The sequence below is a fragment of the Mycobacterium sp. MFM001 genome (genome assembly GCF_003402475.1).
GTDB lineage: Bacteria > Actinomycetota > Actinomycetes > Mycobacteriales > Mycobacteriaceae > Mycobacterium.
Genome location: NZ_BFAB01000001.1, coordinates 171,692 through 228,318 on the forward strand (window position 1 = coordinate 171,692; position 56,627 = coordinate 228,318).

Here is a 56,627-nt window from a genome sequence, read left to right on the forward strand (position 1 = left end):
CGCCACTCGCACGCCGCCTGAGAATCGGGTCTTGGGGGGAGCTCACAATGTCGATAGCCACACGCACCAAACGCGGCGGAACGCGGACCAAGATGCTGGTCAGCGCCGCCGAAGTGATGCGGGAACGCGGAGCAGCCGGCGTCACCATCGACGAAGTCCTCACCCGCAGCGGCGCACCGCGCGGCTCGGTGTACTACCACTTTCCCGAGGGCCGCAACCAGATCCTGACCGAAGCCCTCCGGTACGCCGGTGATGCCATTACCGCCACCATCGATCAATCCGCCGAGCGGGGCGCGATGGTGCTGCTGCGCGAGTTCGTCGAGTTGTGGGAACGGCTGCTGGCCGACAGCGACTTCACCTCCGGCTGCCCTGTCGTGGCGGCGGCGATCGGCTCGGCCGACGAAGAACCGCCGTTGACCGCCGAGGCCGGGCAGATTCTGAGCCGCTGGTGCACGGCATTGACCCGGGCATTCGTCGCCGACGGCTTCCCCGAATCGGACGCGGCATCGCTTGCGGTGACGTCGATTTCCGCGCTCGAGGGTGCGGTCGTGCTATGCCGCTCGACGCGCAGCACCGGCCCGCTGCGCGAGGTGCACAGCCAACTCGAATTCCTGATCAAATCAAGGGAATTCGTCCGTCGCAACGGCGTTCCCAAGTAGCGCAAGTTAGCGCGAGCAGACACAGAATCGCACGATTCTGCCTCTGGCAGTGCGATTTTGCGTCTGCTCGCGCCGGGAAGGCTAGTCGCTGGCCGGCAGGGGCTTGGCCTCTTTGAGGCTCAGCGCGGTCTGACCGATTGCCAGCGTGCCCGCGCCCGCCTTGGTCACCAGCACCTCGGCGCCGTTCTCGTCCACATAACGCTTGCCCATCACGTTGCCGTCGGCGAACGCCGGATCCAGTTCCCCGGAACGGTCGGCGTCCAACGGCACCATCGGCGCGCCGCCGCAACGCAAGTCGTCGAGGGACTCGGCGCTGCGCACGACAATGACCTGGGTGTCGCACACCTGGCTGGCCAGACGGGTTCCGTTCTTGATCATGATTTCGATCCCTCGGTTAATTATGGGTGGCGTGCAGGGATTCGACGATTTCCCGCCGAAGCACCTTTCCGGTTGCGTTGGTGGGCAGTTCGTCGCGGAACACTACCCGGTCGGGAGTGCGTGAACCACGCAGGCTTTTGCGTACATACTCGCGCAATTCGTCGGGGTCGGGGTCGACGCCGACGGTGGGCACCACCACCGCGACAATCGCCTGACCCCACTGCGGATCGTCGACGCCGACCACGGCGACGTCGCGCACGTGCGGGTGCTCGATCAGCACATCCTCCAGTTCGGCCGGGGCGATGTTCTCCCCGCCGCGGATAATCGTGTCGTCGCTACGCCCGCCGATGAACAGGTAGCCGTCCTCGTCGAGCATCGCGACGTCGCGAGTGGCGAACCACCCGTCGGCGTCGAGCACCGACCCGATCCCGGTGTAGCGGCCCGACACCTGCTCGCCGCGCACGAACAACTCGCCGCTCTCCCCCGGTCCGAGCACAGCCCCGCTCTCGTCGCGGATCTGCACCTCGACACCGGGCACCGGTTGGCCGACCGATGCCAGCCGGCGGGCGACCGCGGGATCCGACGCGGCCTGCGCGTCGCGGTGGTCCTCCGGGGTGAGCACCGCGATCGTCGAACTGGTCTCGGTCAGGCCGTAGGCGTTGACGAACCCGACGTTCGGCAACAGCTCCAGCGCCCGGCGAACCAGCGGCAGACCCACCTTCGACCCGCCGTAGGCCAGGTTGCGCAGCGACGGCAGTTCGTGGCGGCCGGTTTCCAGCACGGTGACGATCCGGTCGAGCATCGTCGGTACCACGGTGGCGGTGGTGACGTGCTCGGCGTTGATCAGCCGCACCCATTCCCCGGCGTCGAAGATCGGTAGATAGACCATCTTGCGGCCGGCGTACAGGTTCGACAGCGCGGCCCCGACTCCGGCGATGTGGTACGGCGGCACGCAGATCAGCGCGGCGTCGGTCGGCTCGGCCGACTCGAATTCAACTGTGCCGGTGACATAACTGGTCAGGTTGTTGTGCGAAAGTTCGACGGCCTTGGGCTGCGACGTGGTGCCCGACGTGAACAACACGATCGCCGTCGCGTCCGGATCGGGAAACTCCGCCGCGGGTTCTGCGCTGCGGGCCGCAGCGAGGAACTCGTCCGAGTCGATCACCTGTTTGCCGACGACCATGTCGCGGTAGCGGTCGTCGACGATCACCAGCGGTTCGGGCAATCGCGCGATCAGGGTCTGGATGCCCTCGGCGGAGAGCCGGTAGTTGATCGGCGTGAACGGCAGCCCGGCGCGCGCCGAAGCGAAGATCAGCAGCGGCAGCATCGCCCCGCCGGTGCCAACGTAGACCACATGCCGACAGCCCGATCCGGCGATGACGCCGGCGCCGCCGTCGGCCAGATCGCTGAGCTCTTGCGTGGTCAGCCGGAGGTCACCGGAGACGACGGCGGTCCGGTCGGGATTGCTCGAGACCGCCATCTCGAGGAGTAGCGAAATGCTCAACGCTCGGACTTTCTGTGCCGTGACCCGTTACAAACACCGCCAAAAGTGTCATGTCGAGTTTAGAGGATGCAACTAGTTGTCGAGCACCTGGGCGATCCGGGCCTCGACATCGCCCAGACCTGACACGTCGATCCCGAACCGATCGACCAGCGCGTCGAGCACCTGCCCCGCCGTGTCGAATCGGATGCGCTCGGTTTCACCCTTCGAATGGATCGCGAGGTGACGGCCGTTCAGGTTCCACCGCGCGTCGTCGGTCACCAGCGCGGCGGTGAGGCTGGTGACGAAGTGCGACTCGGGATACGTTGACACATACCAACTTCCGACTTGCAGATCGATCAGCGGTCGCGGTTCGGTGCTGAAGGTGTACAGCGGCTGCCACGTTTCGCGGACCAGTGCCTCCAAAACGTATCCGTCGCCATGGGTGCGCAGCCGGTACGGCTCGTGCCGCGTCTGCTGAATCGGGCCGGGTATCAAGCGAATCGGCGACGACAGCGTCTGCCCGCCGAATCCGACATCGACCAGAAACACGTCGTCGACCCCCGGGATCCGCACCGACAGCGCCTGGTGGGTCTGCGCAGGCGGCGGCCCGTCCAACCCATCAGGGCTCATCCACACCACCCGTCCCGCCAGCGCGTCGACTCCAAAACCCAACTGCTCCAACACATATCGCAACAGATTGTTGTGCTCGTAGCAGTAGCCGCCGCGGCGTCGGCGTACCAGCTTGTCCGCCAGACCCTCCGGGCTGAGATCGGTCACGGGCACGCCGAGCAGCGGGTCGAGGTTCTCGAACGGGATGCGACGTCCGTGCGCGGCCACCAGCTCGGCCAGCGTCTCCAGGGTCGGATCGGCCGGCCCCGAGTAGTCGATGCGGGCGAAATACGCCGGGAGGTTCAGGTCCCGGTCCACTTGGGAGGCCGCTTCTCGGCGAACGCGATGGCGCCCTCTTTGGCGTCGTTGGAGGCGAACACCGGCATCAGGATCTTGGTCTGCTCGGCGAACATGTTCTCCGGGCTCCAGCCGCGGGACTCGACGATGATCCGCTTGGTGGCGGCGACGGCCAGCGGCCCGTTGGCGGTGATCTTCTCGGCCAGCTTGATCGCCTCGTCCAGCGCCCCGCCCGGTTCGGCCAGCACGTTGACCAAGCCCAGGGCATGGGCCCGCTCGGCGGGCAGGTTGTCGCCGGTCAGCGCCAGCTCCATCGCGACCGCGTACGGGATGCGCTGCGGCAGCCGCAACAGCCCCCCGCCCCCGGCGACCAGGCCGCGCTTGACTTCCGGAATGCCGAACGCCGACTCCTTTGACGCCACGATCAGGTCGGTGGCCAGCGCCAGCTCGGTGCCGCCGGCCAACGCGTAGCCCTCGACGGCGGCGATCAGCGGCTTGGTCGGCGGACGTTCGGTAAAGCCCAGCCCCCGGCCCTCGACCACGACGTTCTCGCCGCGCGCGAACGCCTTGAGATCCATGCCCGCGCAGAAGGAACCACCGGCACCGGTCAGGATCGCCACCGACAGGCCCGCGTCGCCGTCCAGCCGGTCCATCGCTTCGGCCAGGCCCTTGCTGACCGCGGCGTTGACGGCATTTTTGGCCTGCGGCCGGTTGATCGTGATGATCAGGATGCGGTCCCGCTGTTCGACGAGAACTGGGGCTTCTTCTTGTTCGGTGCTCACGACGGTGTGACGCTCCTTCGGATAGGGACAGGTGTCGAACGATGGTATCGGTCGGCCCGAGCCGATGGCCCGTGGCGCTCGACTACGATCACAGCAAAATCGGCGCGGAATCATAGCGGCGATCGCAAGCGCGGCGAAGCCGAGCGCAGCGGGTCGCCGCCCTCAGGTCAAGGGGGACCGTTGACAGCCATCGACACGGAACCAACCGAAATTTCCAAGTGGGATCCGGGCCTCACCGAACGGGTGATGGGGTGGATCCGCCCGCTCATCAAGGGCTACCACCGCGCCGAGGTGCGCGGCCTGGAGTCGTTCCCGCCGGGCGGCGCGCTGGTGGTGTCCAACCACTCCGGCGGGCTGTTCCCGATGGACGTTCCGGTCTTCGCCACCGGCTTCTACGAGAAGTTCGGCTACGACCGCCCGGTCTACACGCTCAGCCATGACGTGTTGTTCACCGGCCCGATCGCCGACTTCTTCGTGCGGACCGGCTTCATCCGCGCCAACCACGAAAACGCCGACGAGGCGCTGCGCTCCGGCGGCGTGGTGGTGGTGTTCCCGGGCGGCGACTACGACGTCTATCGGCCGACGCTGTCGGAGAACACCATCGACTTCGACGGGCGCACCGGCTATGTCCGGGCGGCTTTGAACGCCGGCGTGCCGATTGTTCCGGCGGTGGCGATCGGCGGGCAGGAAAGCCAGCTGTACCTGTCGCGCGGCACCTGGCTGGCCCACGCGCTGCGACTGGACAAGCTGATGCGGGTGAAGATCCTGCCGATCTCGGTGGGTTTCCCCTTCGGGCTGTCCGCGGTGCTGCCGGTCAACGTGCCGCTGCCGACCAAGATCGTCATGCAGGTGCTCGAGCCGATCCACGTGGCTGAGCAGTTCGGGGAGGACCCCGACATCGACGAGGTCGACGTCCACGTCCGCCACGTCATGCAGAAGGCGCTGGACAAGCTGGCCAAAGAGCGCCGCCTGCCGATCGTCGGCTAGCAGTATCCGATGGGTCTGCTCACCACCATGGTCCGGGCCGGGATCATCGCGCCGCTGCGGCCCGACAAGTACCTGCGCATTGCGGCCGTCGCGCGTCGCGAAGGGCTTTCCGTCACAAGCGGATTCGCGATGTCGGCGCAGCGCTGCCCGGATAGGCCGGCACTGATCGACGAGCTGGGGTCGCTCACCTACCGCGAGCTCGACCGGCGCTGCGACGCGCTGGCCGCGGCGCTGCAAGGGTTGCCCGGCGGCGCCCCGGCGGTGGTCGGGATCATGTGCCGCAACCATCGCGGTTTCGTCGAAGCGTTGGTGGCGGCCAACCGTATTGGCGCCGACGTGTTGCTGCTCAACACCTCGTTCGCCGGGCCGGCGCTGGCCGAGGTGGTCAACCGCGAAGGCGTGAACGCGGTGATCTACGACGAGGAGTTCACCGACTCGGTCGACCGCGCGCTGGCCGACCGGCCGGACACCACCCGCATCGTCGCGTGGACCGAACAGCCGCACGACCTCACGGTCGAAGGACTCGTCGCCGCGCATGCCGGTCAGCGTCCTGCGCGGACGGGCCGCAAAGGCAAACTGATCCTGCTGACGTCGGGGACAACCGGAAGTCCCAAGGGCGCCAAGCATTCCGGCGGCGGTGCCAACGAGCTCAAAGCGATCCTGGACCGGGTGCCGTGGCACACCGAGGAGACGACGGTGGTGGTGGCGCCGATGTTCCACGCCTGGGGTTTCTCCCAGCTGGTGTTCGCCGCGTCGCTGGGCTGCACGGTGGTGACCCGGCGCAAGTTCGACCCGGAAGCCACCCTCGACCTTGTCGACCGCCACCAGGCCACCGGCCTGTGCGTGGTGCCGGTGATGTTCGACCGGATCATGGACCTCCCCGACGAGGTACGCCATCGATATAGTTGCCGCTCACTGCGATTCGCCACCGCATCCGGCTCGCGGATGCGGCCCGACGTGGTGACCCAGTTCATGGACGAGTTCGGCGACGTGATCTACAACAACTACAACGCCACCGAGGCCGGCATGATCGCGACGGCGACACCCGAGGATCTGCGGGCCGCGCCCGACACGGCGGGCAAGCCCGCGGTCGGCACCGAGATCCGCATCCTCGACAACGAGTTCCGCGAGGTGCCGGTGGGCGAGGTCGGCCAGATCTTCGTCCGCAACTCCAACCGGTTCGACGGGTATACGTCCGGCAATACCAAGGACTTTCACGAGGGGTTCATGGCATCGGGCGACGTCGGCCGGGTCGACGAGGCCGGGCGGCTCTACGTGGTCGGCCGCGACGACGAGATGATCGTGTCCGGCGGCGAGAACGTCTACCCGATCGAGGTGGAAAAGACGTTGGTGGGCCACCCCGACGTCGCGGAGGCGGCGGTGCTCGGGGTCGACGACGAGCAGTACGGGCAGCGGCTGGCGGCGTTCGTGGTTGTCGTGAAGGGGTCGACGGTCACCGTCGACGCGCTGAAGCAGCACGTGCGCGACAACCTGGCCAACTACAAGGTGCCCCGCGAGATCGTCGTACTACCCGAACTGCCCCGGAGCAGCACCGGCAAGGTGGTGCGCGGCGAGTTGCTGGCCCGGCTCAATTAACCGCCGAGTGTGGACTTAAGGCACGCGGCAAGCGGTTTCGCGTGCCTTAAGTCTACATTCGAGGCGGGAATGTCAGGCTTGCGCCATCGCAGACTCGACCACCGTCAGCTTTTCGGAAAGCCCTGCGGCGCGGCGTAATTCGACGAAGTCGTCGAGGATGGCCTCGGTCACCTCGTGCGGATCGTCGACGGTGATGCCGTCGGAGAGCACCGACACGTTGAGCTGGTCGACGTAGCTCCACACGGTGATGTTCAGGCCGCTGCCGGCGGTCAACGGCCCCACCGAATAGATCTCGGTGACCAGCGCGCCGCCGACCCGGCCGTGCTCGCGGGGCCCCGGCACGTTCGAGATCGGCAGGTTGAGCACCTTGTTCTGGCCGTCGCGGCTGGCCAGCCACCGGAACAGCGACTCGGCCGGCGCCGGCGGGAAGTAGGCCGACCACCGGCTCACCAACTCCGGCCCGAGCAGTTGGTGGCTCTCCTTGGCGTCGACGGCGTTGTCGTGCGCCAGGCGCACCCGTTCCAGCGGATCGTCGGCGTCGCACGGCAGCGCCACCAGCATTCCGGTGAAGTAGTTCCCCGAGATGCGGTCCGGCGAGAAGTCGAAACTCACCGGCACCGACGCCAGCAGCGGCTCGGCCTTGCCGTCGTAGCGCAGCAGCAGTTTCCGCAGCGCTCCCGCCGATAAGGCCAGCACCACGTCGTTGATCGTGACGCCGAGCGCCTTGCCGGTCTCCTTGATGTCGGCCAATGCCAAAGTGGCGGTGGCGAATTTGCGCTCGGGCGTGATCATGTGGTTCATGAACGTCGGCGGCGGGGTGAACGGCCGGGTCAACTGCGGTGAGAGCTTGCGGCTGCTGCGGCGCACCCGGCCCACGCCCTCCGCGGTGTAGCGCACCGTGCGCGGGATTCGTCCGAGCTGGCGCAGATGATCGCCGAACGCCGACCGGACCAGCTCCGCCTTGGACGGCGCCGGGTCGGGCGCATACCGGTTCCGGCCCGTCGCCGGTTCGGGCGCCAGATCCATGCCGCGCGCCAGCAGGTTGGCTGCGGCAACGCCGTCGGCCAGCGCATGGTGGATCTTGCCGACCACCGCAATCCTGTTGTCAGCCAGGCCCTCGACGAAATACATCTCCCACAGTGGGCGGCTGCGATCCAGTGGCGTGCTGGCGATCTGCCCGATTGCCTCGTCGAGCTCGCGGCGCCCGCCCGGGGCCGGCAGCCGCCAGGGCCGGATGTGGTAGGTGAGGTCGACCTCGCAGTTCTCCCGCCACATCGGGTGGTGGAACTTCATCGGGATGTCGACGAGCTGGTAGCAGAACGGGTCCAACTTGTAGAGCCGGCTGTGGATGACGCGGCGGAAGGCGTCGATGTCGAAATCGCGGCGGTCGGGATCCAGCTCGATCACCGCGATCTTGAGAGTGTGCATGTGCACATTGGGTGTCTCGCTGTAGAGCAGTACCGCGTCCCAGCCGCTGAGCCTCTTCACCGCCACCTCCCGTTGGGAGGGACATTACAGTCGGGCGGCGCTCAAATAACCTCTTTGGCCATCAATGCGTGGTTGCGGTGAACCTGGTTGAGGAACAACCCGACTGCGGTGGCCATCGCGCCCGTGCGCGCACCGTCGATCAGGTCGAAACCGTGGCCGGCGCCGGGCAGTTCCATGTAGCTGACCGGCGAATGCGACACGGCCCGCAGCCGCTCGACGAAGCTGCGCGCCTGCTCGACCGGGATCACCGTGTCGCCGCTGCCATGGATCACCAGGAACGGCGGCGCGTCCGGGTGGACCCGGGCGATCGGCGAGGCGTTGCGGAACACGTCGGGGTGCCGGTCGATGCTGCGCTTGACCACCACGCGCTCCAAAAAGTCGACGAAGCGGGCCCGTTCGGCGGTGGAGCGGTCTTCCCAGTCGTAGCGGCCGTAGATGCCGACGACGGCGTCCACGGAGGTGTCCGAGCCGTCGGGCAGTTCGGCCTGCAGCTCGGGGTCGTTGACGGTGAGGCCAGCCAGCGCGGCCAAGTGCCCGCCGGCCGAAGACCCTGCCACCGCAACGAAATTGCGGTCGCCGCCGAACTTGTCGACGTTGGCCCGCGCCCAGGCGATCGCGGTCTTAACGTCTGTGATGTGGCTCGGCCAGCGGTGGTGCGGCGCCACCCGGTAGTCGATCGACAGGCATACCCAGCCCATCTCGGCCAGTTGGGACAACAGCGCATAGCCCTGCAAGGTGCGGCTGCCGTGCACCCAGGCGCCGCCGGGCACGAAGAGCAGCACCGGCGCCGGGCGGATCGGCAAGTTCTTGGGGCGCCACACGTCGAGCAGTTGCGCCGGGTGATCGCCGTAGCGGACGCCGGCGCGATGCAGGTAGCGGCGGTGTTTCAGCGCCCGCCAGACCGGCGGCGTGCGCTCGGGTGCGGGCCATTCGATGTCGAGGTCCTTGGCCGAGACGATGCCACGCAGCGCGGCCTGCGAGACGGTGTGCGTCTGGTCGCGCTCACGCTTGCGAACTTCGCCGATGCCCGGCGTCAGCCAGGACTTGGCCGTGGTGGACAGGAATTCGGGCAGGACCCGGCAGCCCCAGACGCCCATCGCCGTCGCGCCACCCAGCGGCTCCAGATGCCTGCCGACCACCGGCAGCGAAGCCGATGCGACGCTCAAGGCCAGCATGTAGTCGGCGGGACGGGCTCGTAGCAACCATCGGATCCTTGTGGCCGTGCTCGGTCCGGGATAGCGGGTCGCGGGGCGCACCATTGGCGGAGCGTACCCCGTCGGCTCGGACGCAAACGGCGAACACGGCCGAACACTCACAGAGCCACCAGGTTGGCGACCACCCGCTCACCGATCAGCCGCACACCGGTCAGGCTCAGACCCACCCGGCCGGCCAGCATGTCGGCGCAGTCGATGCCGACGGACGCCCACCGAAACCACGGCCCGACCAGGCGAGGCGTCTCCAGCCGCACCCAACCGGCGCGGACGCCTCTTGCCTCGGCGTCGAACTCGGCGACGCAACACCCGCCGCTGCACAACAATTCCGCGGCGCGACCCAGAATCCGCAGCGGGTCGCCACCAAGACCGACGTTGCCGTCGACCAGCAAAACCGTTCGCCAGCAACCCATTCCGGGCAACGGCTCGAACACGTCACCGAGCAGCGCCGGCGCACCGCAGCGACCGGCCAACCGGATCGCGGTCGCCGACCGGTCGACGCCGAGCGCGGGTATCCCCCGCCTTATTAGCCGCGCCACCAACCGTCCAGGGCCACAACCCAATTCGATGGTGGGCCCAGTGCACATCCGCACGACGGCGTCGTCGAACGATTCGTCGGTGCCGCGACCGCCCAACCACTTGTGAACCGGAAGGGTGCGAACGTTCCCGTCGTCGTCGCGTATCCAACATCGCTCGCCGTCCAAGGCGCGGTCGTACAAGTGACCCAGCATTCCACCGTTCCTACTCGCATACCGCGCGACCCGGCAGGTGCGCCGACGAACATTTCCCACCGATACCCCGATCATCCATCGGCTACACCGCGCCATACTGGACCGATGCCGAACACCGATGTTCACCCTGACCTGCGCAGAATCGCCCGCATTGCCCCGCGAACATTGGTCAGCCCTCGCACGTTGCCGCTGATGCGGGCGGCCACCCGCCTGCAGGGCCTTCGGAACCCGGACGACGTCGAAGTGCTCACCCTGGAATCCGGCGCCGGTGTCCGGCTGTTCCGGCCTTCCACAGTCACCGAATCCACGCCGGCACTGCTGTGGATCCACGGCGGCGGCTACGTGCTGGGCAGGGCACGCCAAGACGACAAGCTGTGTCGTCGCTTCAGCCGTGAGCTGGGCGCCACGGTGGCGTCGGTGGACTACCGGCTGGCGCCGGAGCACCCCTACCCCGCCCCGCTGGAGGACTGCTATTCGGCGTTGACGTGGCTGGCCCGGCTGCCCACGGTGGATCCGTCGCGGATCGCGATCGGGGGCGCCAGTGCCGGCGGCGGGCTGGCGGCCGCACTGGCGCTGCTGGCCCGCGACCGCGGCGAGGTCACCCCTGCCCTGCAACTACTGGCCTACCCGATGCTCGACGACCGCAGCGCGGCCAACCCGAAGCACCCGTCGTACCGGTTGTGGAGTCCCAGCAGCAACAGGTTCGGCTGGGCGGCCTACCTCGGTGACGCGGACCCGCAGGTGGCTGTCCCCGCGCGGCGCGACGACCTGAGCGGGCTGCCTGCGGCGTGGATAGGGGTCGGCACCCACGACCTGTTCCACGACGAGGACCTGGCTTACGCCGAGCGGCTCACCGCCGCCGGGGTGCCGTGCCACGTCGAGGTGGTGCCCGGCGCCTTTCATGGGTTCGACTTGCTGCTGCCGAAAGCCAAAGTGTCCCAAGCGTTTTTCGCCAGTCAGTGCGCCAGCTTGCGGACGGCGCTGGCAGCGAAGAGTTAAGACGTGCTTGTCACCGACGAGCAGCGAGCACTGCGCAGCACGGTCGCCGACCTGATGGCCAAACGCTCGCCGGAGTCTGCAGTGCGGGAGTTGATGGCCACCGACACCGGTTTCGACCCGGCGGTGTGGCAGGAGCTGGCGGCCCTGGGCCTGGTGGGCCTGCTGATCCCCGAGGAGCACGGCGGCGCCGGTGCCGGCCCGGTCGAGATGGGCATCGTGGCCGAGGAGCTGGGCGCCGCGCTGATGGTCGGCCCGTATTTGTCGACGGCGGTGCTGGTGCCCAATCTGCTGGCCGAAGTCTCGGACGCCGCAGAATCGGCGGCGGTGTTGCCGCGGATCGCCGCCGGTGAGCTGATCGCCAGTGTCGCCTTCGCCGAGGACGGCTCGGCCCGGGTACCGGCGACCATCGCGACGTCGGCGCGAGCGGTCGGTGATGCGTGGCAGGTGACCGGCAGCAAGAGTTTTGTGCTCGACGGTGGATTGGCCGAGTTGGTGTATGTGCTGGCCGCGACCGACGCGGGGCCGGCGGTGTTCGCCGTCGATGCGTCCGCGCCGGGCGTCGAGGTGATGCCGTTGACCACCGTCGACCTGACCCGCAAACAGAGCCGACTCCAATTCGCGGACGCCCCAGCACGTTTGGTCGGCCAATTGGGCTTCGGTGTCGAAGCGTTCGGTGCAGCGCTGGACTCGTCTGCGGTGGCGCTGGTGGGCGAGCAGGCCGGAGGCGCACGCCGAGTCATGCAAATGGCCGCCGAGTACGCCAAGACCCGCTACCAGTTCGGGCGGGCGATCGGCAGCTTCCAGGCCGTCAAGCACATGTGCGCCGACATGCTGCTGGAAGCCGAGTCGGCGGTGTCCGCGGTGCGTTTCGCCGCTGAGTCGTGTGCGCAGCGGTCACCGTCGCGACTCGCGGATCTGGCACTGGCACAGGCCTATTGCTCCGATGCATACGTCTTTGTCGCGGCGACCAACATCCAGGTGCACGGCGGTATCGGGTTCACCTGGGAGCATCCGGCGCATTTGTATCTGCGGCGGGCCCGCAGCGACGCCCAGTTGCTGGGCAGCCCGTCGTCGCACCGCGAACGCTACATGCAGCAGATCGGAGCCTGACATGACTGACGAGGAAGTGCGCCGAGAAGTCCGGGAATGGCTGGCGGCCAACTGGTCTGCGGGTGTTGATCGCAGTGAGTGGGCGCACACGGTCGTCGGCGCCGGATGGGCGGTTCCCAGCTGGGAGCCGCAGTGGTATGGCCGCGGGCTGACGGATACCCAATCCCGCATCGTCGCAGCAGAATTCGCGGCTGTCGGCGCGCCCGGTTCCGGGCACGATCGAGCGAATCTGTTCGCCTGCACGCTGCACGACTGCGGCACCGACGAGCAGAAGCGGCGGCTGATTCCGCCGTCGATCCGCGGCGAGAGCAAGTGGTGCCTGCTTTACAGCGAGCCGGGCGCCGGGTCGGATCTGGCCGGCCTGCGCACCCGCGCCGACCGCGACGGCGACGACTGGGTGATCAACGGCCAGAAGGTGTGGACGTCGTTCGCCAAGACCGCCGACTACGGCATGCTGGTGGCGCGCACCGACTGGGATGTGCCCAAGCACAAGGGAATCAGCTTCTTCATGTTCCCGATGCGTCAGCCCGGCGTGGAGATCCGCCCGATCCACCAGATCACCGGCGAGTCGGAGTTCAACGAGGTGTTCATCGAGAATGCCCGGGTACCCGCCGGCAACTTGGTCGGCGAGTCCGGCGCCGGCTGGGCGGTGCTGCAGGTGGCACTCGGCTACGAACGCCGGTTCATGGGCGATCTGGCCCGTACGTCCAAGGACGCCAAGCGGCCCAAACCCGAAAAGGGCGGTGGCCTGGTGCAATTGGCGCGGGATTTCGGCCGGCTCGACGACGCGCATATCCGTCAGCAGATTGCACGGGTGGACGCGCTGGTTACCGTGAACCGTTGGAACAGAGAGCGATCGAAGGCCGCGACCGATCGCGGCGAGGCTGCGACGCTGACGGCGCTGGGCAAGATTGCGATGTCGCGGATCCTGCACGAAACCGCCCGGGTGGAGACCGAGATCGTCGGCGCCGAGGCGATGCTGGCCGGACCGGACAACCCGGTCGGCGACGCGGTGACGTTCCGGACGCTCAATGCGTATTTCACGTCGATCGGCGGCGGCACCGACCAGATACAGCGCAACATCATCGGTGAGCGCGTGCTCGGTCTGCCGAAAGAGCCGGAGCCCTATCGCAATACGCCGTTCCGCGACCTCCCGCACTAACCTCGTGTCCCCGCTGACACTCCGTATTTGAACCTGGTTTGCGCACGCCTGCCCGGGAAATCACCCTGCGGTGTAGACGATTTCGCCGCCGATGATCGTTGCGGCGACCAGATCAGCATCCAGTTCGGCCAGCGCGGCTTCGGGCGGCGCGGTCAGCAAGCACAGATCGCCCGGCTGACCCGGTTCGACGGTGCGGACCCGGGTGGGATGCTCGGGCCAGCCCAGGAACATCATCAAGGCCCGGCGCTCGGGGATGCATTCGTCGGCGCCGAGCACCGCTCCGCTCGGGGTGACGCGGTACACCGCGGCGCGCATCGCCGCCCATGGGTCGCCGTGGCCGAACGGCATGTCGGTGGACAGCGCGACCGGAATGCCGGCCAGCAGCAGCGAAGCCACTCGCCATAGTTGGTGGTGTTCGCCGGCCGGGATCTCGGCAAGGTACTGATCGCCGCGCTCGGCAACGAAATTCGGCTGCGTCACCACCGTCACCCCGAGGTCCACCAGGTCGTCGAGGCAGTCGGCCGGCACCACGGCCGCATGTTCGATGCGGTCGCGCGGATGCGCGCCGGCTTGCTGCAGCGCCGCGATCGTCACAACAAGTTGTGCGGCCGTCACGCAGTGGATGGCGACTGGACCACCGCTACGGTGCCGTTCGGCGATCCAGTGGGCGAGCTGGTCCAGGTCGAGGTCGTCGTCGTGCAGGATGCGCTTGCCGGGTGACAGGAAATGCAGCCGCTGGCGCAGCTCACCGTGGCGGTGCAGCTCGGTCAGCCTCACGATGTCGCCGACCTCGAGATCCGGTGTGGCATCGGTGATTCCGGTGACGCCGTAGCTGCTCAGCCGACGGCTGACGTCGGCGAGGCCGATATCGCGGCGCTCCAACGCCTCCGACCAATCCGAGTCGGCGCTCCGCAGCCGCCCGTCGGGGTGATCGGCCAGCCCGACCCGGGCCAGCCCGGCGGAGTTGAGGATCCATAGCACGCCGCTGCGGTGCTGAATGCGCACGGGCACAGCGGGTGTCAGCGCATCCAGCGTCGTGCGGTCCAATGGCCCGGCAACCGAATCGTGGTAGCCGACGGCACGAATCCAGCCGTCATCGCCCGGTTCGGCGGTGGCCAGCACGCTGCTCAGCGCGTCGCGGTCGCACACCTGGGGCGGCCCCACCTGAACCGAGGTTTCGGCGGCGGCCGCGGAGTGCAGGTGGACATGGTGGTCGTGTATTCCGGGCATCACGGTTCCGCCCGCCGCGTCGTACACCTCTTCACCGGCCCGCGGTTCGAGGGCCTGACCCACCTCGTCGATCTGCGCGCCGACCCGGACGTCGAGCACCGCGCCGTCCAGCCGGGTCGCATGTCGAATCAGCACGGCGCGCCCAGCTTTTCGGCAACAATGTGCATTACCGCGGCATTGTCGGCCCCGAGTGGCGGCGCCGACGGGCTCGGTGGCGGCGGTTGCGGCGGGGCGACGGCTAAATCGCACGGCGGTGATGGCGGTAACGCGGCATAACTAGCGGCGACCTGCGCCATCGACACCTCGATCAGTTCGCCACCGCCACGCTGCAGCGACTGCGCCACCGTCCGCGCTGCCTCCAAGCCGGTGAGCGGATCGGCGATCGCGTCGCCGCAGAACACCGGCCCTTCACCGATGAGTCCACCCGCGACGGCGGCGTCGTCGCCGAATGCCGCCCGGTCCGGTTGGCCGGCGTAACCGCCGATGCGCAGCCATACCCGCCCGGCCGGGGCCGGCACGTCGTCGACGCTCAGCCGGCGTCGACGCAACGCCGCGGGCCGGGAACCCTCGACGGCGACGTCGGCCGCGGTCAGCAATGCCCGTAGCGCGTCATCCTCGAAATCCACGGCGTAGGAAAGCTTTCCGAAGTTCATCCAGTCGAAGAACGCCGGCTCGCCGCGACGGGTGCCGTCCGGCCGCGCCGGGCTTTCCACCTTGACGACGACGGCGCCGGCCCGGGCCAGTAGCTGAGTACACAGCGGGCCCGCCCACAGCGACGACAGGTCGGCCACCAGCAGCCCCTCGAGACCCCGCGGCTCGGCGCTGTCACCGATTCGTCGCACCACCGGCGCCGCCGGGGCCGCTTCACCCAGCGCCGCTGCGGCGATATCCAGCAGCTGGGCACGGCTGACCACGTCGCGCGTGGAACGTGTCGCGGCCCAATCGGTTAGCGCGGCCCAAGGGTCGACGGGGATGGTGTCGGATTCCAGCAGCGCGGGCAGTGCCTCGATGTCTTCGGGGCGCGGCAGCGCGATCGCACACCAGCCGTCGGCGGTGGGCAGCAGCCGGGTGGCGCCGCCCGCAGACATCGAGCCCCGCCGGGTCAACCCGAGTAGCGCCGCGCGCCCCGCCAGTACCATGGCGGCGTCGACGTCGACACCGGTGAGTTCGGCGATCTCGGCGGTCACCCGTCGGGCCTGGGTCAGCACGGCGGCGCGGGAGAAGTCGGGCGGGCCATCGGGCGGGCCGGTCAGATAAGCCAGCCCACTGCCGGCCCAGTCCGCTGCGACCGCGTCCACGCCCACCATTGTGCGCGTGTCAGAACTGCAGCGCGGTGAACCGCCAGTCCAGCACCTGGCGGTCCGGCTCGTCCGATCCACTGACGGCGTAGACCAGCGACCGGAGCGTCAGCACGCCGCCGTGGTCGGTCGGCTGGGCGGACTCGACGTGCAGCTCGCTGTAGAGGGTGTCGCCCTCGTGCACCGGACCGGTGTGGTCACAGGACTCCCAGCCCAGCACCGTCGCCACGTTGGGCAGCAACCGAGTGGTTTGCGCCAGCGCCAGGCCGATGGTGTGTCCGCCGTACACCAGCCGACGTCCGCCGGCCCGTGAATCATGGTGCACCGCAGCAATGTTCAACGTGAGCCGGGCCAACTCGGGTGCACTGCTGACGATGTCGGCGCTGCTGTGCAACACCGCACCGGCCATGCCGGGATCGAAATGCGGCCCGGGGATGCGCTCGCGGAACACGGCGCCGCCCCACTGCTCGGTGGCCGACGGCGGTGGGACCAGGTCGGTGCCGATCTTCGAGAGGTCGTCGGCGTGCTCGGCGGCGTCCGGCGCGGCGCCGGGGCTCAACGGCAGCATCGCGCAGCGGTAGAAGTCGAGCACCAGTCGATCGGCCTGGTCGATGGTGGTCATCCGCAAGGCCACCAGACCGGTGGGCGCCCGCCCGGGTTTTGCCGAGTTCTTCTTCAGACCCACCACCTCGGTGCGGGTGAACAGGCTGTCGCCGATCGCCGGGAAGCGATAGAAGACCAGCCCGCGATAGAACAGGTTGGCCTTGACGTGCTGGGTTACCAGCGTCGACTGCCCGATCGCGACGTCGCAGACCAGCCCGGGGTGGGCCAGCGGTGCCGTCGACCCGGTGACCGCCTGCGACAACTCGGCGTCCAGGGGCAGCCGTAACCGGTCGCCGAGGATGCTCTGATGCACCGCGGCCACCCCGGGGGACAGCGTCATCGACGGAGCGCCGGGAAAAACCTGGCCGACGTGCAGGTCGTCGAAGTACGGGCCGCCGGTCATGTCAGCATGGCCTGATGAACCCCGAGGAAACCCTGCTGGTCGAGACGGTGCGTGAGTTCATCGACAAAGAGGTCAGACCGTCGGTGCGCGAAGTCGAGCATGCCAATGAGTATCCGCAAGTGTGGATCGAGCAGATGAAGCGCATCGGCATTTACGGCCTGGCCATCCCCGAGGAATACGGCGGGTCGCCGGTGTCGATGCCGTGCTATGTGCTGGTCACCCAGGAGCTGGCCCGCGGCTGGATGAGCCTGGCCGGCGCGATGGGCGGGCACACTGTGGTGGCCAAGCTGCTCGCGTTGTTCGGCACCGAGGAGCAGAAGCGCCGTTATCTGCCGGCGATGGCCACCGGCGAGCTGCGTGCCACGATGGCGCTCACTGAGCCCGGCGGCGGCAGCGATCTGCAGAACATGTCGACCACCGCGCTGCCCGACGGCGACGAGCTGGTGATCAACGGCACCAAGACCTGGATTTCCAATGCGCGGCGTTCGGGCCTGATTGCGTTGCTTTGCAAGACCGATCCACGCGCGACGCCACGTCACACCGGCATTTCCGTGGTGCTCGTCGAACCTGGGCCGGGGTTGGCGATCTCGCGGGATCTGCCCAAGCTGGGCTACAAGGGGGTGGAAAGCTGCGAGCTGTCCTTCGACGGCTACCGTGTTGCGGCATCGGCTGTTCTTGGCGGCGTGCCGGGTAAGGGGTTCGCGCAGATGATGAAAGGCCTTGAGACAGGCCGGATTCAGGTGGCGTCACGTGCGCTGGGGGTGGCGACGGCGGCGCTCGACGATGCGCTGGCGTATGCGCAGCAACGGGAGAGCTTCGGCAAGCCGATCTGGGAGCATCAGGCCGTCGGCAACTACCTGGCCGATATGGCGACCAAACTCACCGCCGCCCGCCAGCTCACCCGCTATGCGGCCGAACGCTATGACAGCGGCGAACGTTGCGACATGGAGGCCGGCATGGCCAAGCTGTTCGCCTCGGAGGTGGCGATGGAGATCGCGTTGAACGCCGTGCGCATTCACGGCGGCTACGGTTACTCCACCGAATACGACGTCGAGCGGTACTTCCGCGACGCCCCGCTGATGATCGTCGGCGAGGGCACCAACGAAATCCAGCGCAACGTGATCGCCGGTCAACTGGTCGCCCGCGGCGGAATCTGATGGCCTCCACCTCCGCGCCGAGTGTGCAGTTATGCCACGCTTTTTCGCTCCGGCCGTGCATTAACTCCACACTCGGCAGCGTTCGGACATGTTGAGCTCGCTGCAACGCCGGTTGATCTACTTCCCGTCGCCGGGGCCGCTGCCGCCCGCCAGCGCTGTGCTGCCCGGCGCCGAGGACGTCGTGCTGGACACCGACGACGGGCTGGCGCTGGGCGCGTGGTTCCTGCCCGGCCGTGTGCCCGGGCGTGCGGTGCTGGTATGCAACGGCAACGGGGGCGACCGCACGATGCGCGCGCCGTTGGCTGCCGCCCTGAACGCTGCGGGCCTGTCGGTGCTGCTGTTCGACTATCGCGGGTATGGCGGCAACCCCGGAGAGCCCTCGGAGAAGGGCTTAGCCGCCGATGCGCGCGCCGCCCTGGCGTTCCTGACGGCCCGCGCCGATCGGATCGCCTACTTTGGGGAGTCGTTGGGCGCCGCGGTCGCAGTCCGGCTCGCACTCGAATCTCCGCCGGCCGCTTTGGTGTTGCGGTCACCGTTCACGTCCCTGGTCGACGTCGGCCGGCTGCATTACCCGTGGCTGCCGGTCGGGGCGGTGCTCGTCGATCGCTACCCGTCGATCAGTCGGATCGGCCGGGTGAGCGCACCGCTGTTGGTGATCGCCGGCCAGGCCGACACGCTGGTGCCGGCCAAGCTCAGCCGGCGGCTGTACGAGAACGCCAACGAGCCAAAGGAATTCGTGCTGGTGCCCGGCGCGGACCACAACAGCATCGAATTGCTGGACGGCGCTTTGATGCTCGACGCCGTCACCCGGTTCTTCCGCGAGCACGGTGTGCTCGCCGGTCGCTGAGTGTTACCACTGCACGCCGGTCGAGACGCAGAACTCGTTTTGTTCGGGATCCGACATCCTGACCCATCGGGTTTCGCCGAGGCTCTGCACGCCTTCATCGATGCGACGAGCCCCGAGTGCCTCGAGCCGATCGACCTCGGCCTCGACGTCGTCGACGACAATGTCGAGATGCATGCGGTTCTTTCCCGTTTTCGGCTCGGGTACCGCTTGCAGGAGGAGCGGCGAAGCGCTTCCTTCGTTGGGGACAAGCACAGCGAGATTCGCATCCATGTAGAAGTCGCGATAGCCGAGCGTCTCGCGCCAAAAGGTGGCCAGCCTGTTTGGGTCCTTACAGTCCAGCACGAGCTCGATTGTCGACCTGCGTCCCATCATGCGCCTTTCGCTGCGCGAACCGAGAAGTCACCGCTCGCTTTTCGCGTCCACCAGCCCCCACGCCAATGCGGCGTCGACATCGATCGTCTGCCCGCTCAGCACCAAATACGCTGTGCGCCAACGGCCGATGCGACGGGTGACGCTGACGGTGCCGCCAGCGCCGGGGATCAAACCAAGGCTCAGTTCGGGCAGCCCGAATACCGAATCTGGCGCCGCCACAACCCGTCCGCAGAACGCCGCCATCTCCAGTCCGCTCCCCAACACCCGACCGTGCACCTCGGCGCGGCAGGCCGGCCCGAGCCGGGCGGTCAACTCGTCGAGGACCAGCGCCGGGCTGTAGCGGGTGCGGGCCAGATGCGCGCTGGCGGGATCGCTGAAGGTGCCGAATTCGGCGAGGTCGCCGCCGCTGCAGAACGACGGCCCGTTGCCGGACAACACCACTTCGTCGACGGAGACGTCGTAGCGCGCCACGTCGAGCGCCTCCAGAAGCGCGGCGCGCGCGTCGGTGGAAAACGCGTTGTGTCGCGACGGCCGATTGAACCTGACCCGCAGGGTATTGCCGTCGCGTTCGGCCCGGACCGGGTCGGGGATCTCGGGCATGCTCGCCGGACCGCGATCGGCAAGCCAGCGGGCGAATTCCGGGCCGGATTGCAGCGTCGAATAGGCCAGTGATTCGGTGATCACCCCGCGAAATGCGGGCGCGCCGGGATCTACCGCACGCAGCACGTCGTCACACACGGCGGCAGCCAATGGCCAACGCTCCAGCCGCTCAACGAGTTCGGCGACTGCGGCATCAACCGACAGCACGGTGACCACTCGTCGGTCGTCGCAGGGAGCCTGGCTCAGCGTGAAAGTTGCTTCGTCACTGATGCTCTCGACACCGACGACGATCCCCGCCAGCAACTCGACGACTCTCACGAATACTTCTTGACCAGCTCGCCTTTGACCATCTTGCCGGTCTCGGTGCGCGGCAGCTCCGCTTCGAACGAGATCGACCGCGGACACTTGTAGTGCGCCAAGCGATCCCGCAGCCATTCCAGCAGCTCGTCGGCAAACGTGTGTGTGGCGTCGGCCGGGTCGACGGTCTGCACCACCGCCTTGACGCTTTGGCCCATCTCGTCGTCCGGAATGCCGAACACGGCCGCATCCAACACTTTCGGATGCGTCACCAACATGTTCTCTGCTTCCTGCGGGTAGATGTTCACCCCGCCGGAGATGATCATGTGATGGCGGCGATCGGTCAGGTACAGGTAGCCCTCGTCGTCGACGTAGCCGACGTCGCCGACGGTGACCCAGCCGTGCTTGTCCCGAGAGGCCGCGGTTTTCGTTGCGTCGTTGAGGTATTCGAACGCATAGCCGCCCTCGAAGTAGATCTCCCCGGCCTGCCCCGGCGGCAGCTCGTCGCCGTTTTCGTCGAGGATGTGTATCTGGCAGGCCATCGGCTTGCCCACCGATCCCGGATGGGCCAGCCACTCCTCGGCGGTGATCAACGTCGACCCGATGGCTTCCGATGACGCGTAGTACTCGTCGATGATCGGGCCCCACCAGTCGATCATCTGTTTCTTGATCTCCACCGGGCATGGCGCCGCCGCGTGGATCACCCGCTGCAGGCTCGACAGGTCATACGAATTGCGCACTGACTCAGGCAGTTTGAGCATGCGGGTGAACATGGCCGGCACGAACTGGCCGTGGGTGACCCGGTAGCGCTGGATCGCGTCGAGGCAGCCTTCGGGGTCGAACTTCTCCAAGACCACGGTGGTGATGCCGCCGGCCTGCACGCTCATCGACCACACCGACGGCGCGGTGTGGTAGAGCGGCGCCGGGCTCAGGTAGATCGACTCCGGCGTCATCCAAAAGCCCACCAGCGCCGACATCATGCCGGGCGCCTCGGCCGGTGGCACATGCGGCAGCTCGCGCTTGATGCCCTTGGGCCGGCCGGTGGTGCCCGACGAATACTGCAGCAGGTCGCCCTCGCGCTCGTCGTCGATCGGCGTATCCGGTTGATCGGCAACGCATTCCGGGTAGCGCTGCCAGCCGGCGAGGTCGTCGTCGGCGATCATGAGCAGATCGGGCAACCCGCCCGGCAGATGCTCCGCCAGGTTCTCGCACGTTTTCCGCAGCGCAGCCGAACCGATGATCGCCTTGGCGGCACTGTTGTCGACGATGTAGGCGGCTTCCGCCGCGGTCAGGTGGGTGTTGATCGGTACGTAGTACAAGCCGCTGCGCCGCGCGGCCCACATGACGGCGTGGATGTGCTCGTTGTTCTCCATGAGGATCGCGACCGAGTCACCCTCGACCAGCCCGGCGCGGCGAAAGTAATGCGCCAGCCGATTGGCCCGGGCTTCCAGTTCGTCGAAGGTGATGACCGTGCCCGACGGATGGAGGATGACCGCTGGCTTACCGGTGCCGACATGCTCGCGAATCTGCATGCGCAGACTGTACCGCCGCCAAACTTGACAGCTGTCAAGTGGTGGGGTGTTCGCCGCGAACGTGCGTAGTTGTACGCGAAATCCGGTCCAAACCTGTGCAACTGCGCACGCTCGCGCAGGAGGGTGACTAGCTCAGCCGCTGCTTGAGGGCCTCGAACTCGTCCTTGACGCCGGTCGGCAACTTCTCGCCGATGAACTCGAACCACTCCTCGATCATCGGCAGTTCCTGGCGCCATTCGTCGGCCTTGACCTCCAGCGCCCGCTCCACGTCGGCGCGCTCGACGTCCAGCCCGTCGAGCTCGAGGTCGTCAGCGGTGGGCACGATGCCGATCGGGGTGTCCTGCCCGCCCGCCTTGTGCTCGATACGGTCGACGATCCACTTGAGCACCCGGCTGTTCTCACCGAAGCCCGGCCACAGGAACTTGCCGTCGTCGCCGCGGCGGAACCAGTTGACGAAGAACACCTTCGGCAGCTTGGACTCGTCGGAGTTCTTACCGAGGTCCAGCCAGTGCTGGAAATAGTCGCCGACGTGGTAGCCCAGGAACGGCAGCATCGCCATCGGGTCGCGGCGCACAGTGCCGACCTTGCCCTCGGCGGCGGCGGTCTGCTCGCTGCCCATCGTGGCGCCCATGAACACGCCGTGCTGCCAGTCGCGGGCCTCGGTCACCAGCGGCACCGTCGTCTTGCGACGGGCACCGAACAGGATGCCCGAGATCGGCACGCCCTGCGGGTCGTCCCACTCCGGTGCCAGGATCGGGCACTGCGACATCGGCGTGCAGTACCGCGAATTCGGGTGTGCCGCTTTGGTTTCCGTTTCCCGGATGATCCAGTCGTTGCCCTTCCAGTCGATCAGGTGATCCGGCTCGCCTTCCAGGCCTTCCCACCACACGTCGTTGTCGTCGGTGAGCGCCACGTTGGTGAAGACCGTGTTGCCGCCGGCGATGGTGCGCATCGCGTTGGGGTTGGACTTCCAGTTCGTCCCCGGCGCGACGCCGAAGAAACCGAACTCGGGGTTGACCGCGTAGAGCCGGCCGTCCTTGCCGAACCGCATCCAGGCGATGTCGTCGCCGAGCGTTTCGGCGCGCCAGCCCGGGATGGTCGGCTGGATCATCGCCAGGTTGGTCTTTCCGCACGCCGACGGGAACGCCGCGGCGAAGTAGTAGGCCTTATTCTCCGGCGAGATCAACTTGAGGATCAGCATGTGCTCGGCCAGCCAGCCCTCGTCGCGAGCCATCGCCGAGGCGATCCGCAGCGAGTAGCACTTCTTGCCCAGCAGCGCGTTGCCGCCGTAACCCGAGCCGTAGCTCCAGATCTCGCGGGTCTCCGGGAAGTGGGTGATGTACTTGGTGTCGTTGCACGGCCACGGCACGTCTTTTTGGCCGGGCTCCAGCGGCGCCCCGACGGAATGCAGCGCCTTGACGAAGAAGCCGTCGTCGCCCATCTTCTCCAGGGCGGCCTTGCCCATCCGGGTCATCACCTTCATCGAGACGACGACGTACTCGGAGTCGGTGATCTCCACGCCCAGCTTGGGGTCGTCAGCGCCGAGCGGGCCCATGCAGAACGGCACCACCCACATCGTGCGGCCGCGCATACAGCCGCGGTAAAGCTCGGTCAGGGTCGAGCGCATCTCCGCGGGGTCCATCCAGTTGTTGGTGGGCCCGGCGTCTTCCTTGCGCTCCGAGCAGATGAAGGTCCGGGACTCCACCCGCGCCACGTCGGACGGGTCAGAAAGCGCCAGGTAAGAGTTGGGGTGCTTCTTCTCGTTCAGCTTCTTGAAGGTGCCCGCCTCGACCAGCTGACTGCAGAGCCGCTGCCATTCCTCGTCGGAGCCGTCGGCGAAGACCACCCGGTCCGGCTGGGTGAGCTCGGCGACCTCCGCCACCCAGGACAGCAAGCCCTGGTGGTTCGTCGGCGCGGTATCCAGACCGGGGATGGTCGCTGAGGTCATGTGAGTCTCCTGCAATCTCGTCATTCTCGTGCGTGTCACGGCTGCGAAGGTTTGCAAAACAGCTTTGCGATCCTTAACACAGGTTATCGCGGGCCGTATACCCAAATTGGCTCGGGCGTGTATCAGCTCACTCACAAGAACGATTCAGATCGCCTCATCTGCCCCAATTGTCGACACGGAAGCCGCGTCGGCAGCCTCACCGAGCTGAGCGCGAACGGCGTCGAGCGCGGCTTGCAATGTCGGCATCTCCCGGTCGCGCAGCGCAGCCGCGCGGGCGGCCGCGACGGCGTGTTCACGCAGTTCGGTGTCGACGACGCTCACCTGGTCGGCCACCCGGGCGCTTTCGGCCTCGTCCTGCTCGCCGAGCGCCGCGCTCAAGGCCGATTCGGCGGCCAGCACCCGGGTAGCCACCAGCTGCTCGACCGCCGAGCGCAGCGACCCGGTGGCCTCGCCAACCCAGCGGTCGAGCACCGCGCGGTCGGCGAGCAGGCCTCGGGTGCCGACCACCCAGACGGTGACCGCCAGGCCGATCGCCACACACGCGACGATGCCCGCCGCGGTCAAGCCGGGCGCCAGGTCCAGCAGCAGCCGGCTGAGCGTCAAGGCCACCCCCAGCCCGAACCCGGCGCCCAGCAGCATCATTAGCCGGGTCTCCAGCCGCCTTGACTTCAGCGGCGGCGCACCGATCTCCACCTGCGGCAACTCGGCGGTGGGCGGCTCCACCGCCAGCCCCAGCGCCTGCGCGACGTCGGTCAGATGCGCGGTGGTGCCGTCGTCCACCTCGGTCACCACCTGCTCGACGCGGCCGCGGGCATAGGCCTCGAACTCCGGCAGTTTGCGCCGGGAAAGGCCGGCCGCATCCTCCTGCAACTCCGAACGCACTGAGGCGCAGCGGTTGCGGGCGAAGTAGGACAGCTGCACGCGTGCCTGCTGGACCTGGCTGCGCAGCGCGATCGTGCGCTCGGATTTAGATAACCGCCGCTGCCGCAGCACGGCGTTGCGCTGCTCGCGCAGGGCCTCGACCCGCGCCCGGCGGCCGGCGCCTTCGGCATCACGGTCATACCGGCTGGCGATGGTCTGCAGCCGGGACTCCCAGGCGCGCAACCTGTTTCGCCGGGCAATGTCGGGGTCGGCCAGTTGCTCTTCGACCGCGACGACCAGTTCGTCGACGCGCGGTTCGCCGCGTTCGGGCGCTGCGGCCGCGCCCACCCAGCGCACCCGGCCGTAGCGCGGCGCGTGCGCGGCCAGCATGTCGCGGTCGGCGGCCAGCACGTCGCGCCAGTTGCGGTGGACGTCGATCTTGGACACGACGGCGACGACGGGGTCGGTGTCGGTGGCCGCGGCGTCGAGCAGTGCGGCGTCGGATTCGGTCAGCACCGCGGCCGCGGACACCACGAACACCACGGCGCTCGGCGCCTCGCCGGGCGCCAGGTCCGCCGACTCGACGAACGTGTGCTCGGGCAGCCGTTCGCGCAGCACGGCGGCCACGCCGCTGACCCCAGCGAGCCACGGCCCGGTGACCAGCACCGCGTCGCGGCGCGCGATGACGGGCGCACTCAGCCGCGGCCCGATTGCGCCGACCATCGCGTCGACGTCGGCGACCGGATCGGTCATGGCGATCCCCCGGTGTGCGACCAGAGCCGCAGCGATCCGCGGGCGATGTCGGCGCCGCAGGCACGGTGGATGCCGCTCACCGGTCCGCAGCCGTAGCGCTGCCAGCGCACCGCGCGGCGCAGGTGCGCCGCGGGGCTCTGGCAGCGGTCGACGTCTAGGCCGGCGGCTTCGACGACGTCGACGGCGGCGGCCATCCGGGCGATCACCGTGTCGTCGCGCGACAGGAATTCGGCGGCGCGCGAGTCGGTGACGGCCAGCGCCTCCAGCTCGGCGACGGCGTCGAGCATCCGCCGGTAGTGCACCTCGGCGCCGAGGGCCGCCAGCTTGGCCAGCACGGCGTCGATGCGGCTCAGCCTGCGCAACCGGGCCCGAACCTGGGCCTTCGATGCGTCCTGGCGGATCGCGGCGAGCGCCTGTGCGATGCCGAACAGGTCGAGCGTGTCGAGCAGCCGGCGGCGGACGTCAACCGGCACCGGGTGGATGCCGGCCACGAAGCTGTCCGGAGAACGGAGGTCGGCGGGCCGGGCTGTCAGCGCCCGCAGCGCATCCCACATCTTGTCGTCCAGTACGGCCACAGCGAGCAATCCCACCATCGGCTGGCTCGGCACGCCCAGCGCGGCCAGCGGTTCGCGGGCCAGGTCTGCCTTGTTCTGCACGACGAGCACCGGCAGTTGGGCCGCCGCGACCTCGGCTCGGTCCTCCGGCTTGACCACCTCGGCGATCACGTGGACCTGCAAATCGGCATCGGGGGTCACCGGGACCCCGGCCTCCGCTAGCGCGTGTGCGACGGTACGGCGGCCCACGCCGCAGCGCCCGGATACGGCGACTCGCAGCGGCGCGGCGAGCGGCTCGATGATCGCGGCCCAGCGGGCGTCGGCGGCATATCGCGCCAGCTCGTCGATGAAACCCCGGTGCCGCTGTCCGCTCATGTCCCGCCCATTGTCCCTGAACCGGCCCGCTGAACCGGCGAGCGCCGCTCCCACTCGCATCGTGACATCCGCCGCGTCGGGGCGCGAGCCAGTACCAGCCAAAGGCAACTGTTGGGTATCAATCTGTACCGCGGTGCGGCTACACCATAGGTATATGGGTAACGATGGACCAATGCACGCACAGTCCGGGGTCCAGGCGCGCCCGGATACCGGCGTGCCAGCGCCGCGCTCGGCCAGCGGCTATCCCCGGACCACCAGCTTCCGAACCCGGCGTTCCGCCCTCTCGGCCGCCCAGCAGCGGACCTGGGACCGGTTGTGGCCGCAACTCGGCATCATGGCCCGCAGCTCCGACGGGCCGGCCGATCCGCTGGACATCCCGGCGTGGTTCGGCCGGGAAGCGCCGGTGGTTCTCGAAATCGGTTGCGGCACAGGGACTTCCACTCTCGCCATGGCACAGTCCGAGCCGGACGTGGACGTGATCGCGGTCGAGGTGTACCGGCGCGGGCTGGCGCAGCTGCTGAGCGCCATCGACCGGGAGAACGTCGGCAATATCCGCCTGATCCGCGGCGACGCCGTCGACGTCCTCGAGCACCTCATCCCCTCGGGCACATTGACGGGGGTGCGGGTGTTCTTCCCCGACCCCTGGCCCAAGGCCCGCCACCACAAGCGCCGGCTGCTGCAACCGCCCACCGTCGCCTTGATCGCCGACCGGTTACGGCCCGGCGGTGTGCTGCACGCCGCCACCGACCACGCCGGTTACGCCGAGCAGATCGCCGAGGTCGGCGACGCCGAGCCGCGGTTGCGGCGGGTCGGTCCCGACGAGCCGTCGCTGCCGATCTCGGTGGTCCGTCCGACCACCAAGTACGAGACCAAGGCACAACATGCCGGCAGCGACGTCACCGAATTGCTCTGGGAAAGAAACAGTCCATGAGCCTGACCGAAGAAACGGACGCCGTGATGCCCGCGCTGGCGGAACCGGCCGGCGCCGACGCCGTCGGGCCGGGTGGCCGGCGGGTGCTGCTGGTGTGGGACGCGCCCAACCTGGACATGGGGCTGGGCTCGATCCTGGGACGCCGGCCCACCGCGCTGGAACGGCCCCGCTTCGACGCGCTGGGCCGCTGGCTGCTGAGCCGCACCGCCGAGGTGGCCGCCGACCGGCACGACGTGTCGAGCGAACCCGAGGCCACCGTGTTCACCAACATCGCGCCGGGCAGCGCCGAAGTGGTTCGGCCGTGGGTGGATGCCTTGCGTAACGTCGGATTTGCCGTCTTCGCCAAGCCGAAGATTGATGACGACTCCGATGTGGATACCGACATGCTCCAACACATCGCGCTGCGCAACCAGCAGGGTCTGGCCGCGCTGGTGGTGGCCTCCGCCGACGGTCAGGCCTTCCGGGAACCGCTGGAAGACATCTCGCGCGGCGGGGTACCCGTCCAGGTGCTCGGATTTCGCGAACACGCGAGTTGGGCGTTAGCGTCGGATACCTTGGAGTTCGTCGACCTGGAGGACATCGAGGGTGTTTTCCGGGAGCCGCTGCCGCGAATCGGACTGGATTCGCTGCCTGAGCAGGGGGCGTGGCTGCAGCCGTTCCGGCCGCTGTCGTCGCTACTGACCTCGCGTGTCTGACAACTCAAAAGCAATGCGCGGGTCGATACAGATCCAGTAAGGAGCTTACGTGTTCGCCTGGTGGGGCCGAACTGTATACCGCTACCGGTACATCGTCATCGGGGTCATGGTGGCGCTGTGCCTTGGCGGCGGCATCTTCGGGATGAGCCTGGGCAAACACGTCACTCAGAGCGGGTTCTACGACGACGGCAGCCAGTCGGTGAAGGCGTCGATCGTCGGCGACCAGGTCTACGGTCGCGACCGCACCAGCCACATCGTCGCCGTCTTCACCGCGCCCAAAGGCAAGACAGTCGACGACCAGAAGTGGTTCAACAGCATCAAAGACGGACTCAACAACGTCAAACGTGACCACTCTGGCCAAGTGCTCAGCTGGGTGGGCTACTTCACCAACCCCGACGTGCTGCGCAACATGGCGGACGCCGACAAGCAGCACGCGTTCGCCTCGATCCAGCTCAAGGGCGACGACGACGACACCATCCTGAAGAACTACCAGGCCGTCGAGCCCAGCCTGCAAAAGCTCGATGGCGGCACGGTCAAATTGGCCGGCTTGCAGCCGATTGCCGACGCACTGACCGGCACCATCGCCACCGACCAGAGGCGCATGGAGGTTCTGGCGCTGCCGCTGGTGGCGGTGGTGCTGTTCTTTGTGTTCGGCGGTGTGGTGGCCGCCGGGCTGCCGGTGATGGTCGGCGGCTTGAGCATCGCCGGTGCGACGGGCATCCTGCGGGTGGTCACCCTCTTCGGTCCGGTGAACTTCTTCGCCCAGCCGGTGATCTCGCTGATCGGCTTCGGTCTCGCCATCGACTACGGGCTGTTCGTGGTGAGCCGCTTCCGCGAGGAGATCGCCGAAGGCTACGACACCGAGGCCGCGGTGCGCCGCAGTGTGATGACGGCTGGTCGCACCGTGGTGTTCTCCGCGGTGCTGATCATCGTCTCGAGCGCCAGCTTGCTGGTGATGCCGCAGGCCTTCGTGAAGGGGCTGACGTACGCCATCTTCGCGGCGGTGGGGTTGGCGGCGCTGCTGTCGATCACCCTGCTGCCGGCCTGCCTGGGTGTGCTGGGTCCCCACGTCGACGCGCTCGGAGTGCGAACCCTGTTGCGCGTGCCGTTCTTCCGTAATTGGAAGCCGATGAACTGGTGGCTGAACTTCCTGGCCGACAAGACTCAGAAGACCAAGACCCGCGAGGAAGTCGAGGGCGAGTTCTGGGGCAAGCTGGTCAACGTCGTGATGAAGCGGCCGCTGGCGTTCGCCGTCCCGATCGTGATCGCGATGATCCTGCTGATCATCCCGCTGGGCAAGCTGTCCTTCGGCGGTATGAGCGAGAAGTACCTGCCACCGGACAATTCCGCTCGGGTCGCCCAAGAGCAGTTCGACAAGATCTTCCCCGGGTTCCGGACCGAGAAGCTGACGCTGGTCATCGAATCCGACAACCACAAGCCCGTCACCGACCAGCAGGTCGCCGACGTCCGCAACAGAGCGATGTCCATCAGCGGGTTCGTCGAGCCGGACAACAACCCGGCCGACATGTGGAAGGAACGCCCTGTACTGCCGGGCGCGTCGAAGGACAAGTCGGTGCGGGTGATCGAGAACGGACTGGTCAACCGCAACGATGCCGCGCAGAAGATCAAGGAGCTGAGGGCGATCCCCGCCCCCAAGGGGCTCAGCCTGCTGGTCGGCGGCACCCCCGCGCTCGAGCAGGACAGCATCCACGCCTTGTCCGCCCAGGGACCCTTGATGCTGGTGATCCTGCTGACCGCCACGACGCTGTTGATGTTCCTGGCGTTCGGGTCGGTGGTGCTGCCGATCAAGGCCGCGGTGATGAGCGCGTTGACCATCGGGTCGACGATGGGAATCCTGACGTGGATCTTTGTCGACGGGCACGGTGCCGGGTTGCTGAACTTCACCCCGACGCCGTTGATGGTGGTGGTCATCGCCCTGGTGGTCGCGGTCGGCTGGGGCCTGGCCACCGACTACGAAGTGTTCCTGGTCTCCCGGATGGTGGAGGCACGGGAATCCGGCATGTCCACTTCCGAGGCCATTCGGATCGGCACGGCCACGACCGGTCGCTTGATCACCGCCGCGGCGCTGATCCTAGCCGTGGTCGCCGGCTCGTTCGTGTTCTCCGACCTGGTGATGATGAAATACCTGGCGTTCGGCCTGATGGCGGCACTGCTGCTGGACGCCACCGTGGTGCGGATGTTCCTGGTGCCGTCGGTGATGAAACTGCTCGGCGACGACTGTTGGTGGGCGCCGCGCTGGATGAAGCGGCTGCAGACCCGGCTCGGGCTCGGCGAGATCCACCTGCCCCCCGAGCGCAAGCGGCCCACACAGCGTCGTTCCGACCGGGTTGCCGTCGCGGCGCGCGGGCCGGTCGCCACCAAGCCGCGACCGCCGCACGACCCCACCCACCCGTCCGCGGAAGGCGCCGCCCGCCCGCGGTCGGCCCCGCGGCCGGAGTACCGGCCGCCGCGTCAGGACACGCCCTCGACGGCAGGCACCACCCGGATGCGGACCCCGACACCGCCGGAGTCTTCAGAAGAGCCGGAGACGACACGCTTCGCGGCACCGAAGAACGCCGCACCCGAACCCCGCGGCGGCGAAGGCCGGCCCAAGCCGTCGGGCCCGCCGCCGCAAGACCGCGAGATCGAGTCCTGGCTCAGCGAACTGCGTGGACCCAAACCCGCTGAGCGCCAGGCTCCGCCGCCGCAGCCGCCCGCCGGCCCGACGCAGTCGGGCGACGAGGAAGAAGCCACCACGGCCATCCCCACCGCGCCGCCGGACGACGACTCCGATATGGCCACCGAGAAACTGAACTCCCGGGCGCGCAACGCCGCAGACCCCGAAAAGGTCCGGCAGCGTCGCGGCGGGGGGTTGAGCGCGCAGGACCTGCTGCGCCGCGAAGGCCGCTTCTAACTACTGGGCTCGGCGGCAGTTTCGGCTTCGACTTCGTCCGGCTCTGCCTCCATCACCGACTCGCCCTCCTCGGTCAGCGCGTCGGCCTCGGCGGCGGGCTCGCGCGCCAGCAGCACCTTGAACGCGTTGTTGAGGAACGCCACCGTCGGGACCGCCAGCAGCGCGCCGACGATCCCGGCCAGCACACCGCCGGTCGAGATCGCCAACACGACCGCCAGCGGGTGGATCGACACCGCGCGGCCCATCACCAGCGGCTGCAAGATGTGCGCCTCGAGCTGGTTGACCCCGATCAGCACCCCGAGCGTGATCAGCGCATAGACGAATCCCTTAGCCAGCAAGGCGACCACCACCGCCAGGAAGCCGCTGACCACCGCACCGACCAAGGGGATGAAGGCACCGAGGAACACCAGCGAGGCCAGCGGCAACGCCAGCGGCACACCCATGATCGCCAGGCCGGTGCCGACTCCCGCCGCGTCGACCAGTGCGACCAAAAACGTGGCGCGGATATAGCCGATCAGCGAGCCGTAGCCGGCCCGGCCGGCGGCGCGGACCCGCTCTCGTGCGGCGACCGGAAAGATCTTGGTGACGTACTGCCAGATGTTGCGGCCGCCGTAGAGGAAGAAGATCAGCGTGAACAGCATCATCAACGCGGCCGTGAGGATCTCGGTGATGGTCGCCGCGGTGGACAACGCGCCGCTGGTCAGCTTCGCCTGATTGTTGCGCAGCGCCTGGATCGCGGCGTTGCCGGCGTTGTCGATCTGTTGGCGACTCAGATGCAGTGGTCCCTCGATCAGCCACTTACGGGTGGAGTCGATGCTCTGCGTCACCTGGTCGACCAAATCCGGTAAGCCGATCACGAATTCGCTGATGACGAACGACAGCATGCCGCCCAGAATCGCGAAGCCGGCCAACAAAACCAAGGTCACCGCGGCGCCGCGCGGCAGACGGTGGCGGTCCAGCCAGTCCACCATCGGCACCAGCAACGCGCTGAGCATCAACGCCACCAGAACCGGGACGACGATGATTTCCAGCTTTTTGACGACCCAGAGGAATGCGACGACGGCGAGCAAGATCACCAGCAACCGCCAGGCCCAGGCGGCTGTCTTGCGGACGAGGGGCTCGACGGAGTCGTCGATCGACGGCATGCGGCCAGCCTAATCTGCGCAGACACCGACACGGCGCGATGCGCAGCAACGATCCTGGCGCGACCTGCGCGGCTACCCTAAACCACGTGTCGCACGACGCGCCGCCACACAACGTCGACGGTCAGGCCGAAGCGCCCGCCCACGGCAAGTACTGGTGGCTCCGTTGGGTGATCCTGGGGATCGTCGCCGTGGTTCTCGCGGTCGAGGTGGCACTGGTGTGGGATCAGCTGGCCAAGGCGGCCAACAGCCTCTACTCGGCGAAGTGGTACTGGTTGCTGGCCGCGGCGCTGGCAGCCGCCGCGTCGATGCACAGCTTTGCGCAGATCCAGCGCACTCTGCTGAAGTCGGCCGGCGTCGAAGTCAAGCAGTGGCGCTCGGAAGCCGCTTTCTACGCCGCCAACTCGCTGAGCACCACGCTGCCCGGCGGGCCGGTGCTGTCGGCCACGTTTCTGCTTCGGCAGCAACGGATTTGGGGCGCATCGACGGTGGTGGCGTCCTGGCAGCTGGTGATGTCGGGTGTGCTGCAGGCGGTGGGGCTGGCGCTGCTCGGTCTGGGCGGCGCGTTCTTCCTCGGCGCGAAGAACAACCCGTTCTCGCTGCTGTTCACCCTCGGTGGGTTTGTCGCGCTGCTGTTGCTGGCGCAGGCGGTGGCGTCGCGGCCGGAGTTGATCGACGGGATCGGCGTGCGGGTGCTGTCCTGGGTCAACTCCGTGCGCGGCAAGCCCGCCAGTACCGGCATCGACAAGTGGCGGCAAACCCTCGACCAGCTGGAGTCGGTCAGCCTGGGCCGCCGCGACCTTTCGGTGGCGTTCGGGTGGTCGCTGTTCAACTGGATCGCCGACGTGGCGTGTCTGGGCTTCGCCGCGTACGCGGCAGGCGGCAACGCGTCGGTGGCCGGGCTGACGGTCGCCTACGCCGCGGCGCGCGCCGTCGGCACGATACCGCTGATGCCGGGCGGGCTGCTGGTCGTCGAGGCGGTGCTGGTTCCCGGTCTGGTCTCCAGCGGCATGTCGTTGCCCGACGCCATCTCGGCCATGCTGATCTACCGGGTGATCAGCTGGTTGTTGATCGCGGCGGTCGGCTGGGTGGTGTTCTTCTTCATGTTCCGCACCGAAAACGAGGTCGAGCCCGACGGCGAGGCGGACTCGGCGGACCAGGCTCCGCCGGCCGATCCGGGCGACGGGGCGCTCCAAGGCCCGCTGCCGCCACCGGACCCCGAAACCGGGGGCCGGGCCGCTACCTGACGACGACGGGTGCTGTCGGGCCGGGCGCCGGTCCCGCCGGTGCCACCGGGGCGCCGCCGGTCGGAGCGCCGCCCACCGGGCCGGCCACCGGCGACACCGGAGCCGCGCCACCACCGGGCAGCCCGTTCTGCGCACCCTGCATGAGGCCCAGCACCTGCGGAATGCTGATCGGCAGCTTGCACTTGGTCGACAGCGCGGTCAGCGGCTGCGAAATGCTCTGCAGGTCGCTGGCCACCTTCGGGTTGGCGTCGAAGTACGACTTCAGGGAGTTCACCGACTGCGGTCCGGCGGGCTGCTGCAGGACGTTGGTCATCGCCTGGTTGGTCTCCGGATGCGAGTCCAGGTAGTCACCTGTCGACTTGGCCACCGAGCCGACCGTGCGAGCCATCTCACTGGCGGCGCACGGATCGGATGCACCGACGGCCGACGGCACAGCCGATGCGACGATGGCAGCGCCGCCCAGCGCGGTGGCGGTCAGTACGCCAAAGAGCCTGCGGCGCAACGTCGCACTCGTCGTCATGAACACTCCTTAAGGGCTTGCGGGCGCAGGTCATCGCCACATGGCAGTGGGATCTGATCCCCGACCCGAAACGCCCACCGGACATCCTGCCATCCGTTGCGGCGCCGCCGCCAATCCTGACGAGGCAAGCCGGGTAGCAGGTAACGGCCGCCGATACCGAGTCGTTGCAGCTCAGCGACGCGAAGCCCGGATACTTTACAGCAGGCTGCGGTAGGCTCGCCTGCACGAAACGCGGAAAGCGGGGAGGGCGGCCATCCAGCAGTTCATGATGCGCCTCAGCAGCAACCTGCGTCGCTTCCGCTGGCTGGTCTTCACGGGTTGGTTGCTCGCGCTGATCCCTGCCATCTATCTGACGGTGTCCCAGTCGGGTCACCTCACCGGCGGCGGCTTCGAGGTGGCCGGGTCGCAGTCGCTGCGGGTCCATGACGAACTCGAGGCCCATTACCCCGACCAGGGCACGTCGCCGCTGGCGCTGGTGGCGGCACCGCGCGCCGACGCCAGCTTCGAAGACATGAACGACGCCGTCGCGATGCTCAAGCGGGTCGCCGGCGAGGTCCCCGACGTGGCGATCGTGCCCAACCCGACGCAGCGGGCGCCGCAGCCCGACCGGCCCTATGTGCTGTCGCTGCGGCTGGATTCCAACAACAACAGCGCCAGCGACGCCGCCAAGAAGCTGCGCACCAAGGTCGGGGTGCAGCGCGACAAACCCGGGCAGATCGAAAACGGCCGGGTGCGCCTCTACGTCATCGGCCAGGGCGCGTTGTCCACGGCCGCGGCCGCCAACACCAAACACGACATCGCCGCGGCCGAGAAATGGAACCTGCCGATCATCCTGATCGTGTTGCTCGCGGTGTTCGGGTCCCTTGCCGCCGCCGCGATCCCGCTGGCGCTGGGCATCTGCACGGTCGCGATCACGATGGGTCTGGTCTATCTGCTGTCGGCCTACACCACGATGTCGGTGTTCGTCACCTCGACGGTGTCGATGTTCGGTATCGCGCTGGCTGTGGACTATTCGCTGTTCATCCTGATGCGCTTCCGCGAGGAGCTGCGCGCCGGACGCCAGCCCCAGGAAGCCGTCGACGCCGCGATGGCCACCTCCGGGCTGGCGGTCGTGCTGTCCGGGATGACCGTCGTCGCCTCGCTGACCGGCATCTATCTGATCGACACCCCGGCGCTGGCATCGATGGCCACCGGCGCGATCTTGGCGGTCGCGGTGGCGATGCTGACCTCGACGACGATGACGCCGGCGGTGCTGGCGACGTTCGGCCGGGCGGCTGCCAAGAGGTCGGCTGTGCTGCACTGGTCGCGGCGGCCCGAGACCACCCAGTCACGGTTCTGGACGCACTGGATCAGCTGGGTGATGCGCCGGCCGTGGGCGTGGGCGCTGGCTGCCACGATGGTTCTGCTGGCCATGGCGGCGCCGGCGTTGTCAATGGTGCTGGGCAACAGCCTGCTGCGGCAGTTCGACTCCTCACACGAGATCCGCGCCGGGGTAGCCGGGGCCGCCGAGGCGCTCGGGCCCGGCGCGCTGGGCCCGGTGCAGGTGCTGATCACCTTCGGAGGTGGCGACGCGTCCTCCCCCGGCCACAGCCAGGCGCTCGGGGCGCTGCGACAGGAGATCGCGCAGGCACCCGACATCGTCACCGTGGCGCCACCGGTGTTCGCCGACGACAACAGCAGCGCAATGCTTTCCGCGGTGCTCGCCGTCGATCCCGAGGATCTGGGCGCCCGCCACACCGTGGACTGGATGCGGGCCCATCTGCCGGGACTGCCCGAGGTCGGCTCGGCTCAGGTGGCCGTCGGTGGCCCCACTGCGCTGATCAAAGACTTCGACGACCAGGTGTCGCGGACCGAGCCGTGGGTGTTGGTATTCGTCGCGCTGATCGCATTCGTCATGCTGCTGCTCTCGATCCAGTCGGTGTTCCTGGCGTTCAAGGGCGTGCTGATGACGGTGCTGTCGGTGGCAGCCGCCTACGGCAGCCTGGTGATGGTCTTCCAATGGGGGTGGTTGGAGAAACTGGGTTTCGCTCCGATCACGTCAATCGATTCCACGGTCCCGCCGCTGGTGCTGGCGATGACGTTCGGCCTGTCGATGGACTACGAGATCTTCTTGCTGACCCGGATCCGGGAACGGTTCCTGCAGACCGGCCACACCCGCGACGCCGTCGCCTACGGGGTGAGCACCAGTGCCCGCACGATCACCAGCGCGGCGCTGATCATGATCGCGGTGTTCATCGGCTTCGCGTTTGCGGGCATGCCGCTGGTCGCCGAAATCGGGGTGGCCTGTGCGGTCGCGATCGCGGTCGACGCCACCGTGGTGCGGCTGGTGATGGTGCCGGCCCTGATGGCGATGTTCGACCAGTGGAACTGGTGGCTGCCCGCCTGGCTGCACCGCATCCTGCCGTCGGTGGACTTCGAAAAGCCGCTTCCCATGGCCGATCTCGGCGACGTGGTGATGATCCCCGAGGACATCTCCGCGCCGGTCGTGCCGGGCGCCGACCTGCGGATGGTGCTCAAGTCGGCGGCCAAGCTCAAACACCTTGTCCCCGACGCGATTTGCGTGGCCGACCCGCTGGCGTTCACCGGGTGCGGCCGCAACGGCGATCTGCGGGGACGGGTCAAGGGCAGCGACGACGCCGCCACCCACCGCGTCGCCATGGCCGCTGCCACCAACGGGTCGGTGACCCGCAAACTCGTCGGCGGCCTGCCGCACCGCAACGGCGCCGGGCGGCCGGTGCACCCGGTCACGCTGTGGCGCGGTCGGCTCTCCGTCGCGCTCGACGCGCTGCAAAGCGAACGCCGAGCCGACCACCCCGCCTTCGAGCGGCGCAGCCCGGTGGAAACCACCCACGTGCAGTTGCCCACCGGCGACCGCCTGCAAATTCCCACCGGCGCCGAAACGCTACGTCTCAAGGGCTACCTGATCATGTCGCGCAACAGCAGCCGCGACTACGCGGAATTTGCTGAGCTGGTCGAAGCGATGGAGCCCGAAACCGCCGCGGTCGTGCTGGCCGGGATGGACAGGTACTACTGTTGTCAATCAAACAAGCGACAATGGATCGCTACCCAGTTGGTTCGTCGGCTCGCGGATCCACACCCGTCCGATGTCGAGGACGATCAGTGGCCCGAACCGGATGGGAAGGCAGACTGGGAGGAGGTCAGGCAGCGCTGCCTGTCGGTGGCGGTGGCGATGCTGGAGGAGGCGAGGTGACGTTGGCATCGGACCGACGCCCCGGACCGGCGCCGCATCGGTCCCCCGCCGCCCCGCGCCCCCGCCCGGCGCCGCAGCGGCCTGCGTACGCCGACCAGCCCGTCGAATTCTGGCCCACCTCGGCGATTCGCGCCGCGCTGGAAAGCGGCGACATCGCCACCTGGAAGCAGATCGCGGTCGCGATCAAGCGAGACCCATTCGGCCGCACCGCGCGTCAGGTGGAAGAGGTGCTCGAGCGGGCCCGCCCCTACGGCATCTCCAAAGCGCTCGCCGAGGTGCTCGACCGCGCCCGCGCGCACCTCGAGGCCAACGAGCGCGAAGAAGTAGCCCGCCACGTGCACCTGCTGATGGACCGATCCGGGTTGGGCCCAAGGGAATTCGCGTCGCGCATCGGCGTGCCCGTCGAGGAGCTGGCCGGCTACCTCGACGCCAGGGTCAGCCCGTCGGCGTCGCTGATGATCCGGATGCGACGCCTGTCCGACCGGTTCGCCAAGTCGCGGTCGCGGCGCCCATCGGACAGCGAATGACGGCTCGGCCCGAGGACGCGACACTGCGGCGGATCCTGGCCGACACCCGCACGATCGCGGTGGTCGGCGCATCGGCGAAACACAGCCGGCCGAGCTACGAGATTTATTCGTACCTGGTGTCGACCGGCGAGTACGAAGTGTTTCCGGTCAACCCGACGATCACCGACATCGACGGCGCGCGGGTATATCCGCGGCTGGCCGACCTCCCGGTGATTCCCGACATGGTCGACGTCTTCCGCCGGTTCGACGAGCTGCCGGCCGTGCTGGCCGACACCCTCGCCCTGCAACCGCACCCGAAAACGCTCTGGCTGCAGCAGGGGCTATGGCACGAGCAGGTGGGCCGCGACGCCGAGGCCGCCGGGCTGCAGGTGGTGATGGACCGTTGCCTGATGGTCGAGCACGCGCGGCTGTCGTCCTGAGCCATCAATTGGGCGATCCGTTCGCTTCGACTCGTCGAACGTGGGGGATATGCACGAAAAGCGGGCGGTTTGTGTGCATTTCCCCCACACTCGACACGTGACTCGGGACGCTACCGCGAGTTGATCGGCGACCAGTCGAGCACCAGCCAGCTGCCGCTGTCCTTGCTCAACGCCACCCGCACCGCCGGGCTCGCGTGCTCGGGCGGCTGCCCCGGCACATCCTGGGTGACCCGCAGGATCACGTCCACCAGGGCCGCCGACGGTCCGATCGCTTCGACACCGGCCGCCAGTGTCTGGGCCTGGGCAGTGACGTGGCGACGGGCCAGGTCGGCGCTGGACTTGGCGTACTGCTCCTTCAGCGCTCCGGCCTTGTCGGGCGCCATCATCGCCGCGGCCCGGTCGATCGACGCGGTCGGGGCGCCCGGGGAGAACGACGCCGCCGCCTCCGCCATCCCGGTCGCGATCCGCACCACGTCGGCCGAGTCGCGTTTGAGCTCGCGGTCGGGCGTCGTCCAGCGGTAGTACCCGGTCAGCACCGCGGCCACCAGCGCCGCCGCGCACAGCGCCGCGACGATCAGCCGCAGCAGCGGTGCCTCGTCGTCGGTGCCCACGGTGACCGAATCCCGTCGCAGCAGCCAGAAATTGACCAGGATGCCCTCGACGATCAGCAGGATCAGCGCCGAGCACGTCGCCACCCACCACAGCGGCCAGGCCAGCACCACGCCGATCGCCAGCAACGCCGCGATCGCCGCCAGCGGCGCCGCAACGTCGAACGCCGCCACCCGCCACGCGTTTCTCATCGGATCGACCCCAGTTGTGAGATCAGCAGCCTGCCGTCGACGTCTGACACCGCCAGCCGCAGATTCCAGTGCACGGTCTGCGGCTTGCCGCCGACGTTCTCGCTGACCGACGTGGCGACCACCATGACGGTGTCGGTGCGTCGGGCGATTCCTGCCGGCAGCGGGTCGGCCGGCCGGCGGCCCGGCTGGGCGTCCGGCTCGTGGTGCACCGTTTCGATCGCGACGGCCTCGATCTGGCCGGTGCTGCGGGACTGCAGGCGCTGCACCACCTGCCGGTAGGGCTGCATGGCGGAGTCGAAGTCGGCGTTGAGTTCCCCCACGGTGCCGTCGTGCAGCCGCTGTAGGTTGGCGTCGACGTTGTCGGTGTTCATGTTGATCAGCACGCCGGTCCACTCGGCGGCGGTCTGCATGACGCGGCTCTGGTAGCGCCGCTCGTCGACGTCGCCGCGGTGTGTGGTCCAGATCAGCACGCCCAGCGCGATCGCCGCGACCGACAGCACGCCCAGCACCGCGGAGGCGATGCCGTACGCGGAGAACAGCGGGCCGCCGGGCGTTTCCTCGGCGGCCGGCTCGGTCTGCGTCTGCTCCCCCTCGTCGGGCATGGCCGTGAGGCTACCTGCCGGTCGGTGGTAAGGATGGCAGGGTGACTGTTGAAGCAATCCACTCGGGCATCGACCTGAGCAATGTCGACGCTGGTGTCCGCCCGCAAGACGACCTGTTCGGTCACGTCAACGGCCGCTGGCTCACCGAGTACCAGATCCCGCCCGACCGGGCGACCGACGGAGCCTTCCGCTCGCTGTTCGACAGGGCAGAGGAGCAGGTCCGCGACTTGATCACCGAACTCAGCGAGCAGTCCGCGACGGCCGGCACCGACGAACAGCGCATCGGCGACCTCTACGCGAGCTTCCTCGACGAGGACGCCGTCGAACGGCGCGGCCTGCAGCCGCTGTTCGACGAGCTGGCGCTGATCGACGTCGCCACCGACACCGACGAATTGGCGGCCGTGGTCGGGGCGTTGCAACGCACCGGCGTCCGCGGCGGAGTCGGCTTGTATATCGACACCGACGAAAAGAACTCCGCCCGTTATTTGGTGCACGTCAACCAGTCGGGCCTCGGTCTGCCCGACGAGTCTTACTACCGCGACGAGCAGCACGCGGAGCTGCTGGGCGGCTACCCGGGCCACATCGCGCGGATGTTCGCACTGGTGTACGGCGGCGACGCGGCGGACCATGCCGAAACGGCCGACCGCATCGTGGCTTTGGAGACCAAGCTGGCCGCCGCGCACTGGGACGTGGTCAAGCGCCGCGACGCCGAGCTCACCTACAACCTGCGCACGTTCAGCGACCTGTCCACGGAGGCACCAGGCTTCGACTGGCCGGGCTGGGTGAGCGCACTGGGCAGCACACCGGATGCGGTCGCGGAACTCGTTGTGCGCCAACCGGATTACCTCACCGAGTTTGCGGCGCTGTGGGACAGCGAGGAGCTTGACGACTGGAAGCGTTGGGCGAGTTGGCGATTGATCCACGCCCGCGCCGGGCTGTTGACCGACGCGCTGGTGCGCGAGGACTTCGCGTTCTACGGCCGAGCGCTGACCGGCGCCGAAGAGATCCGCGAGCGCTGGAAGCGCGGTGTGTCGATGGTCGAGGGCCTGCTCGGCGATGCCGTCGGAAAGCTTTACGTGCAAAGGCATTTCCCGCCGGACGCCAAGGCCCGGATGGACGCGCTGGTCGACAACCTGCGCGAGGCGTACCGGATCAGCATCGAGGGCCTGGAGTGGATGACGCCGCAGACCCGGGAACGTGCGCTGGCCAAGCTCGACAAGTTCACCGCCAAGATCGGCTATCCGGCCAAATGGCGCGACTATTCGGCGCTGGTGATCGACCGCAATGACCTCTACGGCAACTACCAACGCGGCTACGCGGTCAACCACGACCGCGAACTCGCCAAGCTGGGCGGGCCTGTCGACCGCGACGAGTGGTTCATGACCCCGCAGACCGTCAACGCCTACTACAACCCGGGGATGAACGAAATCGTCTTCCCCGCAGGCATTTTGCAGCCGCCGTTCTTCGACCCGCAGGCCGACGACGCCGCCAACTACGGCGGTATCGGCGCGGTGATCGGCCACGAGATCGGGCACGGCTTCGACGACCAGGGCGCCAAATACGACGGCGACGGCAATCTGGTCGACTGGTGGACCGACGACGACCGCGCCGAGTTCGGCGCCCGCACCAAGGCGTTGATCGAGCAATACGACGGCTACACGCCGCGTGCACTCGACAACGGCCACCACGTCAACGGCGCGTTCACCGTCGGCGAGAACATCGGTGATCTGGGTGGTCTCTCAATAGCACTGCTGGCGTATCAGCTGTCGCTGAACGGCCGTCCCGCCCCGGTGATCGACGGGCTGACCGGCGTCCAGCGGGTGTTCTTCGGCTGGGCGCAGGTGTGGCGCACCAAATCCCGTGACGCCGAGGCGATTCGGCGTCTGGCGGTCGATCCGCATTCCCCGCCGGAGTTCCGCTGCAACGGCGTCATCCGCAACATCGACGCGTTTTACGATGCGTTCGACGTCGCCGAGAACGACGTCCTCTACCTGGAGCCGGCCCGCCGGGTGCGCATCTGGAATTAATGGCGAGAAGACGCAAAAAGCCCCGACACGCCGAGGCGTGCGGGGCTTTTGCGTCTTCTCGGCGACCTAGAGCTGCCAGTCGTTGGAGCCGTCGTTCTTGCTGTAGGTGCCGACGGAGTTCTTCACGACGATGGGATCGCCGGTGCCGAAGTTGTCGAAGAACCACTTCGCGTTGGCCGGGCTGATGTTGATGCAGCCGTGGCTGACGTTCCGCTTGCCCTGATCGGACACCGACCACGGCGCGCTGTGCACGAAATCGCCGCTGTTGTCGAACATCACGGCGTTTTCGACATTCACCTTGTAGCCGTAGGTCGAGTCGACCGGCACGCCGTAGGTGGTGGAATCCATCACCACCTTGGCTTTCTTGTCGAGCACGTAGTAGGTGCCGTTGGCCGTCTGGTGGCCACCGGCCGCCATTCCCATCGACATCGGGATGGTCTTCTCCACGGTCCCGTTGCGGGTGACGGTCATCGTGTGCGTGGCGTCGTCGGCGGTCGCCACCAGCGCGTCACCGGTGTGGAAGTCCGACGTGGTGCCCGCGGCGTCGATGTGCACGTTGGTGTGGGCCGGCCAGAAGTTGATTGGCCGCCACCGCACCTGAGTGGGGGTCATCCAGTAGAACTTGCCCGGCACCGGCGGCGTCGACGAGATGTGGATCGCCTGCTCGGCCATCGGCTTGTCGGCAATCGGCCGCTGGAAGTTGATGATGATCGGCTGGGCGACGCCGACCATCGAGCCGCTGACCGGAGTGAACGTCGGCGGCAGGAACGGCGGCTGGCCCGTGAAGGGCTCCGGGTTCTGCCCGGCCACCGGACCCGCGGCGGCCGCAGGCTGGGTCGCCGGTGCTGCCGGCGCCGCGGGGGGCGGGCCGGCCAGCGGGTCGGCCGGCGGTGGCGCGAACGGGTCGGCCGGGGGTGGCGGCGCCAGCGGGTCAGCCGGTGCGGGTTCTGCCACGCCAGGGTCGCCGGGCGGCGGTGGCTGGTCGGGATCGGCCAGCGCCGAACCGGTGCCCAGCGTCAGCACAGCGGTCAATCCGGCTGTGCTGAGCGCGGCGACGAGAGTTCCCCTCGTCCATCGCGACATATGCATACCTCCAGTCACAGTCCCAACCAGTGTGGCATAGCGCGGAGAGCAACCCGGGATTCAGCGGCCGCCCTACATCCCCCGTCATCGCGCTGACCTGCGCTAATACGTCATCGGCCGGACGGCCGGAAGCGTTACTCGTGGTCGGCGGGCACGTCGAAGATGTGCCGGCTCGCGGTCATCCCCGCCAGCGCGAAGCCCATCAGAACCGCCGACGCGGCCAGCATCACCGGCACGCTGTGTTCGTAGAGCAGCCCACCGGCCAGCGAACCGGCCATGATGCCGACCTGGAACGCCGTGACATACAGCGACGACGCCCCGTCGGGGTCACCCGCGGCGTTGCGCATCGCCGTCGACTGCAGCATCGGCGACACCGCGGTCGCCATCGCACCCCACAGCACGATCGCAGCCGTCCCCACCAGCGCCGTCGCGACGGTGGCCCGCCCACCGAACGCCAGCGCGGTCAAGAGCACGAACGCCGTCGCCAGCCCCGCCATGCACACGATGACCGCGCGTTTGGGTCGACGGTCCAGCGGCCGCGCCACCACCGGCACTGCCACCAGCCCGGCGATCCCGTAAACGGCCAACACCCACGCCAGATTGGGTCCCCGCACGCCCACGACGTCGCGGATGACCACCACGATGAAGGTGTAGGACACGAAGTGGCCGGTGACGGCCACCATTGTGAGCAAACTCACCGCCCACAGCCGGCCGTTGCGGTGGTGGCGGGCCCGCGGGCCGACCCGCTCGAGCTGCTCCGCCGACAGCACCATCTCCGGCAGCACCAGCCACGCGGCCAGGGTGACGATCGCCGCCGCGACGGTCACGCACACCACGGCCCACCGCCAGCCCCACATCAGGCTCATCGCCGCCGTCAGTGGGCTGCCCACCACCAGCGCCAGGCTGGTGCCCACATAGATCGCCGTCGTCGCACGTCCGGCGTGGCTGGGCGGCACCAGCCGCGTCGCGATCGGCGCGATGACCGACCACATCAGGCCGTGCGTGATCGCGCACAGCACCCGTCCGCCGGCCAGCACCGCGAAGTTGGGCGCCAGCGCCGACACCAGCTGCGACATGGTCAGGCAGGCCAGCGTCAGCAGCAGCGTCCGCCGGCGCGGCCAGTGCGCGGTCCAGCGCACCAGCGGAATCGTCGTCAACGCCGCCACCAGGGCGTACCAGGACAACAGGGTGCCGACCAGAGCGAGGCTGACGTGCAGATCTCGGGCAATGGCGGGCAGCGCGCCCACCGGCACGATCTCGGCAGTGACGTAGATGAATGCCGCGGCCGCCAGCACCGACAACTGCACCGCGATCCGCGGCGTCCACGGTCCGCTGCGAAGGGTTTCGGTTTCGGCGGTCATCAGGGCTGCACTAACCGTACGCACTCCCCCCACGACCAGCACTCAATCATGGGTATTCGGGCGTGTGCGCGTCAGGAACGCACGAGTCGGGCGATCGCGGCGGAGGCTTCGGCGAGTTTCGCGTCGGCCTCGTCGCCGCCGTCGGCCACCGCGCGGCTTACGCAGTGCCCGAGGTGCTCGTTGAGCAGGTTCAACGCGACCGACCGCAGCGCGCTGTTGACGGCGCTGATCTGAGTGAGGACGTCGATGCAGTACTTGTCCTCGTCGATCATCTTGGCGATGCCCCGCACCTGACCCTCGATGCGGCGCAGCCGCTTGGCGTAGTTGTCCTTCTGCGGCGAGTAGCCGTGCGCGGCAGTCATGCGTCCAGGGTACCCCCGCGGGGTATCTAAATTGATTTGGGAGGTGCTCGCGGCCCGCGCATACTTGGGCCATGCCCCAAACCAAGGCACGTACCCCTGATATCAAACCCCGCAGCCGCGACGTCACCGACGGTCTGGAGAAGGCCGCAGCCCGCGGAATGCTGCGCGCGGTCGGCATGGACGACGAGGACTTCGCCAAGCCGCAGATCGGTGTGGCGTCGTCGTGGAACGAGATCACGCCGTGCAACCTGTCGTTGGACCGCCTGGCCAAGGCGGTGAAGGAAGGGGTTTTCGCCGCGGGCGGTTATCCGCTTGAGTTCGGGACGATCTCGGTGTCCGACGGGATCTCGATGGGCCACGAGGGCATGCACTTCTCGCTGGTGTCGCGCGAGGTGATCGCCGACAGCGTGGAAACCGTGATGCAGGCCGAGCGCCTCGACGGCTCGGTGCTGCTCGCGGGCTGCGACAAGTCGCTGCCCGGAATGCTGATGGCCGCAGCCAGATTGGATCTGGCCGCAGTGTTCCTCTATGCGGGCTCGATTCTGCCCGGGCGGGCCAAATTGTCCGACGGCACCGAGCGCGACGTCACGATCATCGACGCGTTCGAGGCGGTCGGCGCGTGCGCGCGCGGCCTGATGCCGCGCGAGGACGTCGACGCCATCGAGCGCGCCATCTGCCCGGGCGAGGGCGCCTGCGGCGGCATGTACACCGCCAACACGATGGCGAGTGCTGCTGAGGCACTGGGCATGTCGCTGCCCGGCAGCGCGGCACCGCCGGCGACGGATCGCCGCCGCGACGTGTTCGCCCGTCGCAGCGGTGAGGCCGTCATCGAATTGCTGCGCCGCGGCATCACCGCCCGCGACATCCTCACCCGGGAGGCGTTCGAGAACGCGATCGCGGTGGTGATGGCGTTCGGCGGCTCCACCAACGCCGTGCTGCACCTGCTGGCCATCGCGTACGAGGCCAACGTCAAGCTGTCGCTGGAGGATTTCAGCCGGGTCGGGTCGCGGGTGCCGCACCTGGCCGATGTCAAACCCTTCGGCCGCCATGTGATGTTCGACGTCGACCGCATCGGCGGTGTCCCGGTGGTGATGAAGGCATTGCTGGATGCCGGTCTGCTGCACGGTGATTGCCTGACGGTGACCGGGCAGACCGTCGCCGAAAACCTCGCGCACATCGCGCCGCCGGACCCGGACGGCAAGGTGCTGCGGGCCCTGGACAACCCGATTCACCCGACCGGCGGCATCACGATCCTGCACGGGTCGCTGGCGCCTGAGGGCGCAGTAGTCAAGTCGGCGGGTTTCGACTCCGACGTGTTCGAAGGCACCGCAAGGGTTTTCGACCGGGAGCGGGCCGCGCTCGACGCCCTGGCAGACGGCACCATCAAGAGCGGTGACGCGGTGGTGATCCGCTACGAGGGCCCGAAGGGCGGGCCGGGGATGCGCGAAATGCTCGCCATCACCGGCGCCATCAAGGGCGCCGGGTTGGGCAAGGACGTGCTGTTGCTGACCGACGGCCGGTTCTCCGGCGGCACCACCGGGCTGTGCGTCGGACACGTCGCACCCGAGGCGGTCGACGGCGGACCGATCGCGTTCCTGCGCGACGGCGACCGCGTCCGCCTCGACGTCGCCAACGGAACGCTCGACGTCCTCGTCGACGCCGACGAGTTCACTTCCCGCCGTGCAGGTTTCACGCCCCTGCCACCGCGGTACACCACCGGCGTGCTGGCCAAGTACACCAAGCTCGTGGGGTCCGCGGCAATCGGAGCGGTCTGCACATAACCTTGGCAGCGACGGATTGGCTGGCGTGGGATCACAACGCCTACTATCAGCGCCGGCTGATGAGGCAGTTGCCCAGACCGTGCACACGGGTGCTCGACGTGGGCTGCGGCGCCGGGGAATTCGCTGCCCGACTAGCCACCCGTGTACAGCACGTCGACGCGGTGGACAAGTCGCCGGTGATGATCGAGGCGGCCCGGCAGCGCACGCCGGCGAACGTCACCTGCACCTTGGCCGATGTCATGCAGTCGGATTTGCCCGCCAATCATTACGATGCGATCGTCTCGAACACGGCGCTGCACCATCTGCCTCTCGACGAGGCACTGCGGCACCTCGCGCCCGCGCTGCGACCCGGCGGCGTGTTGGCCGCCATCGTCCTCCCGCGCTCCGACCTGCGTCATGAGTTGCCGCACGAAGTGTGCGCCGCGGTCGGTCACCGCGCCTTCGGGGTCGTATTCGCGACGCTGCGGGCGGTCACTCAAGGCGGTTGGTATCGAATCGAGCCCACCCACGAGATGATGCCGAAGGTTGTCGATCCCGCGCTGACAACCCGCCAGGCCCGGCAACTGGCAACCGCAACGCTGCCCGGAGTGCGGGTGCGACGCCTGGTGTTCTGGCGATACCTTTTGGACTGGCGCCTACCGCTCGAAACATGATGGCGTACAAGACCTCTCCCGGCCGGCTTGCCCGGCCGGGTCAGAGGAGAATCGGCGCCTAGTCTATGCGTGCTTTGCTTCGTCGCTGCGCGCGCGCATACCGAAGTACATCGCGTTCAAGCCCAGCACGGTAAGCACCGCACCTGCAATCACATTCGACCAGATCATGCCGCCGTGCGGCGAGACGTGGTAGATGACCCACGGCGAAACGATGAACCACACCCCGAGGACCGGCAGCGTCCAGGTCATGCCGTGAGTGCGGTCCAATGCGGCCGCAAACCCATACGCCAGCGCCGCGCACACGAGACCGACGATCAGGTCGTTGACCGCCAGCGGCCTGGTCATTTGGAAGCCGACGATCCACGGCGACACCGCCGCATAGACCGCCGTCAGCAAAATCAGACCGAAGGTGCCCTGCGCGGACATCGACTCGGCGGCGCGCTCATACCGCGCCCGCAGAGCCAACAAATCCGGGTGGTGATCGATTGATGAATGGACTGTGCTCATTTTGTGACCTTTCTGTTATGCAGCAAGCCTTTTGGGCCCACTGCAACCCATCCACCTGCTCCCAAGATTACGCTCGCTGAGCATTCGCCAGCAACGAAAACTGGTGGGGTCCGACGGCGGTGAATTAGCGTCAACACATGAACATCGCTGATCGACTCCGGCTCGACGTCCCGGTAGGCCAGGCCGGCATGGGCGGCGGAATCGCGGGCGCGCGGCTGGCCGGTGCGGTGGCCCAGGCCGGCGGGCTGGGCACACTCGGGCTGGTGACGCCCCGGCACCTGCAAACCGCGATAGCGGACGTGCGCGCACAGGCCCCCGGTCGTGCCGTCGCGGTGAATCTATTGATGCCCTTCGTGCGCCGCAGCCACGTCGAGGTGTGCGTCGAGTATCGGGTCGACGTCGTCGTGGTGGCCTTCGGCGGTGATCGACACCTGGTGCAGCGGCTCGGCGACGCCGGGATCTTCGTATTCGTGATGGTCGGCACCGAGGCGCAGGCGCGCGACGCAATCGCCTGGGGCGCCGATGGTTTGATCGCCCAGGGCCGCGAGGCCGGCGGACATCTCGTCGGAACCATGTCGGCGCTCGAATTCCTGCCGCGGGCACGGGCTGCAGCCGGTCAGCGGCCGGTATTCGTCGCCGGCGGAATAGCTTCCGGCGCCGACACCCGTGCGGCACTCGATGCCGGCGCCGATGGCGTCATCGCCGGCACGCGGTTCTTGATGACCCACGAGGCCAGCGCCCACCCGGCATATCAGCAGCGAATCGTCAACGCCGACAAGACCGTCGAGACCACGCTGTTCGGGCTCAGTTGGCCGCTTCGGCACCGGGTCGTCCCCAACGCCGCCACCCGACGATGGTGCCGCGATGACGGGTCTGCCAAGGCATTGCCCGCCGCTCTCAACTCTGCGAGCCGCTGGCTGTCCGTGCTCGGTTACTTCGACGCCGACGTGCTGATCCGTCTGCAGTCCCCTGCGCTGCCGGTGTTTTCGCCGCTGGCGCCGCTGGACGGCATGCCGGAGTCGTCGGTGGACTGCGGCGCGCTCTACGCCGGCGAAACCGCGTTGCGCATCGACAAGGTGACCTCCGCCCGGCAGGCCGTCGAAGACTTGACGCCTACTTGACCAACGCCATCGCGAAGCCGTCCCACTCTTTGGCGCCGACCGTCTGAATCACCGCGGTGTCCAGGCGCGGGTGTTCGCCCATCAGCTCCAGCGTCCGCCGTGACGCCTTGACGGCCTCGTCGCCGGAGTCCTGCGCCAGGATCCGTCCTTCGCGAATGACGTTGTCTACCACGATGACTGAGCCGGGCCGGGTGAGCCGGACCGCCCACTCCAGGTAGGCGACGTTGTTTTCTTTGTCGGCGTCGATGAATACCAGGTCGAAGGGACCGCCGGTCACTGTCGGCAACGTCTCCAACGCGGCACCCACCAGCACCTCCACCCGGTCGCTGACACCGGCGCGGGTGAGGTTGGCGCGCGCGACCTCGGCGTGCTTGGGGTCGTATTCCAGCGTGACCACCCGTCCCTCAGGGCCGGCTCCCCTGGCAAGCCAGATGGTGCTGAACCCGCCCAGCGTGCCGATTTCCAGAATGCGACGGGCCCCGATCGCTCCGGCCAGCAGGCCGAGGAACTTGCCTTGTTGGGCCGACACGGCGATGCGCGGCAATCCAGCCGCGTCGCTGGCCTCGAGTGCGGCGGTCAACTCGGGATCGTCGCCCACCACCGTCGCGTCCAGAAACGCGTCGACATCCTTCGGGTTCGGCTGCGCAGTCATGACGTCCACGCTAGCCGATCACGGGAATCGGTACGACGGCCTTTACGGTATACCCCTATGGGGTATACACTGCATCCGGGCAAGCATCCCGGAATCCTCCGGGATCCCAACACAGACAGGGTTGACTTCATGAGCAATTACGAGGCTGGGACCTTGCTCACCTGTGGCCACGAAGGATGCGGATGCCGGGTTCGTATCGAGGTCGAGTGCCACTGCGCCGGTTCGGGCGAGGCCTACCGCTGCACCTGCGGCGACGAACTGGTCGCTGTCAGCTAGTGGAGTCGCCGGGCTGGCCGGTCAGCGTCCGAAATCGCGGCCGGTTAGCTCGGCTTCCCCCGTAAGTTCCAGGGCCACCGCCGACGAGCCCACCGCGACCGCGTGACGGCCTGGCGCGATGCGCCACCTGCCGTCGCGATAGCGACCCAACAGCCGCGGTTCCGCCTCGATCGTCACACGGCGGGACTCGCCGGCGTCGAGTTCAACCCGTTCGAATCCGAGCAGCCGCAATCGTTCTCCGTCTGCGGCCGCGGTCAGGTAGACCTGCGGCACGTCAGCGCCGCGACGACCGCCAGTGTTCACCACGGTGAGGCTGGCGGTGATCGTGTCGCCGCCGCTGATCACCAGGTCGCGGTGCTCGAAGCTGGTGTAGGACAGGCCGTGCCCGAACGCGAACATCGGCTCCAGGCCCCGGCTGGCGAACCATCGGTAGCCGACCTCGGCGCCTTCGGTGTAGCGGATGGTTGTCGCCGTTCCCCACGGTGCTCCCAGCCCGGGCAGCTCGGGACGCGGCGTCTGGTCGAGATCTACCGGAAACGTGATCGGCAGACGGCCTGACGGATTGACCTGTCCGGCAACGACTTCCGCGATCGCCTGAGCACCGGCCTGGCCTGGATACCAGGCTTGCACAATCGCGTTGACCTTCTCGCGCCACGGCATTGCGACGGGATTGCCGGTCTCCAGCACCACGACGGTGTTCGGGTTGGCTTCGGCGACCGCGGCGATCACCTCGTCCTGACCCCAGGGCAGCGACAAGTCGGCGCTGTCCAGGCCTTCGCCTTCCACACGGACGGCGAACACGATCGCGACGTCGGCCCGTCGCGCCGCCAGCACCGCCTCGGCCGGAGTGACGGCCGGATCGAATTCGACGCTGGCGTGCGGCAACTGCTTTCGCAATTCGGCGACCGGCGACGACGGCAGCAGATACAGGTTGCGCAGACTGCCCGGCCAGCCGAGCGGAAACACCTCGGCGAAGCCGCCTGGCGGAACCACTGTGCTCGACCCGCAGCCTGCGGGCACGCCGAGTTGCGCGCAGCCGCCGATGACCGCGATGCGCGCTTCAGCCGACAGCGGCAGCGCGCCACCGTTTTTCAACAACACGATGCCCTGCCGGGCGACCTCCAGCGCGACTTGGCGGTGGGCCGCCATATCCACCGCGGGCGTCGCGACCCACTGGTCGACGCCCACCGCGAAGATCGATCGCAGAATCCGTCGCACCATGTCCGACAGCCGCTCCTTAGACAGTTTCCCGTCGTCGTAGGCTGCCTTGAGTGCGTCGCCGAACGCCTCGCCCTGCCATAACATTCCGTCGATCTGCGCGCCGGATTCCTGGTCGAGGCCGTTGACCGCGAACTCCCAACTCGGTGTCGCGCCCCAGTCGGACATCACCCAACCGCGGTATCCCCACGCGTCTTTCAGCACGCCGTTGATAAGAGCGTCGTTGCCACCAGCGTACTCGCCGTTGACTTTGTTGTACGCGGTCATCACCGCGCCCGGCTGTGCCCGCTCGATCGCGATTTCGAAAGCCAGAAGATCGGATTCGCGGTGCGCGTCGGGATCAATCACCGCATCCAGCCAGTGCCGGTTGGTTTCGTTGCAGTTCAGCGAGTAGTGCTTGATCGTCGAGATGACGCCGTGCTGCTGGATGCCGTTGACGGACTCCGCGGCGATCGCCGCGCTCAAAAGCGGGTCCTCGGAAAGGTATTCGAAGTTGCGGCCGTTGCGCGGGTCACGGGCAAGGTTGATCCCGCCGGCCAGCAGCACGTTGAACCCGCGGCTGCGGGCTTCACGCCCGGTCGCCGCGCCGGCGGCGCGGGCAAGGGCCGGATTGAAGCTTGCCGCCAGTGCCAGGCCGGCCGGCAGCGCGGTTGCGGTGTCGCCGGACCGGTAGCCGGGGTTGGTGACGCCCAGGCTAGCGTCGCTCATTAGCAGCGCGGGCACCCCGAGGCGCGCGACGCCGGGTACGTAGCCGGCGCTCATCGGCACGTCCGGCGGTATGCGCTCATCACGCAGGGGCAACAGCTCGCTGGCGCCCATCACGCTGCGCAGCAACGAAAATCGCTCGTCGTCGCTCATCTGCGCCTCGACCTCGCGGGCGCGAACGTCGGAATCGCTCACCGCACACCTTCTTTCGCGTACACCACCCGCAGCACGTAGCCCAGTTCCGGCCCCATCACCAGCCCGGCCAACGAGCACAGCGTCGTGACGAAGCGTGGTCCGTGTGCTGGTGCCTCGTCGCACAGATGATGGGCGATCTCGTGCAGCACGACCAGTTCGCGCATCGCCCAGTCGGCGGTGTCGCGGTCGGGCACCGCGATAACCCCTGTGCCCTCGCCGCTTTCGTAGTGCGCGGCGGTGGCGGCCCGCCGGGCGCGCACTCGCAGCGGCGGCGTGCCGGGCCAGTGCTGCCGTACCGCCGGCAGGGCCAGCACGTCGTCGACGTAGCGCTGCACCGCGGCCACCGAGCCGAACCGCGCCTCCGGCGGCAGGGTCAACTGCGCGCCGAAGAACTCGACGCTGCGTGAGGCGTGCTCGGCGGCACGGTCGAACAGCGTGCGAACGAATTCCTCGGCGGCGTAGACCCTCGAGCGCTGCGTGTCGCGGTCAGCAGTGCTCATCACTCCAACGCGGCCCGCGCTCCCGACAGCTCCGCGCTGTTGCCGAGCCGCGCCCGCCGGCCGGCACGGTCACCCGCACGGCGCGCCGCCGACGAATATCCCGCCGAGGCGCTGCTGGCCCGCCAGGTGCCCCGGGCCTGCGACGCGCCCCGGTAGTAGTCGCGCAGCTCGATTTCCTTGTTGCGCAGGGCGATTGCAGTTCCCGGTGGTCTGCCGCGGTCCTTCTTGGCTTCTTGCTGGGCCTCTTCCCGTGCCTCGGCCAGCCGCTGCCCGACCCGGGCGCCGAATGCGAGCTGGAAATTCAGCCGCGCGGTGATTGTCGGCGTGGGCCGGTGCGCCCCTGACGCGATGTAGGCGTCCGACGCGCGCACCATCTGGACCACCAGGCTTGCGTACAGCGCATGGGTGGCGTCGATGTCCTCGGCGAACCCGTACGCGTAGACGAACGTCGAGTTGGAAGCGACGTCGCAGCGCACGTCGTTGGCGTGGGCGATGACCACGAACAGCTGCACATAGGTACGCAGCCCCTTGGTGCCGGCCTCACCGATGGTGATGGTGCGCTGAATCGGTGACTGAGCGGGCGTGCGCTTGGCCGCGTGCGAGCGCGCCACCGCCAGGTCGATGGACGTCGCGGTGGCCAGGCGCTGCGCGGCCGCCATGAACGCCTCGGCCTCGTGGGTGTTGTCGGTGCCCTCGGCCTGACGTAACAGTGCCGCGATCCGCGCCAGCATCTTGTCGTCACTCATGGCGCCAAACTAGCCGACCCGTACGACATTTCGCTGCAGCCATTCACAGTCGTGCGTTGATCCACGAAATCACGTCGTCGAGCACCTGGTTCTGCTCGGGTTCGTTGAACACCTCGTGGTAGAGGCCGGGGTAGACCTTGAGCTCGACATCGGTGGACCCGACACATTCGACCAACCTCCGGCTGCCGTCGACGGTGATCAGCCGGTCCTCGGATCCGTGCACCACCAGCAGCGGCGCGGTCAGCGCGGGAGCGCGCCCAGGCATCGTCTCGCCGACCAGCACCAGTGCGCGGGCGACGCCTGCGGGCACCTTGCCGTGGTGCACCAGCGGGTCGGCGTCGTAGGCGTTGACCACAGCGGGGTCGCGCGATATCGCACTGGAGTCGAGTTCCTGCACCGGCAGGCCCGGCGCGACGGCGCCGAGCGCCTTGGCGAGGAATGCCAACAGCGGGGACACCTGCTCCTGGGCGGCTACCGCCGGCCCGGACAGCACCATCAGGTCGTAATTGTCGGGGCGTTCGACGCCGTAGGCGAACACGATCCCGCCGCCCATGCTGTGGCCCAGCACGACGCGCTTGCACGCCGGGTAGTCCTTGGTGGCGATTCCCACCAGGGTGTCGAAGTCGCCGGTGTACTCCGAGATGTCCTTGACCAGTACGCGCTTGCCGCCGGAGCGGCCGTGTCCGCGATGGTCCAGGGCGTACGTGACCAGTCCGTCGTCGCCGAACCGCTGCGCGACGTGGTCGTAGCGGCGGGCGTGTTCGCCCATCCCGTGGGACAGGACGACGACCCCGCGCGGTGCGGTGTCGGGTGTCCAGACGTCGTAGACGATGCGCACGCCGCCGACGCCGTCGAAGGTTCGTTCGGTGCGGGTGGTACTCATCAGAGGCAGCATGTCATACGCGCTGCGTAAGCTCTTGCCCGTGAGCCTGGTCGCGGAAAGCTTCGATAGTGACTTTTCGGCCCGCGCGGAGCCGTACCGGCGTGAACTGCTGGCGCACTGCTACCGGATGACCGGGTCGCTGCACGACGCCGAGGACCTGGTGCAGGAAACCTATCTGCGGGCATGGAAGGCCTACGAGCGCTTCGAGGGCAAGTCGTCGGTGCGCACCTGGTTGCATCGGATCGCCACCAACACCTGTCTGACCGCATTGGAGGGCAGGCAACGCCGGCCGTTGCCCAGTGGGCTGGGCGCACCGAGTTCGGATCCGACGGCGGAGTTGGTGGAACGCACCGAGATTGCGTGGCTGGAGCCGTTACCGGACCCGGCCGGTGACCCGTCCGACATCGTCGGCTCCCGCGAATCGGTGCGGCTGGCGTTCGTCGCGGCGCTGCAGCACCTTTCGCCGCGGCAGCGGGCGGTACTGGTGCTGCGCGACGTGCTGCAGTGGAAGGCCGCCGAAGTGGCCGAGGCGATCGGCACCAGCACGGCCGCGGTCAACAGCCTGCTGCAACGGGCGCGCGCGCAATTGGAAGCGGTGGGCCCCAGCTCCGACGATCGGCTGGCGGCGCCGGATTCGCCGGACGCGCAGGACCGGTTGGCCCGCTACATCGCGGCGTTCGAGGCCTACGACGTCGACCGGCTGGTGGAGCTGTTCACCAGCGAGGCGGTGTGGGAGATGCCGCCGTTCGTCGGCTGGTATCAGGGCCCGCAGGCGATTGCCACCCTGGTCCGGCAGCAATGCCCCGCGCAAGCCGCCGGCGACATGCGGCTTCTTCCGCTAGTGGCCAACGGGCAGCCGGCGGCCGCGATGTATATGCGCGACGGCGATCGCCACCTGCCGTTCCAGCTGCAGGTGCTGGACATCACGGCCGCCGGTGTGCGCCACGTCGTCGCCTTCCTCGACACCAGCCTGTTCGAGAGGTTCGGCCTGCCGGCCTCCCTCTAGGCGCCGAGTGTGGACTTATGCCACGCATCGACGTTGGAAACGTTCCTCAAGTCCACAATCGGCGAGCCATGTGCAGCCAGCTGCCTGCAGGGCATCACATGTGCGAACCACCACCAGGTCAGATCGATACCGCAGCAGGTCACCGCTGGCATGCACCATCCGCCAGCCGAGCGCGGCAAGCTCGGCCTGTCGATCGATGTCAGCGGTCCGAATCGCGGGATCCGTCCAGTGTTGCGGACCGTCGAACTCCACGCCGACCTTCCACTCGTCGTATCCCATGTCGATGCGGGCGAACGGAATTCCGTAACGATTGCGTACGACGATCTGCGTCTTCGGCTTTGGCAGTCCAGCACGAACCAGCACGAGTCGTGTCCGGGTCCCCTGCGGCGATTCCGCGCCGCCGTCCATCAACTCCAGGACTCGCCGCAATTGAACGAGCCCACGCGCTCCGCGATGGTTTTGGACGACGGATTCGATACTCGCCGGGCTGAGACCGGTTGCGTTGGCGAGCGCATCCACTCGAATGACCGCCGCAGTCAAGCCTTTCCGGCGGCCAAGGTCGAAGGCTGTGCGCGCGGGTGTGGTAACCGGCATCCCTCGGACTAGGCAGCTCTCGTCATCGTGGAGCTTTTCGCGATGGACGACGATGCCGTCGACATTGCACGCCTCGGTGCGATTCAATTCCGCCGGCAATCGCGAATCGATCCAGCGTGAACCATGCAGCGCGGCCGCCGACAGGCCAGCGATCGTGGCAGCTCGTCCAGACCACAACCAGGCCGCGACCCCTTTCGTGACGGCGCTCAACTCGTGGCCCTTCGGCATGTACACATTGCGATAAATCATCTCGTGTCGGCTGCGCAGGGTTCGCTTGGTAACGCGTCCTTCTGCCAATGCTTCGGTGCCGACAAAGGGCCAATCCCGCTCCCCCATGCGCGGAGCTTGTCACCACCAGCCGACGGCGCAAGTCGAATGTGGACTTCTGCAACCCAACTTGTGGAAAAGCGTTGATTAAGTCCACATTCGGCGACTGTCGGGCGACGGACCCGGCACCGACCGAACCAGGCCGGTGCCGGTGACCAGCGGCAGGTCCAGCGCCGAGAGCAGACCGGGCCGCGCCTCACACACCGCCGGAATAGCGTTGACCATTCGCGATGCGCCGGCCATCCGCGCGCCCAGGTCGTGGTCGTGGTCGTCGGCCATCTCGAACTCGCAGCGCATGCTCGGCGAGCCTTCGATCTCGACGCGGTACGCGCCGCGGCCCGACGCGGCTCCGTAGCCGAAGTCGCGCGGCGGGATCGAGATGTGTGGCTGCGGCCAGTCCGGCGCCATGTCGTCGTGCATGCGGGTGACATGGTCGACGACGAAAGTGGCTCTGCCGTCGACGTATCCGGTCAACGTCGACCGCATCGCACCGATGGTTCCCGCGGCGATATGCCCGGTCGGTGTGTCGAACGACTCGGTCGCCGCAATTCGCTCGACGTTCTCGTCGATGTGGTCGATCTTCACGCCGAGCCCCGCGGCGAGCTGGTGCAGCACCGGTCCCCAACCGAAGGTGAACATTCCCGGCTGCGCCGCGAACGCGGCAAACTCCCGCGGCTTGCCGAACCCGAGGATCTCGTAGACCGCCGCCTTGTCCGGATAGGTGGCGTAGTTGAACATCTCGGTCACCCGCACGCTTTCGATAACCCGCGACACCCCCGAAAGCGCCAGCGGCAGAATATCGTTGGCGAACCCGGTGTCGATGCCGGTGGTGAAAAACGACGCATCGCCCGCCAGCGCGGCTTCCCGCAACGGATCGGTGAACGCGGCGTCGACACCGTCGGGGTAGACCAGCGGCACCACCGAGCACGACACCACGTTCTTGCCGGCCCGCAGAATCGAGACCATGTCCGCGATCGCCTCCGCAGGACGCAGATTCGCTGCCGCGGCATAGATCACCGCATCGGCGTCACCGGCCAGCAGAGACGCGGGGTCCTGCGTCGCCACCACCCCCACCGGGCCGATCCCGCACAACTCCCCCGCGTCCCGGCCCGCCTTGGCGTCGCTGTGCACGACGAGATCGACCAATTCCAGCGCAGGGTGGTCGATCACCCCGCGCAGGGCGATCAAGCCCATCGAACCCGGACCCCAAACGCCGACCTTGAACATCAAAGCTCCTAATATTAGGACTCAGACAGTTATATTCTGGACGGATCGTAAGGAGGTGGCTGTGCCTTCGTCA

Annotated in this window: 53 protein-coding genes (1 of these 53 cut by a window edge); 22 read left to right on the plus strand and 31 right to left on the minus strand. The window is 68.0% G+C overall.

Annotated features, from left to right (window positions below; all coding sequences use genetic code 11):
• Together MFM001_RS24560 and MFM001_RS00810 are read left to right on the plus strand one after the other, a co-directional pair.
• On the plus strand, positions 1–21 hold the 3' end of the coding sequence (locus MFM001_RS24560) for a hypothetical protein (protein ID WP_192886816.1). Its footprint begins 126 nt before the window's first position; 21 of the gene's 147 nt are visible here — the last part of the coding sequence; its start codon lies off the left edge, out of view; the stop codon is at positions 19–21.
• A gap of 26 nt (positions 22–47) precedes the next feature.
• Positions 48–659, plus strand: coding sequence for a TetR/AcrR family transcriptional regulator (locus tag MFM001_RS00810; RefSeq protein ID WP_116372608.1), 612 nt, complete (start codon positions 48–50; stop codon positions 657–659).
• An 81-nt stretch (positions 660–740) separates the two neighbouring features.
• Here MFM001_RS00810 and MFM001_RS00815 read toward each other — a convergent pair whose 3' ends face one another.
• From MFM001_RS00815 to MFM001_RS00830, 4 genes are all read right to left on the minus strand, one after another.
• Positions 741–1,037 (minus strand): hypothetical protein, encoded by a 297-nt coding sequence (locus MFM001_RS00815; RefSeq protein WP_116372610.1) that lies wholly within the window; start codon positions 1,035–1,037, stop codon positions 741–743.
• 16 nt (positions 1,038–1,053) lie between these two features.
• The gene (locus tag MFM001_RS00820; protein ID WP_116372612.1) at positions 1,054–2,541 is read right to left on the minus strand and encodes a class I adenylate-forming enzyme family protein; all 1,488 of its coding nucleotides are present in this window, start codon (positions 2,539–2,541) and stop codon (positions 1,054–1,056) included.
• 72 nt (positions 2,542–2,613) lie between these two features.
• Entirely contained in the window at positions 2,614–3,447 is an 834-nt protein-coding gene (locus MFM001_RS00825) for an arylamine N-acetyltransferase (RefSeq protein WP_371684967.1), read from the minus strand.
• A complete protein-coding gene (locus MFM001_RS00830) occupies positions 3,432–4,208 on the minus strand; it encodes a crotonase/enoyl-CoA hydratase family protein (RefSeq protein WP_116372614.1) in 777 nt (258 codons plus the stop codon). Before MFM001_RS00830 ends, MFM001_RS00825 begins: the two co-directional genes overlap by 16 nt.
• Before the next feature lie 180 nt (positions 4,209–4,388).
• Here MFM001_RS00830 and MFM001_RS00835 point away from each other — a divergent pair, with 180 nt between their 5' ends.
• Both MFM001_RS00835 and fadD12 read left to right on the plus strand, forming a co-directional pair.
• Positions 4,389–5,195, plus strand: a complete 807-nt coding sequence (locus MFM001_RS00835; protein WP_116372616.1) for a 1-acyl-sn-glycerol-3-phosphate acyltransferase — start codon at positions 4,389–4,391, stop codon at positions 5,193–5,195.
• Positions 5,196–5,204: 9 nt separating this feature from the next.
• Positions 5,205–6,791 carry an acyl-CoA ligase FadD12 gene (fadD12, locus tag MFM001_RS00840; RefSeq protein ID WP_116372618.1) on the plus strand — a complete coding sequence of 529 codons (1,587 nt, stop codon included), beginning with the start codon at positions 5,205–5,207 and terminating at the stop codon, positions 6,789–6,791.
• A 72-nt stretch (positions 6,792–6,863) separates the two neighbouring features.
• On the opposite strand, the gene MFM001_RS00845 is transcribed toward fadD12, so the two are convergent.
• The 3 genes from MFM001_RS00845 to MFM001_RS00855 are packed head-to-tail and all read right to left on the minus strand — an operon-like array spanning position 6,864 to position 10,221.
• Entirely contained in the window at positions 6,864–8,279 is a 1,416-nt protein-coding gene (locus MFM001_RS00845) for a wax ester/triacylglycerol synthase family O-acyltransferase (RefSeq protein WP_116373525.1), read from the minus strand.
• A 41-nt stretch (positions 8,280–8,320) separates the two neighbouring features.
• Positions 8,321–9,538 (minus strand): alpha/beta hydrolase, encoded by a 1,218-nt coding sequence (locus MFM001_RS00850; RefSeq protein WP_116372620.1) that lies wholly within the window; start codon positions 9,536–9,538, stop codon positions 8,321–8,323.
• 53 nt (positions 9,539–9,591) lie between these two features.
• On the minus strand, positions 9,592–10,221 hold the full coding sequence (locus tag MFM001_RS00855; RefSeq protein WP_116372622.1) for an SAM-dependent methyltransferase: 630 nt from the start codon (positions 10,219–10,221) through the stop codon (positions 9,592–9,594).
• 105 nt (positions 10,222–10,326) lie between these two features.
• On the opposite strand from MFM001_RS00855, the gene MFM001_RS00860 reads away from it, so the two are divergent.
• From MFM001_RS00860 to MFM001_RS00870, 3 genes are read left to right on the plus strand one after another with little or no spacing between them, the layout of a single operon-like run.
• Entirely contained in the window at positions 10,327–11,220 is an 894-nt protein-coding gene (locus MFM001_RS00860; RefSeq protein ID WP_116372624.1) for an alpha/beta hydrolase, read from the plus strand.
• A 3-nt stretch (positions 11,221–11,223) separates the two neighbouring features.
• Entirely contained in the window at positions 11,224–12,330 is a 1,107-nt protein-coding gene (locus MFM001_RS00865; RefSeq protein WP_116372625.1) for an acyl-CoA dehydrogenase family protein, read from the plus strand.
• 1 nt (position 12,331) lies between these two features.
• A complete protein-coding gene (locus tag MFM001_RS00870) occupies positions 12,332–13,492 on the plus strand; it encodes an acyl-CoA dehydrogenase family protein (RefSeq protein ID WP_116372626.1) in 1,161 nt (386 codons plus the stop codon).
• A gap of 60 nt (positions 13,493–13,552) precedes the next feature.
• On the opposite strand, the gene MFM001_RS00875 is transcribed toward MFM001_RS00870, so the two are convergent.
• From MFM001_RS00875 to MFM001_RS00885, 3 genes are read right to left on the minus strand one after another with little or no spacing between them, the layout of a single operon-like run.
• Positions 13,553–14,857, minus strand: a complete 1,305-nt coding sequence (locus MFM001_RS00875; RefSeq protein ID WP_116372627.1) for an amidohydrolase family protein — start codon at positions 14,855–14,857, stop codon at positions 13,553–13,555.
• The gene (locus MFM001_RS00880) at positions 14,851–16,029 is read right to left on the minus strand and encodes a CoA transferase (RefSeq protein WP_116372629.1); all 1,179 of its coding nucleotides are present in this window, start codon (positions 16,027–16,029) and stop codon (positions 14,851–14,853) included. Before MFM001_RS00880 ends, MFM001_RS00875 begins: the two co-directional genes overlap by 7 nt.
• A 10-nt stretch (positions 16,030–16,039) precedes the next feature.
• Positions 16,040–17,026 carry a MaoC family dehydratase gene (locus MFM001_RS00885; RefSeq protein ID WP_116372631.1) on the minus strand — a complete coding sequence of 329 codons (987 nt, stop codon included), beginning with the start codon at positions 17,024–17,026 and terminating at the stop codon, positions 16,040–16,042.
• 14 nt (positions 17,027–17,040) lie between these two features.
• Here MFM001_RS00885 and MFM001_RS00890 point away from each other — a divergent pair, with 14 nt between their 5' ends.
• A complete protein-coding gene (locus tag MFM001_RS00890) occupies positions 17,041–18,183 on the plus strand; it encodes an acyl-CoA dehydrogenase family protein (RefSeq protein WP_116372633.1) in 1,143 nt (380 codons plus the stop codon).
• Between the two features lie 88 nt (positions 18,184–18,271).
• Complete coding sequence (locus MFM001_RS00895) at positions 18,272–19,030, plus strand: alpha/beta hydrolase (protein WP_116372635.1); 759 nt, start codon at positions 18,272–18,274, stop codon at positions 19,028–19,030.
• 3 nt (positions 19,031–19,033) lie between these two features.
• Here the strand turns inward: MFM001_RS00895 and MFM001_RS00900 are convergent, their stop codons facing one another.
• From MFM001_RS00900 to MFM001_RS00925, 6 genes are all read right to left on the minus strand, one after another.
• Entirely contained in the window at positions 19,034–19,399 is a 366-nt protein-coding gene (locus MFM001_RS00900; RefSeq protein ID WP_116373527.1) for a VOC family protein, read from the minus strand.
• A 30-nt stretch (positions 19,400–19,429) separates the two neighbouring features.
• Complete coding sequence (locus MFM001_RS00905) at positions 19,430–20,320, minus strand: enoyl-CoA hydratase/isomerase family protein (protein ID WP_192886845.1); 891 nt, start codon at positions 20,318–20,320, stop codon at positions 19,430–19,432.
• Entirely contained in the window at positions 20,317–21,831 is a 1,515-nt protein-coding gene (fadD4, locus tag MFM001_RS00910; RefSeq protein WP_116372639.1) for a fatty-acid--CoA ligase FadD4, read from the minus strand. The genes MFM001_RS00905 and fadD4 overlap by 4 nt, the downstream gene beginning before the upstream one ends.
• A gap of 127 nt (positions 21,832–21,958) precedes the next feature.
• Positions 21,959–23,779, minus strand: coding sequence for a phosphoenolpyruvate carboxykinase (GTP) (locus MFM001_RS00915; RefSeq protein ID WP_116372641.1), 1,821 nt, complete (start codon positions 23,777–23,779; stop codon positions 21,959–21,961).
• Between the two features lie 144 nt (positions 23,780–23,923).
• Positions 23,924–25,393 carry a hypothetical protein gene (locus MFM001_RS00920; RefSeq protein WP_116372643.1) on the minus strand — a complete coding sequence of 490 codons (1,470 nt, stop codon included), beginning with the start codon at positions 25,391–25,393 and terminating at the stop codon, positions 23,924–23,926.
• Positions 25,390–26,322: a hypothetical protein gene (locus MFM001_RS00925; protein WP_116372646.1), complete on the minus strand. Its 933-nt coding sequence runs from the start codon at positions 26,320–26,322 to the stop codon at positions 25,390–25,392. Before MFM001_RS00925 ends, MFM001_RS00920 begins: the two co-directional genes overlap by 4 nt.
• Before the next feature lie 154 nt (positions 26,323–26,476).
• Between MFM001_RS00925 and trmB the strand changes: the two genes are divergently transcribed.
• From trmB to MFM001_RS00940, 3 genes are read left to right on the plus strand one after another with little or no spacing between them, the layout of a single operon-like run.
• A complete protein-coding gene (gene trmB, locus MFM001_RS00930; protein WP_116372648.1) occupies positions 26,477–27,253 on the plus strand; it encodes a tRNA (guanosine(46)-N7)-methyltransferase TrmB in 777 nt (258 codons plus the stop codon).
• Positions 27,250–27,948: an NYN domain-containing protein gene (locus MFM001_RS00935; protein ID WP_116372650.1), complete on the plus strand. Its 699-nt coding sequence runs from the start codon at positions 27,250–27,252 to the stop codon at positions 27,946–27,948. Before trmB ends, MFM001_RS00935 begins: the two co-directional genes overlap by 4 nt.
• A gap of 49 nt (positions 27,949–27,997) precedes the next feature.
• Positions 27,998–30,862, plus strand: coding sequence for an MMPL family transporter (locus MFM001_RS00940; RefSeq protein WP_116372652.1), 2,865 nt, complete (start codon positions 27,998–28,000; stop codon positions 30,860–30,862).
• On the opposite strand, the gene MFM001_RS00945 is transcribed toward MFM001_RS00940, so the two are convergent.
• Positions 30,859–32,007, minus strand: a complete 1,149-nt coding sequence (locus MFM001_RS00945) for an AI-2E family transporter (protein ID WP_116372654.1) — start codon at positions 32,005–32,007, stop codon at positions 30,859–30,861. The genes MFM001_RS00940 and MFM001_RS00945 overlap by 4 nt on opposite strands.
• 86 nt (positions 32,008–32,093) lie before the next feature.
• Here MFM001_RS00945 and MFM001_RS00950 point away from each other — a divergent pair, with 86 nt between their 5' ends.
• The gene (locus MFM001_RS00950; RefSeq protein ID WP_238158826.1) at positions 32,094–33,251 is read left to right on the plus strand and encodes a YbhN family protein; all 1,158 of its coding nucleotides are present in this window, start codon (positions 32,094–32,096) and stop codon (positions 33,249–33,251) included.
• Here the strand turns inward: MFM001_RS00950 and MFM001_RS00955 are convergent.
• Entirely contained in the window at positions 33,244–33,771 is a 528-nt protein-coding gene (locus tag MFM001_RS00955; protein ID WP_116373529.1) for a hemophore, read from the minus strand. The genes MFM001_RS00950 and MFM001_RS00955 overlap by 8 nt on opposite strands.
• Before the next feature lie 265 nt (positions 33,772–34,036).
• On the opposite strand from MFM001_RS00955, the gene MFM001_RS00960 reads away from it, so the two are divergent.
• From MFM001_RS00960 to MFM001_RS00970, 3 genes are read left to right on the plus strand one after another with little or no spacing between them, the layout of a single operon-like run.
• Positions 34,037–36,982: an MMPL family transporter gene (locus tag MFM001_RS00960; RefSeq protein WP_116372658.1), complete on the plus strand. Its 2,946-nt coding sequence runs from the start codon at positions 34,037–34,039 to the stop codon at positions 36,980–36,982.
• Entirely contained in the window at positions 36,979–37,509 is a 531-nt protein-coding gene (locus tag MFM001_RS00965; RefSeq protein ID WP_116372660.1) for an XRE family transcriptional regulator, read from the plus strand. Before MFM001_RS00960 ends, MFM001_RS00965 begins: the two co-directional genes overlap by 4 nt.
• A complete protein-coding gene (locus MFM001_RS00970; protein ID WP_116372662.1) occupies positions 37,506–37,928 on the plus strand; it encodes a CoA-binding protein in 423 nt (140 codons plus the stop codon). The genes MFM001_RS00965 and MFM001_RS00970 overlap by 4 nt, the downstream gene beginning before the upstream one ends.
• Before the next feature lie 110 nt (positions 37,929–38,038).
• Here MFM001_RS00970 and MFM001_RS00975 read toward each other — a convergent pair whose 3' ends face one another.
• Both MFM001_RS00975 and MFM001_RS00980 read right to left on the minus strand, forming a co-directional pair.
• On the minus strand, positions 38,039–38,728 hold the full coding sequence (locus MFM001_RS00975; protein ID WP_116372664.1) for a hypothetical protein: 690 nt from the start codon (positions 38,726–38,728) through the stop codon (positions 38,039–38,041).
• Entirely contained in the window at positions 38,725–39,330 is a 606-nt protein-coding gene (locus tag MFM001_RS00980) for a hypothetical protein (protein ID WP_116372666.1), read from the minus strand. The genes MFM001_RS00975 and MFM001_RS00980 overlap by 4 nt, the downstream gene beginning before the upstream one ends.
• A 41-nt stretch (positions 39,331–39,371) precedes the next feature.
• Between MFM001_RS00980 and MFM001_RS00985 the strand changes: the two genes are divergently transcribed.
• Positions 39,372–41,357, plus strand: coding sequence for a M13 family metallopeptidase (locus MFM001_RS00985; protein ID WP_116372668.1), 1,986 nt, complete (start codon positions 39,372–39,374; stop codon positions 41,355–41,357).
• 66 nt (positions 41,358–41,423) lie between these two features.
• Here the strand turns inward: MFM001_RS00985 and MFM001_RS00990 are convergent, their stop codons facing one another.
• The 3 genes from MFM001_RS00990 to MFM001_RS01000 form a co-directional block, all read right to left on the minus strand.
• Complete coding sequence (locus tag MFM001_RS00990; RefSeq protein WP_116372670.1) at positions 41,424–42,440, minus strand: L,D-transpeptidase; 1,017 nt, start codon at positions 42,438–42,440, stop codon at positions 41,424–41,426.
• 134 nt (positions 42,441–42,574) lie between these two features.
• Entirely contained in the window at positions 42,575–43,801 is a 1,227-nt protein-coding gene (locus MFM001_RS00995; RefSeq protein WP_116372672.1) for an MFS transporter, read from the minus strand.
• Positions 43,802–43,872: 71 nt separating this feature from the next.
• Positions 43,873–44,163: a metal-sensitive transcriptional regulator gene (locus MFM001_RS01000; protein WP_116372674.1), complete on the minus strand. Its 291-nt coding sequence runs from the start codon at positions 44,161–44,163 to the stop codon at positions 43,873–43,875.
• 71 nt (positions 44,164–44,234) lie between these two features.
• On the opposite strand from MFM001_RS01000, the gene ilvD reads away from it, so the two are divergent.
• Both ilvD and MFM001_RS01010 read left to right on the plus strand, forming a co-directional pair.
• Entirely contained in the window at positions 44,235–45,944 is a 1,710-nt protein-coding gene (gene ilvD, locus MFM001_RS01005) for a dihydroxy-acid dehydratase (protein WP_116372676.1), read from the plus strand.
• Between the two features lie 2 nt (positions 45,945–45,946).
• Positions 45,947–46,597, plus strand: coding sequence for a class I SAM-dependent methyltransferase (locus MFM001_RS01010; protein WP_238158828.1), 651 nt, complete (start codon positions 45,947–45,949; stop codon positions 46,595–46,597).
• 63 nt (positions 46,598–46,660) lie between these two features.
• Here the strand turns inward: MFM001_RS01010 and MFM001_RS01015 are convergent, their stop codons facing one another.
• Positions 46,661–47,104: an SPW repeat protein gene (locus MFM001_RS01015; protein ID WP_116372678.1), complete on the minus strand. Its 444-nt coding sequence runs from the start codon at positions 47,102–47,104 to the stop codon at positions 46,661–46,663.
• A 137-nt stretch (positions 47,105–47,241) separates the two neighbouring features.
• On the opposite strand from MFM001_RS01015, the gene MFM001_RS01020 reads away from it, so the two are divergent.
• The gene (locus tag MFM001_RS01020; RefSeq protein WP_116372680.1) at positions 47,242–48,225 is read left to right on the plus strand and encodes a nitronate monooxygenase family protein; all 984 of its coding nucleotides are present in this window, start codon (positions 47,242–47,244) and stop codon (positions 48,223–48,225) included.
• Here MFM001_RS01020 and MFM001_RS01025 read toward each other — a convergent pair.
• Positions 48,218–48,877 (minus strand): O-methyltransferase, encoded by a 660-nt coding sequence (locus MFM001_RS01025; protein WP_116373533.1) that lies wholly within the window; start codon positions 48,875–48,877, stop codon positions 48,218–48,220. The two genes, MFM001_RS01020 and MFM001_RS01025, sit on opposite strands and share 8 nt — an antisense overlap.
• A 129-nt stretch (positions 48,878–49,006) precedes the next feature.
• Between MFM001_RS01025 and MFM001_RS01030 the strand changes: the two genes are divergently transcribed.
• On the plus strand, positions 49,007–49,153 hold the full coding sequence (locus tag MFM001_RS01030) for a metallothionein (RefSeq protein WP_083133171.1): 147 nt from the start codon (positions 49,007–49,009) through the stop codon (positions 49,151–49,153).
• Between the two features lie 21 nt (positions 49,154–49,174).
• Here the strand turns inward: MFM001_RS01030 and MFM001_RS01035 are convergent, their stop codons facing one another.
• From MFM001_RS01035 to MFM001_RS01050, 4 genes are read right to left on the minus strand one after another with little or no spacing between them, the layout of a single operon-like run.
• Complete coding sequence (locus tag MFM001_RS01035; protein WP_192886817.1) at positions 49,175–51,271, minus strand: glycoside hydrolase family 3 C-terminal domain-containing protein; 2,097 nt, start codon at positions 51,269–51,271, stop codon at positions 49,175–49,177.
• On the minus strand, positions 51,268–51,771 hold the full coding sequence (locus MFM001_RS01040; RefSeq protein ID WP_116372682.1) for a TIGR04338 family metallohydrolase: 504 nt from the start codon (positions 51,769–51,771) through the stop codon (positions 51,268–51,270). The genes MFM001_RS01035 and MFM001_RS01040 overlap by 4 nt, the downstream gene beginning before the upstream one ends.
• Complete coding sequence (locus MFM001_RS01045) at positions 51,771–52,517, minus strand: DUF2786 domain-containing protein (protein ID WP_116372684.1); 747 nt, start codon at positions 52,515–52,517, stop codon at positions 51,771–51,773. Before MFM001_RS01045 ends, MFM001_RS01040 begins: the two co-directional genes overlap by 1 nt.
• A gap of 43 nt (positions 52,518–52,560) precedes the next feature.
• Positions 52,561–53,400, minus strand: coding sequence for an alpha/beta hydrolase (locus tag MFM001_RS01050; RefSeq protein ID WP_116372686.1), 840 nt, complete (start codon positions 53,398–53,400; stop codon positions 52,561–52,563).
• On the opposite strand from MFM001_RS01050, the gene MFM001_RS01055 reads away from it, so the two are divergent.
• On the plus strand, positions 53,348–54,406 hold the full coding sequence (locus MFM001_RS01055; protein WP_116372688.1) for a sigma-70 family RNA polymerase sigma factor: 1,059 nt from the start codon (positions 53,348–53,350) through the stop codon (positions 54,404–54,406). The two genes, MFM001_RS01050 and MFM001_RS01055, sit on opposite strands and share 53 nt — an antisense overlap.
• Before the next feature lie 15 nt (positions 54,407–54,421).
• Here the strand turns inward: MFM001_RS01055 and MFM001_RS01060 are convergent, their stop codons facing one another.
• Positions 54,422–55,336: a hypothetical protein gene (locus MFM001_RS01060; RefSeq protein ID WP_116372690.1), complete on the minus strand. Its 915-nt coding sequence runs from the start codon at positions 55,334–55,336 to the stop codon at positions 54,422–54,424.
• Positions 55,337–55,414: 78 nt separating this feature from the next.
• Positions 55,415–56,554 (minus strand): dihydrodipicolinate reductase, encoded by a 1,140-nt coding sequence (locus tag MFM001_RS01065; RefSeq protein ID WP_116372692.1) that lies wholly within the window; start codon positions 56,552–56,554, stop codon positions 55,415–55,417.
• Positions 56,555–56,627 lie beyond the last annotated feature (73 nt).

Coding starts and splice junctions, on each gene's coding strand:
- MFM001_RS00810 (WP_116372608.1), top strand. CDS start 48: ATGTCGATAGCCACACGCACCAAACGCGGCGGAACGCGGACCAAGATG.
- MFM001_RS00815 (WP_116372610.1), bottom strand. CDS start 1,037: ATGATCAAGAACGGAACCCGTCTGGCCAGCCAGGTGTGCGACACCCAG.
- fadD12 (WP_116372618.1), top strand. CDS start 5,205: ATGGGTCTGCTCACCACCATGGTCCGGGCCGGGATCATCGCGCCGCTG.
- MFM001_RS00850 (WP_116372620.1), bottom strand. CDS start 9,538: ATGGTGCGCCCCGCGACCCGCTATCCCGGACCGAGCACGGCCACAAGG.
- MFM001_RS00855 (WP_116372622.1), bottom strand. CDS start 10,221: ATGCTGGGTCACTTGTACGACCGCGCCTTGGACGGCGAGCGATGTTGG.
- MFM001_RS00860 (WP_116372624.1), top strand. CDS start 10,327: ATGCCGAACACCGATGTTCACCCTGACCTGCGCAGAATCGCCCGCATT.
- MFM001_RS00870 (WP_116372626.1), top strand. CDS start 12,332: ATGACTGACGAGGAAGTGCGCCGAGAAGTCCGGGAATGGCTGGCGGCC.
- MFM001_RS00880 (WP_116372629.1), bottom strand. CDS start 16,029: ATGGTGGGCGTGGACGCGGTCGCAGCGGACTGGGCCGGCAGTGGGCTG.
- MFM001_RS00885 (WP_116372631.1), bottom strand. CDS start 17,026: ATGACCGGCGGCCCGTACTTCGACGACCTGCACGTCGGCCAGGTTTTT.
- MFM001_RS00890 (WP_116372633.1), top strand. CDS start 17,041: ATGAACCCCGAGGAAACCCTGCTGGTCGAGACGGTGCGTGAGTTCATC.
- MFM001_RS00895 (WP_116372635.1), top strand. CDS start 18,272: ATGTTGAGCTCGCTGCAACGCCGGTTGATCTACTTCCCGTCGCCGGGG.
- MFM001_RS00900 (WP_116373527.1), bottom strand. CDS start 19,399: ATGGGACGCAGGTCGACAATCGAGCTCGTGCTGGACTGTAAGGACCCA.
- fadD4 (WP_116372639.1), bottom strand. CDS start 21,831: ATGCAGATTCGCGAGCATGTCGGCACCGGTAAGCCAGCGGTCATCCTC.
- MFM001_RS00915 (WP_116372641.1), bottom strand. CDS start 23,779: ATGACCTCAGCGACCATCCCCGGTCTGGATACCGCGCCGACGAACCAC.
- MFM001_RS00920 (WP_116372643.1), bottom strand. CDS start 25,393: ATGACCGATCCGGTCGCCGACGTCGACGCGATGGTCGGCGCAATCGGG.
- MFM001_RS00925 (WP_116372646.1), bottom strand. CDS start 26,322: ATGAGCGGACAGCGGCACCGGGGTTTCATCGACGAGCTGGCGCGATAT.
- trmB (WP_116372648.1), top strand. CDS start 26,477: ATGGGTAACGATGGACCAATGCACGCACAGTCCGGGGTCCAGGCGCGC.
- MFM001_RS00935 (WP_116372650.1), top strand. CDS start 27,250: ATGAGCCTGACCGAAGAAACGGACGCCGTGATGCCCGCGCTGGCGGAA.
- MFM001_RS00945 (WP_116372654.1), bottom strand. CDS start 32,007: ATGCCGTCGATCGACGACTCCGTCGAGCCCCTCGTCCGCAAGACAGCC.
- MFM001_RS00955 (WP_116373529.1), bottom strand. CDS start 33,771: ATGACGACGAGTGCGACGTTGCGCCGCAGGCTCTTTGGCGTACTGACC.
- MFM001_RS00960 (WP_116372658.1), top strand. CDS start 34,037: ATGATGCGCCTCAGCAGCAACCTGCGTCGCTTCCGCTGGCTGGTCTTC.
- MFM001_RS00970 (WP_116372662.1), top strand. CDS start 37,506: ATGACGGCTCGGCCCGAGGACGCGACACTGCGGCGGATCCTGGCCGAC.
- MFM001_RS00975 (WP_116372664.1), bottom strand. CDS start 38,728: ATGAGAAACGCGTGGCGGGTGGCGGCGTTCGACGTTGCGGCGCCGCTG.
- MFM001_RS00980 (WP_116372666.1), bottom strand. CDS start 39,330: ATGCCCGACGAGGGGGAGCAGACGCAGACCGAGCCGGCCGCCGAGGAA.
- MFM001_RS00990 (WP_116372670.1), bottom strand. CDS start 42,440: ATGTCGCGATGGACGAGGGGAACTCTCGTCGCCGCGCTCAGCACAGCC.
- MFM001_RS00995 (WP_116372672.1), bottom strand. CDS start 43,801: ATGACCGCCGAAACCGAAACCCTTCGCAGCGGACCGTGGACGCCGCGG.
- MFM001_RS01000 (WP_116372674.1), bottom strand. CDS start 44,163: ATGACTGCCGCGCACGGCTACTCGCCGCAGAAGGACAACTACGCCAAG.
- ilvD (WP_116372676.1), top strand. CDS start 44,235: ATGCCCCAAACCAAGGCACGTACCCCTGATATCAAACCCCGCAGCCGC.
- MFM001_RS01015 (WP_116372678.1), bottom strand. CDS start 47,104: ATGAGCACAGTCCATTCATCAATCGATCACCACCCGGATTTGTTGGCT.
- MFM001_RS01020 (WP_116372680.1), top strand. CDS start 47,242: ATGAACATCGCTGATCGACTCCGGCTCGACGTCCCGGTAGGCCAGGCC.
- MFM001_RS01025 (WP_116373533.1), bottom strand. CDS start 48,877: ATGACTGCGCAGCCGAACCCGAAGGATGTCGACGCGTTTCTGGACGCG.
- MFM001_RS01030 (WP_083133171.1), top strand. CDS start 49,007: ATGAGCAATTACGAGGCTGGGACCTTGCTCACCTGTGGCCACGAAGGA.
- MFM001_RS01040 (WP_116372682.1), bottom strand. CDS start 51,771: ATGAGCACTGCTGACCGCGACACGCAGCGCTCGAGGGTCTACGCCGCC.
- MFM001_RS01045 (WP_116372684.1), bottom strand. CDS start 52,517: ATGAGTGACGACAAGATGCTGGCGCGGATCGCGGCACTGTTACGTCAG.
- MFM001_RS01055 (WP_116372688.1), top strand. CDS start 53,348: ATGCGCACGCCGCCGACGCCGTCGAAGGTTCGTTCGGTGCGGGTGGTA.
- MFM001_RS01050 (WP_116372686.1), bottom strand. CDS start 53,400: ATGAGTACCACCCGCACCGAACGAACCTTCGACGGCGTCGGCGGCGTG.
- MFM001_RS01060 (WP_116372690.1), bottom strand. CDS start 55,336: ATGGGGGAGCGGGATTGGCCCTTTGTCGGCACCGAAGCATTGGCAGAA.
- MFM001_RS01065 (WP_116372692.1), bottom strand. CDS start 56,554: ATGTTCAAGGTCGGCGTTTGGGGTCCGGGTTCGATGGGCTTGATCGCC.